At 66.5% G+C, this 57,671-nt stretch carries 51 protein-coding genes, 2 tRNA genes and 1 riboswitch (1 of these 54 cut by a window edge); of the genes, 40 read left to right on the forward strand and 13 right to left on the reverse strand.

Annotation, left to right across the window (positions count from 1 at the left end):
- Positions 1–490 precede the first annotated feature (490 nt).
- The gene (locus tag AC5RT8_RS07130) at positions 491–1,051 is read left to right on the forward strand and encodes a putative endonuclease domain-containing protein (protein ID WP_494095011.1); all 561 of its coding nucleotides are present in this window, start codon (positions 491–493) and stop codon (positions 1,049–1,051) included.
- Between the two features lie 225 nt (positions 1,052–1,276).
- Here AC5RT8_RS07130 and AC5RT8_RS07135 read toward each other — a convergent pair whose 3' ends face one another.
- From AC5RT8_RS07135 to AC5RT8_RS07155, 5 genes are all read right to left on the reverse strand, one after another.
- The gene (locus tag AC5RT8_RS07135) at positions 1,277–1,927 is read right to left on the reverse strand and encodes a Maf family protein (RefSeq protein ID WP_494095012.1); all 651 of its coding nucleotides are present in this window, start codon (positions 1,925–1,927) and stop codon (positions 1,277–1,279) included.
- A 93-nt stretch (positions 1,928–2,020) separates the two neighbouring features.
- Entirely contained in the window at positions 2,021–3,415 is a 1,395-nt protein-coding gene (locus AC5RT8_RS07140) for a dicarboxylate/amino acid:cation symporter (protein ID WP_494095013.1), read from the reverse strand.
- 172 nt (positions 3,416–3,587) lie between these two features.
- The gene (locus AC5RT8_RS07145; protein WP_494095193.1) at positions 3,588–5,261 is read right to left on the reverse strand and encodes a DUF885 domain-containing protein; all 1,674 of its coding nucleotides are present in this window, start codon (positions 5,259–5,261) and stop codon (positions 3,588–3,590) included.
- Between the two features lie 99 nt (positions 5,262–5,360).
- Positions 5,361–5,594, reverse strand: coding sequence for an acyl-CoA carboxylase epsilon subunit (locus AC5RT8_RS07150; protein ID WP_494095014.1), 234 nt, complete (start codon positions 5,592–5,594; stop codon positions 5,361–5,363).
- Positions 5,591–7,186: an acyl-CoA carboxylase subunit beta gene (locus AC5RT8_RS07155; RefSeq protein WP_494095015.1), complete on the reverse strand. Its 1,596-nt coding sequence runs from the start codon at positions 7,184–7,186 to the stop codon at positions 5,591–5,593. The genes AC5RT8_RS07150 and AC5RT8_RS07155 overlap by 4 nt, the downstream gene beginning before the upstream one ends.
- A gap of 248 nt (positions 7,187–7,434) precedes the next feature.
- Here AC5RT8_RS07155 and AC5RT8_RS07160 point away from each other — a divergent pair, with 248 nt between their 5' ends.
- The 6 genes from AC5RT8_RS07160 (at position 7,435) to AC5RT8_RS07185 (ending at position 12,348) form a co-directional block, all read left to right on the forward strand.
- Positions 7,435–8,292, forward strand: a complete 858-nt coding sequence (locus tag AC5RT8_RS07160) for an SDR family oxidoreductase (protein ID WP_494095016.1) — start codon at positions 7,435–7,437, stop codon at positions 8,290–8,292.
- A gap of 59 nt (positions 8,293–8,351) precedes the next feature.
- Positions 8,352–9,236, forward strand: a complete 885-nt coding sequence (locus AC5RT8_RS07165) for a biotin--[acetyl-CoA-carboxylase] ligase (RefSeq protein ID WP_494095017.1) — start codon at positions 8,352–8,354, stop codon at positions 9,234–9,236.
- 34 nt (positions 9,237–9,270) lie between these two features.
- A complete protein-coding gene (locus tag AC5RT8_RS07170; protein WP_494095018.1) occupies positions 9,271–9,840 on the forward strand; it encodes a PH domain-containing protein in 570 nt (189 codons plus the stop codon).
- On the forward strand, positions 9,833–10,981 hold the full coding sequence (locus AC5RT8_RS07175) for an adenylate/guanylate cyclase domain-containing protein (protein ID WP_494095019.1): 1,149 nt from the start codon (positions 9,833–9,835) through the stop codon (positions 10,979–10,981). Before AC5RT8_RS07170 ends, AC5RT8_RS07175 begins: the two co-directional genes overlap by 8 nt.
- A gap of 186 nt (positions 10,982–11,167) precedes the next feature.
- Positions 11,168–11,992, forward strand: a complete 825-nt coding sequence (locus AC5RT8_RS07180) for a PP2C family protein-serine/threonine phosphatase (protein WP_494095020.1) — start codon at positions 11,168–11,170, stop codon at positions 11,990–11,992.
- A 38-nt stretch (positions 11,993–12,030) separates the two neighbouring features.
- A complete protein-coding gene (locus AC5RT8_RS07185) occupies positions 12,031–12,348 on the forward strand; it encodes a DUF6457 domain-containing protein (protein WP_494095021.1) in 318 nt (105 codons plus the stop codon).
- 104 nt (positions 12,349–12,452) lie between these two features.
- Here AC5RT8_RS07185 and AC5RT8_RS07190 read toward each other — a convergent pair whose 3' ends face one another.
- A complete protein-coding gene (locus AC5RT8_RS07190; RefSeq protein ID WP_494095022.1) occupies positions 12,453–14,801 on the reverse strand; it encodes an FdhF/YdeP family oxidoreductase in 2,349 nt (782 codons plus the stop codon).
- Positions 14,802–15,044: 243 nt separating this feature from the next.
- Here AC5RT8_RS07190 and ligA point away from each other — a divergent pair, with 243 nt between their 5' ends.
- From ligA to AC5RT8_RS07210, 4 genes are all read left to right on the forward strand, one after another.
- Positions 15,045–17,297, forward strand: coding sequence for an NAD-dependent DNA ligase LigA (gene ligA, locus AC5RT8_RS07195; RefSeq protein WP_494095023.1), 2,253 nt, complete (start codon positions 15,045–15,047; stop codon positions 17,295–17,297).
- On the forward strand, positions 17,294–18,088 hold the full coding sequence (locus tag AC5RT8_RS07200) for an inositol monophosphatase family protein (RefSeq protein WP_494095024.1): 795 nt from the start codon (positions 17,294–17,296) through the stop codon (positions 18,086–18,088). Before ligA ends, AC5RT8_RS07200 begins: the two co-directional genes overlap by 4 nt.
- 31 nt (positions 18,089–18,119) lie before the next feature.
- On the forward strand, positions 18,120–18,971 hold the full coding sequence (locus AC5RT8_RS07205) for a phosphotransferase family protein (RefSeq protein ID WP_494095025.1): 852 nt from the start codon (positions 18,120–18,122) through the stop codon (positions 18,969–18,971).
- 366 nt (positions 18,972–19,337) lie between these two features.
- Complete coding sequence (locus AC5RT8_RS07210) at positions 19,338–20,672, forward strand: HNH endonuclease signature motif containing protein (RefSeq protein WP_494095026.1); 1,335 nt, start codon at positions 19,338–19,340, stop codon at positions 20,670–20,672.
- An 86-nt stretch (positions 20,673–20,758) separates the two neighbouring features.
- On the opposite strand, the gene AC5RT8_RS07215 is transcribed toward AC5RT8_RS07210, so the two are convergent.
- Positions 20,759–21,508, reverse strand: a complete 750-nt coding sequence (locus AC5RT8_RS07215) for a class I SAM-dependent methyltransferase (protein ID WP_494095027.1) — start codon at positions 21,506–21,508, stop codon at positions 20,759–20,761.
- A gap of 150 nt (positions 21,509–21,658) precedes the next feature.
- On the opposite strand from AC5RT8_RS07215, the gene AC5RT8_RS07220 reads away from it, so the two are divergent.
- The 9 genes from AC5RT8_RS07220 (at position 21,659) to AC5RT8_RS07260 (ending at position 30,313) form a co-directional block, all read left to right on the forward strand.
- On the forward strand, positions 21,659–22,105 hold the full coding sequence (locus tag AC5RT8_RS07220; protein WP_494095028.1) for a TraR/DksA family transcriptional regulator: 447 nt from the start codon (positions 21,659–21,661) through the stop codon (positions 22,103–22,105).
- Positions 22,106–22,243: 138 nt separating this feature from the next.
- A complete protein-coding gene (locus tag AC5RT8_RS07225; RefSeq protein ID WP_494095029.1) occupies positions 22,244–22,738 on the forward strand; it encodes a GNAT family N-acetyltransferase in 495 nt (164 codons plus the stop codon).
- A 241-nt stretch (positions 22,739–22,979) separates the two neighbouring features.
- Positions 22,980–23,276 (forward strand): Asp-tRNA(Asn)/Glu-tRNA(Gln) amidotransferase subunit GatC, encoded by a 297-nt coding sequence (gene gatC, locus AC5RT8_RS07230; RefSeq protein ID WP_146363477.1) that lies wholly within the window; start codon positions 22,980–22,982, stop codon positions 23,274–23,276.
- A gap of 8 nt (positions 23,277–23,284) precedes the next feature.
- Positions 23,285–24,787 (forward strand): Asp-tRNA(Asn)/Glu-tRNA(Gln) amidotransferase subunit GatA, encoded by a 1,503-nt coding sequence (gene gatA, locus AC5RT8_RS07235; protein ID WP_494095030.1) that lies wholly within the window; start codon positions 23,285–23,287, stop codon positions 24,785–24,787.
- Positions 24,788–26,305: an Asp-tRNA(Asn)/Glu-tRNA(Gln) amidotransferase subunit GatB gene (gatB, locus tag AC5RT8_RS07240; protein WP_494095031.1), complete on the forward strand. Its 1,518-nt coding sequence runs from the start codon at positions 24,788–24,790 to the stop codon at positions 26,303–26,305.
- 98 nt (positions 26,306–26,403) lie between these two features.
- Positions 26,404–27,303 carry an aminoglycoside phosphotransferase family protein gene (locus AC5RT8_RS07245; RefSeq protein WP_494095032.1) on the forward strand — a complete coding sequence of 300 codons (900 nt, stop codon included), beginning with the start codon at positions 26,404–26,406 and terminating at the stop codon, positions 27,301–27,303.
- Between the two features lie 4 nt (positions 27,304–27,307).
- On the forward strand, positions 27,308–28,099 hold the full coding sequence (locus tag AC5RT8_RS07250; protein WP_494095033.1) for a hypothetical protein: 792 nt from the start codon (positions 27,308–27,310) through the stop codon (positions 28,097–28,099).
- The gene (locus AC5RT8_RS07255) at positions 28,096–29,226 is read left to right on the forward strand and encodes an NAD(P)/FAD-dependent oxidoreductase (RefSeq protein ID WP_494095034.1); all 1,131 of its coding nucleotides are present in this window, start codon (positions 28,096–28,098) and stop codon (positions 29,224–29,226) included. The genes AC5RT8_RS07250 and AC5RT8_RS07255 overlap by 4 nt, the downstream gene beginning before the upstream one ends.
- Positions 29,227–29,410: 184 nt before the next feature.
- Positions 29,411–30,313, forward strand: coding sequence for a hypothetical protein (locus AC5RT8_RS07260; protein WP_494095035.1), 903 nt, complete (start codon positions 29,411–29,413; stop codon positions 30,311–30,313).
- A gap of 272 nt (positions 30,314–30,585) precedes the next feature.
- Here AC5RT8_RS07260 and AC5RT8_RS07265 read toward each other — a convergent pair whose 3' ends face one another.
- Positions 30,586–30,885: an acylphosphatase gene (locus AC5RT8_RS07265; protein ID WP_494095036.1), complete on the reverse strand. Its 300-nt coding sequence runs from the start codon at positions 30,883–30,885 to the stop codon at positions 30,586–30,588.
- Between the two features lie 140 nt (positions 30,886–31,025).
- On the opposite strand from AC5RT8_RS07265, the gene AC5RT8_RS07270 reads away from it, so the two are divergent.
- Positions 31,026–31,814: a CPBP family intramembrane glutamic endopeptidase gene (locus AC5RT8_RS07270; protein WP_494095037.1), complete on the forward strand. Its 789-nt coding sequence runs from the start codon at positions 31,026–31,028 to the stop codon at positions 31,812–31,814.
- A gap of 29 nt (positions 31,815–31,843) precedes the next feature.
- Complete coding sequence (locus AC5RT8_RS07275; protein WP_494095194.1) at positions 31,844–33,700, forward strand: glycoside hydrolase family 2 protein; 1,857 nt, start codon at positions 31,844–31,846, stop codon at positions 33,698–33,700.
- Here AC5RT8_RS07275 and AC5RT8_RS07280 read toward each other — a convergent pair.
- Positions 33,630–34,055, reverse strand: coding sequence for a DUF3592 domain-containing protein (locus tag AC5RT8_RS07280; protein ID WP_494095038.1), 426 nt, complete (start codon positions 34,053–34,055; stop codon positions 33,630–33,632). The genes AC5RT8_RS07275 and AC5RT8_RS07280 overlap by 71 nt on opposite strands.
- Positions 34,056–34,190: 135 nt before the next feature.
- A complete protein-coding gene (locus AC5RT8_RS07285; RefSeq protein WP_494095039.1) occupies positions 34,191–34,841 on the reverse strand; it encodes a VOC family protein in 651 nt (216 codons plus the stop codon).
- 160 nt (positions 34,842–35,001) lie between these two features.
- Positions 35,002–35,118: riboswitch (SAM riboswitch) on the forward strand.
- Positions 35,119–35,195: 77 nt separating this feature from the next.
- On the opposite strand from AC5RT8_RS07285, the gene AC5RT8_RS07290 reads away from it, so the two are divergent.
- Together AC5RT8_RS07290 and metX are read left to right on the forward strand one after the other, a co-directional pair.
- Entirely contained in the window at positions 35,196–36,512 is a 1,317-nt protein-coding gene (locus AC5RT8_RS07290) for a bifunctional o-acetylhomoserine/o-acetylserine sulfhydrylase (protein WP_494095040.1), read from the forward strand.
- Positions 36,513–36,517: 5 nt separating this feature from the next.
- A complete protein-coding gene (gene metX, locus AC5RT8_RS07295; RefSeq protein ID WP_494095041.1) occupies positions 36,518–37,651 on the forward strand; it encodes a homoserine O-acetyltransferase MetX in 1,134 nt (377 codons plus the stop codon).
- A 5-nt stretch (positions 37,652–37,656) separates the two neighbouring features.
- On the opposite strand, the gene AC5RT8_RS07300 is transcribed toward metX, so the two are convergent.
- Complete coding sequence (locus AC5RT8_RS07300; protein WP_494095042.1) at positions 37,657–38,436, reverse strand: VOC family protein; 780 nt, start codon at positions 38,434–38,436, stop codon at positions 37,657–37,659.
- A 153-nt stretch (positions 38,437–38,589) separates the two neighbouring features.
- Here AC5RT8_RS07300 and AC5RT8_RS07305 point away from each other — a divergent pair, with 153 nt between their 5' ends.
- Positions 38,590–39,030, forward strand: coding sequence for an SRPBCC domain-containing protein (locus tag AC5RT8_RS07305; RefSeq protein ID WP_494095043.1), 441 nt, complete (start codon positions 38,590–38,592; stop codon positions 39,028–39,030).
- 9 nt (positions 39,031–39,039) lie between these two features.
- On the opposite strand, the gene AC5RT8_RS07310 is transcribed toward AC5RT8_RS07305, so the two are convergent.
- A complete protein-coding gene (locus AC5RT8_RS07310) occupies positions 39,040–39,897 on the reverse strand; it encodes an SGNH/GDSL hydrolase family protein (protein WP_494095044.1) in 858 nt (285 codons plus the stop codon).
- A gap of 75 nt (positions 39,898–39,972) precedes the next feature.
- Between AC5RT8_RS07310 and AC5RT8_RS07315 the strand changes: the two genes are divergently transcribed.
- Positions 39,973–40,635: an alpha/beta hydrolase gene (locus tag AC5RT8_RS07315; protein ID WP_494095045.1), complete on the forward strand. Its 663-nt coding sequence runs from the start codon at positions 39,973–39,975 to the stop codon at positions 40,633–40,635.
- Here the strand turns inward: AC5RT8_RS07315 and AC5RT8_RS07320 are convergent.
- Positions 40,632–40,862 (reverse strand): RNA-binding S4 domain-containing protein, encoded by a 231-nt coding sequence (locus AC5RT8_RS07320; RefSeq protein ID WP_494095046.1) that lies wholly within the window; start codon positions 40,860–40,862, stop codon positions 40,632–40,634. The genes AC5RT8_RS07315 and AC5RT8_RS07320 overlap by 4 nt on opposite strands.
- A gap of 77 nt (positions 40,863–40,939) precedes the next feature.
- Between AC5RT8_RS07320 and AC5RT8_RS07325 the strand changes: the two genes are divergently transcribed.
- From AC5RT8_RS07325 to AC5RT8_RS07390, 14 genes are all read left to right on the forward strand, one after another.
- Entirely contained in the window at positions 40,940–41,935 is a 996-nt protein-coding gene (locus AC5RT8_RS07325) for a DMT family transporter (RefSeq protein ID WP_494095047.1), read from the forward strand.
- Positions 41,936–42,161: 226 nt separating this feature from the next.
- Positions 42,162–43,550 (forward strand): glycine--tRNA ligase, encoded by a 1,389-nt coding sequence (locus AC5RT8_RS07330; RefSeq protein WP_494095048.1) that lies wholly within the window; start codon positions 42,162–42,164, stop codon positions 43,548–43,550.
- Positions 43,550–44,455, forward strand: coding sequence for a GNAT family N-acetyltransferase (locus tag AC5RT8_RS07335; RefSeq protein WP_494095049.1), 906 nt, complete (start codon positions 43,550–43,552; stop codon positions 44,453–44,455). The genes AC5RT8_RS07330 and AC5RT8_RS07335 overlap by 1 nt, the downstream gene beginning before the upstream one ends.
- 212 nt (positions 44,456–44,667) lie before the next feature.
- Positions 44,668–45,840 (forward strand): tRNA dihydrouridine synthase DusB, encoded by a 1,173-nt coding sequence (dusB, locus tag AC5RT8_RS07340; RefSeq protein WP_494095050.1) that lies wholly within the window; start codon positions 44,668–44,670, stop codon positions 45,838–45,840.
- A gap of 8 nt (positions 45,841–45,848) precedes the next feature.
- Positions 45,849–47,132 (forward strand): deoxyguanosinetriphosphate triphosphohydrolase, encoded by a 1,284-nt coding sequence (locus tag AC5RT8_RS07345; RefSeq protein WP_494095051.1) that lies wholly within the window; start codon positions 45,849–45,851, stop codon positions 47,130–47,132.
- A gap of 131 nt (positions 47,133–47,263) precedes the next feature.
- The gene (locus tag AC5RT8_RS07350; RefSeq protein WP_494095052.1) at positions 47,264–50,320 is read left to right on the forward strand and encodes a thioester domain-containing protein; all 3,057 of its coding nucleotides are present in this window, start codon (positions 47,264–47,266) and stop codon (positions 50,318–50,320) included.
- A gap of 148 nt (positions 50,321–50,468) precedes the next feature.
- Entirely contained in the window at positions 50,469–52,493 is a 2,025-nt protein-coding gene (dnaG, locus tag AC5RT8_RS07355; protein ID WP_494095053.1) for a DNA primase, read from the forward strand.
- Positions 52,494–52,566: 73 nt separating this feature from the next.
- Positions 52,567–52,639, forward strand: a tRNA-Asn gene (locus tag AC5RT8_RS07360).
- Positions 52,640–53,117: 478 nt separating this feature from the next.
- A tRNA-Asn gene (locus tag AC5RT8_RS07365) sits at positions 53,118–53,190 on the forward strand.
- 350 nt (positions 53,191–53,540) lie between these two features.
- Positions 53,541–54,977: a sugar porter family MFS transporter gene (locus AC5RT8_RS07370; RefSeq protein WP_494095054.1), complete on the forward strand. Its 1,437-nt coding sequence runs from the start codon at positions 53,541–53,543 to the stop codon at positions 54,975–54,977.
- Positions 54,978–55,078: 101 nt separating this feature from the next.
- Entirely contained in the window at positions 55,079–55,858 is a 780-nt protein-coding gene (locus AC5RT8_RS07375; protein ID WP_494095055.1) for a phage holin family protein, read from the forward strand.
- A gap of 36 nt (positions 55,859–55,894) precedes the next feature.
- Positions 55,895–56,536, forward strand: a complete 642-nt coding sequence (locus AC5RT8_RS07380) for a CDP-alcohol phosphatidyltransferase family protein (protein ID WP_494095056.1) — start codon at positions 55,895–55,897, stop codon at positions 56,534–56,536.
- Positions 56,537–56,584: 48 nt separating this feature from the next.
- A complete protein-coding gene (locus tag AC5RT8_RS07385) occupies positions 56,585–57,517 on the forward strand; it encodes a DMT family transporter (protein WP_494095057.1) in 933 nt (310 codons plus the stop codon).
- Positions 57,514–57,671 carry the beginning of a glycosyltransferase gene (locus tag AC5RT8_RS07390; protein WP_494095058.1) on the forward strand. 1,042 nt of this gene lie beyond the right edge of the window, so only the first 158 of its 1,200 coding nucleotides appear in the window; the start codon lies at positions 57,514–57,516; the stop codon falls past the right edge of the window. The genes AC5RT8_RS07385 and AC5RT8_RS07390 overlap by 4 nt, the downstream gene beginning before the upstream one ends.

A 57,671-nucleotide genomic window follows, 5' to 3' on the forward strand; every position in this document is an offset into this window, starting at 1 on the left:
AGAAGTTGTCCACTCCTCCCCGAAGCAGCATCTGCTGTGCAGGAACCGCCCTGCAGTCTCATAGCGCTGTGGAAAACGGATTGTCCCGGCGAGCATCCCTCTTAATAGAGCCATGCCGATGCCTCAGCCTCTGCCGGAGCAATTCACCACCCCCTTTACCTACGGGCATGCCATCGCGGCCGGGTTGAGCGCTGCCCGGCTCCGTGCTCCGGACCTTCGGGCTCCCAGCCGGGCCATACGAGTTCCCAAAACGGCCGGCTTCGACCTCGCCGCCGGGTGCCGGCCGTATTTGGAGCTGCTTCCAGATGCTGTCATCAGCCACGGAACAGCGGCCCGGCTGCACGGTCTGGCTCTGCCATGTAGGGTCGCCGAGGAGCCCCGGATCCACCTCAGTCGGAGTCCCGAGCATGGACCACCGCGACGGCGGCACGTCTGTGGACATCGGCTGGCGCTGGGACCTCATGAGATCACTCAGGTCCAAGGGCTGCGCGTGACGACAATCAGCCGCACCTGGCTGGACCTGGCCAGTGTTCTCTCCGTGGAAGAGCTGGTGATTATGGGTGACCAAGTAGTGAGCGAACATCACCGCAACTTCGGCTCGCCACGCCGGCCCTTGGCCCCATTGGACGAATTGCACAGCCTGGTCAACGAGCGGCAGGGTGTCCCCGGCGTCCGTCGGAGCCGCCAGGCATTGGAGTGTGTCCGCGTGGGTGTGGATTCCCCGTCCGAGACCCGGCTGCGGCTGATGCTGGCTAAGTATGCCGATCTGCCGGAGTTCTTACCGAACGTAGCCCTGCTCGATGAGTACGGTCAGCCGCGGGTGTGGGCGGACCTGGGATGCCGAGAGTTCCGGACTTGCCTCGAATACGACGGCACTCACCACCTGACTCCGGAACAACAGGCGAAGGACCATCATCGGGACCTTTTGACCGCCGAACTGGGCTGGGTGCAGGTGAAGATCAGCCGGGCCGATCTGGCTCAGGGATCCTCGTGGGTAGCCTCAAAGGTGCGCAGAGGTCTTGCACTGGGGGGATGGACGCCGTCGGGGTGAGACGGCCCCGCTCCCAACGCCTTCCGTACAGCTGGTGCGGTTACGTCCTGCCTGGTGTACAGCTGATGTTGTCCGGAGGGCCTACAGACAACATCAGCTGTACGGAAGATGCGCGCAGACTGCATTAGCTGTACGGAAGATGGGCCGGAGAACCTGCAAACGACATCAGCTGTACGGAAGGAGCCGCGCCATGAAGACAGACCAGGAGCCCCCAGGCGCCGGAAGCTACTTCCAGAGGTCGATGATCCGCACGTCGGCGCTGGCCAGCAGCTGGCGCAGCGTCGAGACGGAAAGCCCGACGACGGCGTGCGGGTCGCCGTCGACCCTCTCGATGAAGGCCCCGCCCAAGGAGTCGATCGTGAAGGATCCGGCCACCTGCAACGGTTCACCCGTGGCGATGTAGGCCTCGATTTCCTCGTCGGTAAGCTTCACGAAGTGCACGCTGGCGGAGGACACCGCCCCCACGGTGGCTCCGGAGCCGTCCTCGTCGGTGTCCCGGCAGTCCACCAGCCAGTGCCCGGTGTGCAGCACCCCGGAGGAACCGCTCATGCGGCGGATCCGCTCGCGGGCGATGTCGGCCTCCCACGGCTTGCCGTGTGCTTCGCCGTCGAACTCGAACACGGAATCGCAGCCGATCACCAGGGCGCCCTCGGCTTCGGGCAGCGAGGCGACGGCTTCGGGCAGCGAGGCGACGGCTTCGGCCTTGGCGCGGGCCAGGAGCAGGGCGGTGTCATGCGGATCGGTCAGGCCGTAGCGGGCGGTGACGGCGTCTTCGTCGACGTCGGAAACGAGGACGGTGTGGGCGATGCCGGCATCGGTCAGCAGCTTGGTACGGGCAGGGGACGCGGAGGCCAGAATGAGGCGGAGGTTGGTCACGGGTTCCAGCCTAGTGCCGGGGCGGAGCGGTCCGGAAACCACAAACGCCGGGCCGCCCCGAAAGGGACGGCCCGGCGCAGGTAGCCGAAAGGGTTAGCTCTTGGACTGAACCAGCAGGGGAACCTCAACCTGCTCGGAATCGTCCGCGAACGGATCGCCCTCGCGCTTGGCGTTGTACAGTCCCGCATCCAGCAGGCCGTTGCGCTTAGCCACGAGGGTGGGGACCACGGTCTGGCCGGCCACGTTCACCGCGGTGCGGCCCATGTCCAGGATCGGATCGATGGACAGCAGCAGGCCGACGCCGGCCAGCGGCAGGCCGAGGGTGGACAGGGTCAGGGTCAGCATGACGACGGCGCCGGTGGTGCCGGCAGTCGCGGCGGAGCCCAGGACCGAGACCAGGGCGATCAGCAGGTAATCGGTGAAGACCAGGTCGATGTTGAAGAACTGGGCCACGAAGATCGCGGAGACCGCCGGGTAGATGGAGGCGCAGCCGTCCATCTTGGTGGTGGCGCCCAGCGGCACGGCGAAGGAGGCGTAGGCCCGGGGGACGCCGAGGTTGCGCTCGGTGACCCGCTGGGTCAGCGGCAGGGTTCCGACGGAGGAGCGGGACACGAAGGCCAGCTGGATGGCGGGCCAGGCGCCGGAGAACCACTGGCGGACGGAGAGGCCGTGGGCCTTGATCAGCGCCGGGTAGACGCCGAACAGCACCAGGAACAGGCCGATGTAGACGGTCAGGGCGAACATGCCCAGGGATCCGATGGTGTCCCAGCCGTAGGTTGCGACGGCGGTGCCGATGAGGCCGACCGTGCCGACCGGAGCGAGCCGGATGATCCACCACAGGACCTTCTGGATGACGGCCAGCGCGGAGGCGTTCAGGGCCAGGAATGCTTCGGCGGGCTTGCCGACCTTCAGGGCGGCAATGCCGACGGCAATCGCGATCACGAGGATCTGCAGCACGTTGAAGCTGACGCTGGTGGCCACGTCGCCGGATTCGGCCACCTTGGAGCTGGCGCCCAGGCCCAGGAAGTTGGCCGGCACCAGGCCGGTCAGGAAACCTACCCAGCTGCCCTGGCTTCCGCTGAACTCCTCGCCCTCGCTGACGTCGGCGTTGTCGCCGGGCTGCAGGAAGACGCCGAGCAGAATGCCGATGGTCACGCTGATCATTGCCGTGATCGCGAACCACAGCAGGGTCTGCCAGGCAAGCCGGGCTGCGTTGGACACGGCCCGGAGATTGGCGATGGAGCTAACCACTGCGGTGAAGATCAGGGGGACGACGGCGGCCTTCAGCAGGGAAACATAGCTGCTGCCGATGGTGTCCAGTGTTTCGGTCAGCCAGTTGGGCTGGTCATCGACCGTGCCCATGGACTTGGCCACAAGGCCCAGCACCAGGCCGGCAATCAGGGCGGCGATGATCTGCGGGCCGAAGGAGGTTACCCACTTGGGCAGCCGCCGGGCGGGGGATTCTGGGGAGGAGGTCTGTGAGGTCACGGGAAAGACTCTAGCGGCCTGCTCATATCAGACCGGACTCAAAGTTGCGAAATATTACGGTAGGTAATTGCCGGTTCACCGTTCGGGATGAGATCGATTCCGCGCCAGCAGTGCCCGAAACGGCAGTGGCCCGGGATATTCCCCGGGCCACAGTGACTAAGATCGCACTTTCCTACTCACCCAGCAGGGCACGCCGCAGCGTATCCAGGCCGACGGAGCCCAACTGCAGGGCCCGGGTGTGGAACGCTTTCTGGTCGAAGGCGTCGCCTTCGCGGCTGCGGACCTCGTCGCGGATCTGCTCCCAGAGCCGCTGGCCCAGCTTGTAGGACGGGGCCTGGCCCGGCCAGCCGAGGTAGCGGGTGAACTCGAAGTTCAGCTGTCCCTCACTGATCGACAGGTTCTGCTTCAGGAACTCGTAGCCCTTATCGGCGGTCCAGGTTCCTTCGCCCCACCGTTCGGGGATCTGCAGTTCCAGGTGGACGCCGATATCGAAGACCACCCGTGCGGCACGCATCCGCTGCGCATCGAGCATGCCCATCCGGTCGCCCGGATCGCTGAGGTAGCCCAGCTGCTCCATCAGCCGTTCGGCGTACAGCGCCCAGCCCTCTCCGTGGCCGGACACCCAGCACACGTTGCGCCGCCAGTCGTTGAGGAGACCGCGTGCCGCCGTCGCCGTCGCGATCTGCAGATGATGGCCGGGAACACCCTCGTGGTAGACGGTGGTGGTCTCCTGCCAGGTGGTGAAGGTGTCTTCACCGGCGGGTACGGACCACCACATGCGGCCCGGGCGGGAGAAATCATCGCTCGGACCGGTGTAGTAGATGCCGCCTTCCTGGGTGGGGGCGATCATGCACTCGATCCGGCGCATCGGTTCGCTGATGTCGAAGTGGGACCCGGCGAGGTCCTCCACGGCGCGGTCCGCCAGGTTCTGCATCCAGGCCTGCAGCTCGTCGGTGCCGTGCAGCTGGCGGGCCGGATCCTCGTCCAGGATCCGCATGGCTTCGGCCACGGTCGCACCGGGACGGATCTGTTCCGCGACGGCTTCCTGCTCGGCGATGATGCGGTCCAGCTCCTCCACACCCCACTGGTACGTCTCTTCCAGGTCCACGGCGGACCCGAGGAACCGGCGGGACATGAGCGCGTAGCGTTCGGCGCCCACGGCATCCGCGGCGGGAGCGGCCGGAAGCAGTTCCTGCTCCAGGAAAGAGGCAAGGTTCGCATAGGCGCGGCGGGCGGCTTCGGCGCCGGTCCGCAGGTCGGCGCGGAGTGCTTCGGGCAGCTCGCCGCCGCCGGGCAGGGAGGCGTTGGCGGCCAGGGCGTCAAAGAAGCCGCCGTCCTCTGCATACGCGGAAGCCTGTTCCACGACAATCTTCACCTGCCGGCGGGCAGCCACAAGTCCGCGTTCGATGCCGCTGCGCAGGCTGGTGATGTAGCCGGCGACGGCGTCATCCACGTTGTTCAGGCGGCCCGCAATATGGTGCCACTGCTCTTCGGTGTCCGTGGGCATCAGGTCGAAGATGCTGCGGATGCCCTGGGCAGGGGAGGCGATGTTGTTCAGCTCTGCCAGGTCCCAGCCGGATTCATGGATTTCCAGGTCCAGGCCGAGGCGTTCGCGCATCGCGTCCAGTGTCACGCGGTCGACGTCGTCGGTCGGTTCCAGTCCGTCCAGCCGGCCCAGTGTCTCCCGGGCGGCTTCGGCGAAGGATTCCATGCCGGCAGGCGAATAGTCGCCGTACTCCGACTCCCGCCCCGGGATGCCCAGGGATGTCGCGAAGGACGGGTCCAGCTGCAGGAGCGTAGCGGTGAAGGCATCGGCAACGGCGTCGATGGCGGTGGGCTGGCGCACCGGGGCACTGCCGGCAGCGGCGGGTACGGGTGCTGAGGAAGGAGTCTGTTGGGTCACAAAGGTAGCCTAACCGCTTGGTGGCCCGGGGGCTGTTTATGACTAGCGGTAGCTCCGCCGCCAGGAACCGGGCCCGGGTTTCGGGTCCAGCCGCAGATTCCGCCGGCGCACCCAGGCTCGGTGCACCGGCCGGGCGGGCGGCAACGGTGCGCCCTGCGCTTCCAGTGCGGCGACGACGGCGGTCAACGCCGCCAGCTCCTCCTCCGTCGGATTGCCGGCGACGACGGAAAGCAAAGCGTCGGAAGCCGGTTCACTGTCCTCATGTCCGGTGCTCACAGCGGCATGTTCCCGTGTTTCTTGGCGGGCAGCGAGGCGCGCTTGTCCCGCAGCGCCCGCAGGCCGCGGATCAGCTGCAGCCGGGTCTCCGACGGCGCAATGACGGCGTCCACGTAGCCGAGTTCGGCCGCCTGGTAGGGGTTGAGCAGCTCGTCTTCATACTGCTCGATGTATTGGCGCCGCACGTCCTCGACGTCGCCGCCGCCGTCGGCCGCTGCCTTGAGCGGGGCACGGTAGAGGATGTTCACCGCGCCCTGGGCGCCCATGACGCCGATCTGTGCCGTGGGCCAGGCGAGGTTGATGTCCGCGCCGAGCTTCTTGGAGCCCATCACGATGTACGCGCCCCCGTACGCCTTGCGGGTAATGACCGTCAGCTTGGGGACGGTGGCCTCGGCGTAGGCGTAGAGCAGCTTGGCGCCGCGGCGGATGATGCCCTGGAATTCCTGGTCCTTGCCCGGTAGGAAGCCCGGCACGTCCACGAAGGTCAGGATCGGGATATTGAAGGCGTCGCAGTTCCGGACAAACCGGGCGGCCTTCTCGGAGGCGGCGATGTCCAGGGTTCCGGCGAACTGCATGGGCTGGTTGGCCACGATGCCCACGGTGTGGCCCTCCATCCGGCCGTAGCCGATGATGACGTTCGGCGCATACAGGCCCTGCATTTCCAAGAAATGCCCGTCATCCAGGACGGTCTCGATGACGGTGCGGATGTCGTAAGGCTGGTTCGCCGAGTCCGGGATCAGCTCATCCAGGGCCTCGTCGGCCGCCGTGGGCTCGGGGGCGGAGTCGAATGCCGCCAGCGGTGCTTCGGCCAGGTTGTTCGAGGGCAGGAAGTCGAGCAGTTCGCGGACGAACTCGATGGCGTCTTCTTCATCAGAGGCGAGATAGGCGGAGGTGCCCGTGTTCGTGTTGTGCTGCCGGGCGCCGCCGAGGGTCTCCATGTCCACGTCTTCACCCGTGACCGTCTTGATGACATCGGGTCCGGTGATGAACATGTGCGAGGTCTTGTCCACCATCACCACATAGTCGGTCAGCGCGGGGGAGTAGGCGGCACCGCCGGCGGACGGGCCCATGATGAGTGAGATCTGGGGGACGACGCCGGAGGCATGGACATTGTTGCGGAAGATATCGGCGAACATCGCCAGTGAGGCGACGCCCTCCTGGATGCGGGCCCCGCCGCCGTCGAGGATGCCGATCACCGGGCAGCCGTTGCGCAGTGCGAATTCCTGCACCTTGACGATCTTCTCGCCGTTGACCTGGCTCAGCGAGCCTCCGTACACCGTGAAATCCTGGCTGTAGACGGCCACCGGACGCCCGTCGACGGTGGCGTAGCCGGACACGAGCCCGTCGCCGAGGGGCTTTTTCTTCTCCATGCCGAACGCGGTGGAGCGGTGCACCGCAAGGGCGTCGAACTCGACGAAGGAACCGGCGTCCACGAGCAGTTCGATGCGCTCGCGTGCCGTGTGCTTGCCGCGGGCATGCTGCTTCTCCACCGCGGCAGCGCCGGAGGGCATCTCGGCGGCGGCCCGGCGGCGCCGGAACTCGGCAATCTTGCCGGCCGTCGTATGCAGGGACAGGTCCTGGTCGATGCTCAAAGGGGCCTCCGGGTGCTTCAGTCGAGACGCTGCACCGCCTCCGGAACGGGAAGCAGGGCAGGCGTTAAGTAGGTTCCGCACAAAAATCGTGACGGTTTATCCAGTCTAGTGAGCCGGACCGGAGGGACTGAGTGTAGAAAACCTACAATTTCGTTCCCTGCCGGTTGGTCCGGCTCCCGGCGGCAGGCACCCTGCGGTGCGATGTTACTGCCTAGTAACATCGACGTGAGGTGCATTACCCTGTGGCTATGAGCATCCCGAACAGCACCCCGGAAACAGCGCCACGGTCCCTCGCCGGACGCACCATCCTGATGTCCGGCGGAAGCCGCGGCATCGGCCTGGCCATAGCCCTGCGCGCGGCAGCGGACGGCGCGAACATTGCCATGCTGGCCAAGACGGCGCAGCCGCACCCCAAGCTGGAAGGAACGGTCTACACCGCGGCGGAGCAACTGGAGGCCGCCGGCGGCAAGGCCCTGCCGATCATCGGCGACGTGCGCCGCGACGAAGATGTTGCCCGCGCCGTCGAAACCACCCTGGAGCAGTTCGGCGGGATCGACATTGTCCTGAACAACGCCTCCGCCATCGACCTCTCCGGCACCGACGCCGTCACGATGAAGAGCTACGACCTGATGGCGGACATCAACACGCGCGGCACGTTCATGCTGTCCAAGTTCTCCCTGGATGCCCTGCGCCGCTCCGGCAACGGACACATCCTCACCCTGTCCCCGCCCTTGAACCTCGATCCCAAGTGGGCCGGCGGCTACCTCGCGTACACGATGGCCAAGTACGGCATGTCCCTCACCACGCTCGGCCTCGCCGAGGAACTGAAGAACGACGGCGTGTCCGTCAACTCGCTCTGGCCGGTGACCGGGATCAACACCGCGGCCATCCGCAACATGCCCGGGGGCGACAGGCTTGCCGCCGCCTCCCGCAGCGCGGACATCATGGCGGATGCCGCACACGCAATCCTCACCCGTCCCAGCGGCCGGTCCACCGGCAACTTCTACACGGATGAAGAGGTGCTCCGCGAGGAAGGGATCACGGATTTCAGCCGGTATGCGCCCGGGGTTCCGGCGGACAAGCTCATGCCCGACTTTTTCCTCTGACCGCTGCTGCAGGACCGCGGGCGAAGGGAATGTCAGGGCGCCCGCGTAAGATCGGAAGAATGCAACTGCACTACTCCAGCATGGAAAGACCGGCCCTGGATCCGGCCCGCCTGAGGGCGGCGCTGGTGGCACCCAACGGCCCCTTCGCTGCGCTGGACGTAGTGACGGAGACCGGATCCACCAATACCGACCTGGCGGAGGCCGCACGGCTGCGCCCTTCAGAGGTTCCGGACCTCAGCGTCCTGACCGCCGAGCTGCAGACCGCCGGCCGCGGCCGGATGGAGCGCAGCTGGGTGGCGCCGGAGCGTTCCTCGCTGTTCGTCAGTGTGCTCCTGCGTCCCGAAAACGCGGCCGGGCGGCCCCTGCCCACGAACTCCTACGGGTGGCTGTCGCTGCTGGCGGCCCTGGCCCTGGCCGAAAGCGTTGCCGCACGCACCGGCGTCGAGGCCCGGCTGAAGTGGCCGAACGACGTCATGGTGGACGGCAGGAAACTGGCCGGCGTGCTGGCGCAGCTGGTTCCTTCCTCCGACGGGCCCCCGGCCGTAGTGGTCGGCGCCGGCTTGAATGTCAGCCTGACCGATGAAGACCTGCCCGTGCCTACCGCCACCAGCCTGCTGATGGAGTACGCCTCCACTACCGACCGCAACATTCTGCTGCAGGACTACCTGCTGGCGCTGGCCGCCCGGTACCGGGCATTCTGCTCCGTGGACGGAGACCCCGAGGCAGTGCCGGACGGAAAGAAGGACGCGCTGCGGGACGAGGTCGCCGCGCGCCTCGGCACCCTGGGCCTCCGCGTCAGCGCGCAGCTGCCCGGCGGCGCCGTGATCACCGGGCGTGCCGTGGCGCTGGCGCCCACCGGTGCACTGGTTATCGTCGACGACTCCGGCAACGCGCACACCGTCAGCGCCGCCGATGTCGTGCACCTGCGCCCCGAGCAGCCGTGAGGACCGCACCGGCCGTTCCGCGGGGAGGCGCTCCGTGCGCCTGAGACTTTCTCCCGGCGAGCACATCATTGCCGCCGGCCGCCCGCATGCCCGTTCCCTCTGGAAGCCGCTGACGCTGGCGGGAATCACGGGAGCGTTGGCCGGTTACGCCATCGGCTGGCTGGGACGGGACTCCCTGCCCGGACAACTGGGCGAGTGGAGCCCTTACCTGCAGCCGGCGGTCGTGGGACTGGCACTGCTGGTGCTGGCCCGCTACTGCCTGCCCCCGGTTCTTCGCTGGCTTGCGGGCCGCATCATCCTCACCGACCGGCGGCTTATCCGGCGGCAGGGAGTGCTGGTGCGCCGCGAGCACGAGATAGCGTTGGCTGCCATCTACCAGTTGGAAATCCGGCAGTCCGTGACGGACCGGATGCAGCGCAGCGGAACCCTCATCCTCGACCTGGGTCACGGGCGGATTATGCAGTATCCGGCCGTGCCGGAGGTGCACAGGTTCCGCTCCGTCGTGGTGTCGGCCATCGGGCAGCTGCCGCTGACGGCCATGTTCGATGGTGTAGATATGGAAACAGACAGGGGATACGACTACGAAGGGAGGGACCATGACTGATGCCGGCCACGGCGGGTCCGGACCCGCGAGCCACCCGGAACCGATGACCCAGCCAATCCGGCCGGTGCCGGTGAGGCGTCCCGACTACTCGCGCGCCAGCACAGGCACCGAGATTGACCGCGAAGATGTCCGCAAACTCGAGGCCCAGCTGCTGGGAGGACCGCGGACGCTCCGGCGCCGTGAAGCCGCTGCCGAAGCCGGCGTGTCCCTGCTGTCCGCGCGCAAGCTCTGGCGGGCCATGGGTTTTCCGAACCTCGACGACGATGCCGTGTTCTTCACCGAACAGGATCGCGAGGCATTGAGTACCGTGATCGAACTGGTGCGCGATGAACAGCTCACCGAGGACGCGGCGATTTCCATCATGCGGTCCATCGGGCAGATGACGGACCGGATGGTGGTGTGGCAGGTTGAAGCGCTGGTGGAGGAAATGGTGGTCCGCCGCGGAATCACCGATGCCGAAGCCCGCAAGCGGCTGGTTGAAGCCCTTCCCGGCCTCATCGAACCGCTCGAAAAAACCCTCGTGTACGCCTGGAAGCGCCAGCTGAATGCGGCCGTCCAGCGCCTGGCCCTGCGGGCCGAGGCCGGTTTGGCCAGCCATGACGATGCCGCCACCGACGACGCGCCGCTGCCGCTGGCACGCGCCGTCGGTTTTGCCGACCTGGTTTCCTACACAAGCCTCTCCCGGCAGATGAACGAGAAGACGCTGGCCCAGATGGTGCAGCGCTTCGAGCACAAGTGCGCGGAAATCATCTCGGTGGGCGGCGGCCGGCTGGTCAAGACCATCGGTGACGAAGTCCTGTTCAATGCCGAAACCCCCGAAGCGGGGGCGGAGATTTCCCTCGCCCTGGCCAAGGCATTCACGGAGGATGAGCTGCTGCCCTCGGCACGGGTGTCCCTGGTCTGGGGCCGGGTGCTCTCCCGCCTGGGCGATATCTACGGTCCCACCGTGAACCTTGCCTCCCGGCTGACCTCCCTGTCCGAACCGGGCACTGTCCTGACCGACGCCTCCACCGCCGCCGCACTGAAGGACAACCCGAGATTCGTGCTGATCCCGCACCGGCCACGTAATGTCCGGGGCTTCGGGGAAATCCATCCCGTAACCCTGGCCCGGGGGACCGGATCCGGCCTCGTGCTCGACTAACGCTTTATAGTTACGCCGGGCTCCCGACACCGTTTTCGCCCTCATGGGCAGTCGGCGGCGATTCCGGGGGACAGCGAAGATCGAAGCGCCGCCCGGCGCCTGAGCCGGGCGGGCCGACGTCGGTTAGGGTATGAAAGAGAAATGCGTAAGCCAGATCACTTAGGGATCCTGCCGGATAGGGCGTGAATGAACTCCGACGAAACGACATCTCCGGATGCTGACCTGCATGCCGTGTTTGGGTACGCCTCCGACCGGGGACTGCGACGCGAATTGAATGAAGACTCACTCATCGCTGCCGAGCCGATCTTCGCCGTTGCCGACGGCATGGGCGGGCATGAAGCAGGCGAGGTGGCCAGCAGCATCTGCGTCCGCACCCTGGGGGATTCCCCGATTGTGGGGAAGCATCTGCCGGAGTTTTCGGTCGAGCAGCTGGAGGCATTGATCCAGGAGTCGGACCGCCGCATCCGTGAAGCCACCGGCGGACGTGCCGGCACTACGCTGAGCGGCGCCGTCCTGGTGCGTGAAGGGGGTAAACCCCACTGGCTGGTGTTCAACGTGGGCGATTCCCGTACCTACCGGCTGAGCTCGGGAGCCTTGGCGCAGGTCACCGTGGACCACAGCGAGGTGCGGGAGCTGGTGGACCTCGGCCAGATCACCGCTGACGAGGCGCTGGTGCACCCCCGCCGCCACGTGGTCACCCGCGCACTGGGGACGGGCAACGATGCAGAGGCGGACTTCTGGCTGCTCCCCGTGGAGCCGGGAGATCGGCTCATGGTGTGTTCCGACGGGCTGACCGGGGAGGTCAGCGACAGCCAGATTCTCCAGGTCCTCGCCTCTGTGCCGAATCCGCAGGACGCCTGCGCGGCTCTGGTCCAGGCCGCGCTGCGCTCGGGCGGACGGGACAACATTACAGTTTTGGTAGTCGACGTCGATGGCGCCGCCGACGGCCACGGATCCGACGCGGTCACCCTGACGGGTACATCGGCGGACCTCACCGACTCAGCCGAATAAGCTTGAGGAATACAACCAGCACCACAGAAGGAGCCGCAATGAGTACCAACCCGGATATGGAAGAGCGCCTACTGAGCGATTGGAGCCGCCGCCTGACCCAGGCGCTGCAGATCCTGGATCTGGAAGTGGACCACAAAATGCTCGTGGAACTGGGCGAAAAGTCTGCGCAGACCGTCACCGGCAACGCCGGGGTCATCAGTGCCTTTGTGGTCGGCTACGCGGCCGGACTCACCACCACCAGCGGGCGCAAGGCAGCGGACGAGGCAGTTCAGAAGGCTGCGGACACTGCCTTTCAGCTGGCCGAGACCGGTCTGGAAGGACCGGACAATCCGGGATGGAAGGGTTCTGCCCAGTAACGGCAGGAACAGACGCACTGTCACCGGCCGCCGATAGGCGCAGGTGAACGAAGGGGAGGCCAGGACCGAAGTCCTGGCCTCCCCTTCTGTCTATGCCGCTGCGGTTAGGCGTTCACCGTCGCCCGGCGCATTTTGTCCTCAGGTCCGTTGGTCGGCTGCGCGGCCGGCTCGACCCGGACGACGACGGCCTTGGACACCGGGGTGTTGCTGCCCTCGGCAACGTGGTCCAGCGGTACCAGCACGTTGGCTTCGGGGTAGTACGCCGCCACACAGCCCTTGGGCGTGGGGTAGGAGACTACCCGGAAGTTACGCACTACGCGCTCGACGCCGTCGTGGTGGACGCCGTGGATGTCGATGTACTGGCCGTCCGCCAGGCCCAGCTCCTCGATGTCACCGGAGTTCATGAACAGCACGTGGCGGCCGCCCTTGATCCCGCGGTAGCGGTCATTGTGCCCGTAGATCGTGGTGTTCCACTGGTCATGGGAACGCAGGCTCTGCAGCAGCAGGGTACCTTCGGGGCGCTTGACCGCTTCCAGGTCGTTGACGGTCAGGATGGCCTTGCCCGTGGGGGTGTTGAAGGTCCGGGAATCCCGCGGGCCGTTGGGCAGCACGAAACCGCCTTCGTGGCGGATCCGCTCGTTGTAGTTCTCGCAGCCTTCCACGACCCGGGAAATGTGGTCCCGGATCAGGTCATAGTCCTTCTCGTAACCGGCCCAGTCGGCGTCGATCCGGTCGCCGATAACCAGCGCACCGAGACGGGCAATCACTGCCGGTTCCGAGAGCAGGTTCTTCGATACCGGTTCCACCCCGCCGTGCGAGGCATGGACCACACATACGGTGTCCTCTACGGAGACGAACTGCCGTCCGGTTTCCTGGACGTCGATTTCCGTACGGCCCAGGACCGGAAGGATCAGCGCTTCCTTGCCGGTGACCAGGTGGGACCGGTTGAGCTTGATGGACATCTGCACGGTCATGTCCGTCTTTTCCATGGCGGCCTCGGCGAACTGGGTGTCCGAGATGGCGGAGATCAGGTTGCCGCCGAGTGCCATGAAGAACTTGATCCGGCCGTCCTGCATCCGGTAGAAGGTTTCCACGGCGTCTGCCCCGTGGTCGCGGGGCGGATCGAAGTTGAACTCCTTGCCCAGCGAATCCAGGAACGCCGGCGGCATCTGTTCCCAGATGCCCATGGTGCGGTCACCCTGGACGTTGCTGTGCCCGCGGATCGGTGCGGCGCCGGCGCCCGGCTTGCCGATGTTGCCGCGCAGCAGCAGGAGGTTGATGATCTCCTTGATCGTGGCAACGCCCTTTTTCTGCTGGGTGATGCCCATGGCCCAGGTGATGATGACCTTTTCGGCCCGAAGGTAGCGGTCGGCCAGTTCATCGATTTCCTCGGCACGCAGGCCGGTTGCTTCCAGCACCTCGTCGTCGTCGACCAGCAGCAGGTGTTCCTTCAGATCCGCGAGGCCCTCGCAGTGCTTCTCCAGGAAATCGTGGTCCAGGACCGTTCCCGGGTTCTTGTCTTCGGCTTCGAAGACCCGCTTGGAAATCGCCTGGAGCAGGGCCATGTCCCCGCCGAGCCGGATCTGCAGGAACTGGTCCGCAATCTCGGTGCCCTTGCCCGCGACGCCGCGGGGCTTCTGCGGGTTCTTGTAGCGCTTCAGCCCGGCCTCCGGGAGCGGATTCACGGCGACGATGTTGCCGCCGTTGCGCTTGCACTCTTCCAGCGCGGTCAGCATGCGCGGGTGGTTGGTGCCCGGGTTCTGGCCCATGAGGATGATCAGGTCCGCCTGGGCGAAGTCCTCGTAGGCCACCGTGGCCTTGCCGATACCGATAGTCTGGCCCATGCCCCAGCCCGAGGACTCGTGGCACATGTTGGAGCAGTCCGGCAGGTTGTTCGTACCGAAGGCGCGGATGAACAGCTGGTACAGGAACGCTGCTTCGTTGGAGGTACGCCCACTGGTATAGAACGCAGCTTCGTGCGGGGAGTCCAGTGCCTTAAGCCGGTCAGCCACGATGCCGAGGGCTTCATCCCAGCCCACGGGACGGTAGTGGTCCTCGCCGGCGGGCTTGTACAGCGGCTCAGTGAGCCGGCCCTGCATGCCCATCCAGTACTCGCTGCGTCCACGCAGCTCCGTAAGACTGTGTTCGGCCCAGAACTCCGAGGGAATGACTACCGGCGTGGCTTCCCACGTGACGGCCTTGACGCCTTCCTCGCAGTATTCGAACGGGCTGCGGTCCTTCGGATCCGGCCACGCACAGCTGGGGCAGTCGAACCCGTGCTTTTGGTTCATGCGGAAGGTGGTCCCCAGAGCACGGGAGAGTCCCATGTGCTCAATGGCCGGCTTCATGGAGTGGTAAACGGCGGGGACGCCCGCTGCCCAATCCTTCGGCTTTCCCTTGACCTCTATATCGCTCTCATTGACTTCTTTAACGCGGGGTTCTTTCCTGGCCACGCCGGCACTTCCCTTCATCGCTTAGCTGCAGGTCTGCCGCGGGCGGCGACTGCTTCTCTGGCAGTTTATCTGCATACAGGCCTAACAGTCAGGGCGCACCGCCGCAAGCGCTGCGACAGCCGGCCGCAGTTCCACAGGGGCTCAAGGGCGGGGATACCCCGGGGGCGGGCCCGGCGTCGTCGTCCGGCGCCCGCTCCGATGCACCGCTCCCACAACCGCACGCTATGCGGCAAGATTGGTTAGGTGAGCACAGCCAAGACATCCCCGGAACCCACGGACACCGAAGCTGCCGTCGAGTCGGTCAGCACAGACACCCCGCCCGCCGGGGACCTGCGCGAGGAATACCAGGCGCTCGCCGAACAGGTGCGCCGTTACCGCTTTGCCTATTACAACGAGGACGCTCCGCTGGTTTCCGACGCGGAATTCGACCGGCTGTACCGCCGGCTCGAAGAGATCGAGGCGCTGCACCCGGAGCTGGTCACCAATGACTCGCCCACCCAGGAAGTGGGCGGCGAAGTATCCGCCGCCTTCGCCCCGGTGGAACACCTGCAGCGGATGTATAGCCTCGAGGACGTCTTCTCCCTGGACGAACTGGACGCCTGGGTCCGCAAGACGGAGTCCTCCGCGGCCAACATTGCCCCCGGCGCGCAGATCAAGTGGCTCACCGAGCTGAAGATCGACGGCCTGGCGGTCAACCTGCTCTACCGCAACGGGGAACTGGTCCGGGCCGCCACCCGCGGCGACGGCACCACGGGTGAGGACATCACCCACAATGTGCTCACGATTGCTTCCATCCCGCGGACCCTCAAGGGTGAGGACCTGCCGGCGGAAATGGAAATCCGCGGGGAGGTCTTCATCCCGTCGAAGGAATTCGCGCACCTGAACGAAACCATGGTGGAAGCTGGCAAGGCTCCGTTCGCCAACCCCCGCAACGCTGCCGCCGGTTCGCTGCGGCAAAAGGATCCCGAAGTCACCGCCCGGCGGCCGCTGAGCATGTACGTGCACGGGATCGGTGCCCGCGAAGGACTCAACGTGGCGAGCCAGTCCGAGACCTACGAACTGCTGAAGCAGTGGGGCCTGCCGACGTCGCCCTATTACAAGGTGCTGGACACCTACGAAGAAGTGCTCAAGTACATTGCCGACAACGGTGAGCACCGGCACGACCTCTCGCATGAGATCGACGGCATTGTGGTGAAGGTGGACGACTTCGGCCTGCAGCGCGCCCTGGGCAACACGTCCCGCGTGCCGCGCTGGTCCGTGGCCTACAAATACCCGCCGGAGGAAGTGAACACCAAGCTGCTGGACATCCGCGTGAACGTGGGCCGCACCGGCCGCGTCACGCCGTACGGGATGATGACGCCGGTGCTGGTTTCCGGATCCACGGTGGAAATGGCCACGCTGCACAACCAGGACGTGGTAAAGGCCAAGGGCGTGAAGATCGGCGACACCGTCGTCCTGCGCAAGGCCGGCGACGTGATCCCGGAAATCGTGGGCCCCGTCGTCGCACTCCGTGACGGCAGCGAACGTGACTTCGTGATGCCGACCCACTGTCCCTCCTGCGGTACGGAACTGAAGCCGGCCAAGGAAGGGGACGTCGACATCCGCTGCCCCAACGCCAAGTCCTGCCCCTCGCAGCTGCGCGAACGGGTGTTCCACCTCGCAGGCCGCGGTGCCTTCGATATCGAGGCGCTCGGCTGGGAGGCGGCGATTGCGCTCACCTCGCCCGCCGAGCCGGAAACCCCGCCGCTCAGCAGCGAGGCAGGACTGTTCGACCTGAAGATCGAAGACCTCGCAGACGTGCGGATCGAACGGCCGAAGCGGGTCAAGGGCGTGGTGGACGGCACCGAGCTCGTCCCGTATTTCTACACCAAGGGCACGGCCAAGAAGCCCTCCGTCCCTTCGGCCACCACCCGCAAGCTCTTTGACGAGCTGGAGAAGGCCAAGACCCAGCCGCTGTGGCGGGTGCTGGTGGCGCTGTCCATCCGGCATGTCGGGCCGACGGCGGCACGTGCGCTCGCCGGGGCCTTCGGTTCCATGGAGGCCATCCGGGCTGCGAGCGAGGAGCAGCTGGCGCACGTCGACGGCGTCGGACCGACCATCGCCGCCGCTCTGAAGGAATGGTTCGCCGAGGACTGGCACCGCGAGATCGTGGACGCCTGGGCCGCGGCCGGGGTACGGATGGCCGACGAACGCGACGAATCCACGCCCCGCACCCTGGAGGGCCTGACCGTCGTCGTTACCGGCACGCTGCCGAACTTCAGCCGCGACGAGGCCAAGGAAGCGATCCTGTCCCGCGGCGGCAAGGCCTCCGGCTCGGTCTCGAAGAAGACCGACTATGTGGTGGCCGGAGAGAATGCGGGCACCAAGCTGGAGAAGGCAGAAGCCCTGGGCGTCCGGGTGATCGACGAAGACGGTTTCCGCACGCTGCTGGCCGAGGGGTCCGTGCCCGACGGCGCCGGGTCGGGCGATGACGCGCCGGTGGAGGGAACCGAATGATGCCGTTGCCGGACGCGACCGACCCGCTGGAGCTGCTGGAAGTGGCGCGCGAGGCGGCCGCCGCCGGTGCCGCGGTGCTCGCGCAGCGCTCAACCGGCGGCCTGAACGCGGTGAACAAGAGCGCCGACGGCGACTGGGTCACGGACTTCGACACCGCCGCCGAGGTGGCGGTCCGGGAGGTCCTGGCCCGCCTGCGCCCGCACGACGTCGTGATGGGGGAGGAGCTGGAACCGGCGGTCCCGGTGCATCCGTCCGGGATCCGATGGTCCATTGATCCGCTGGACGGCACCACCAACTTCATCCGCGACATCGTCTACTACGGCACCTCCGTGGCAGCGGTGAACGACGACGGCGAGTGGCTGGCCGGCGTCGTCCACGCCCCTGCACTGGTACGGGTGTATTCGGCGGCCCGCGGGCACGGCGCCTGGCTGGCCGAGCACGGCAGCGTCCGGAAGCTCACCGGTCCGGATCCGGAGCGGGTCGGAAAGCTGCTCGGTACCGGGTTCTCCTACGACGCCGGGGTGCGGTCCGAGCAGTACGCGGCCCTGCCCGAGCTGGCCGGGGAATTCGCCGATGTGCGGCGGCTGGGGTCCGCTGCGCTGGACCTGTGCATGGTGGCGGACGGTTCGCTGGACGCCTATATCGAGCGCGGCCTCAATGAGTACGACTACGCCGCCGGTGCCCTGATAGCGGAGGAAGCCGGGGTGCCGGTGCAGCGTCCGCCGCTGCCTGCCAGCGATGCCGAGCGGCTCGACGCGGTCACCGTCGCGGGAGCGGCGCTGCTGGGTTAGCCGAACCGGGGTCGGGCATTAGGCTGCTGGAATGCAGACGTGGCACCGGGACCGGTTGAGCGCGGGCCAGGCTGAACTCGTTGAGGCCTGGCTTCCAGGAGTTCGCCTGAACAACGATCTCTCCTGGAACCTTCTGGACACTGCGGTCCTTGAAGTAGCCGCCGCGGAGCACACGTACATCGTCAAAGCCGCCGGGCCTTCCAACCAGCACATCGGACGTGAGATCGACGCCCATGAGTCGTGGATCGACGTCTGGTCCTGGCGGAACCGTGCGCCAAGACTCGTCCGCGCGGACCGTTCCCTGAACGTCTTGGTGACGGAGTACCTGAAGGGTTCCCTCGTGGAGGGAACGGCTGCCGAATACGATGCGGAAACGTATCGGCAGGCCGGCTGTCTTCTGCGGGTATTCCATGAGCAAGCCGCGCGGGTCGACGCCGACTATGAGGCTCGGGCCACAGCCAAGGCTCTTTCTTGGCTGGAGACCCCGCACCGGATGGACAGGGCCTGCGTGGAAAAGGTTCGGGCCATCCTTGGGGCTTATCGGCCGAAGCCGGTAGCTCTCGTTCCTACTCATGGGGACTGGCAACCCCGAAACTGGCTCATGGACGGAAGCGAGCTGAGGATCATCGATTTCGGCCGCCACGAGTTCAGGCCCGCCCTGACCGATTTTTGCCGTCTGGCTGTGCAGCAATGGAGGTCTCACCCCCATCTGGAAGCCGCCTTTTTTGAAGGGTACGGAAAGGACATCGAGGACGGTGGGCTCTGGAACATGGCGTTGCTGCGCGAAGCTGTCTCCACTGCTGCATGGGCTTACCAATTCGGTGAGTACGAATTCGAGGAACAAGGTCATCGGATGCTGAGGGATGCGCTGGCCAACTTTTAGGCCTCCGGAACCGGCTGCGACCCGTCTTGCACTTGGTCTGCCAGATGCGCCTCAAAGGCAGCATGGCGCGGGTAGGTAACTGGGCACAAAAGACAGGTATTCGGGTTCTCCCGGCGCTTCGTTTTTGGCCTGATTCTGGGCCTGAAATGTCAGTGCCGGATGAAATCCTGAGGTATGGATCAGCTCGGGAACACCGAACCGACAACTGAAGAGCAGAGTGGCGACCATCAGCCGGAGGGCACAGCCGGTGATGGCGGGCAGCCAGGTTCTCCTGCCACTCTGGCTGTGTACAGGGCGGAACTGGCGGAGACCGGGACCGCTGCAGCCAGTACTACTGGTGCCTTCCCGGACGGTTTTACCGGAACCTTGGCCTTGCAGACCCTGGAATCGTTCGACGGGCAGATGGTCGGCGAGGCTCTCGGCCGGCTGGCGCACCTGCTCGCATGGACGCAGGCACAGCAGGCCCGCCTGGTGAACCGGATGGAACAAATCGTCCGGGAGGACTTTCATGCCGGTTCCGGCAGGGTCGAACCCGGTATGGCGTTCAGCCTTGCGGCGGCGGAATGCGCCGCCATTTTGAACGTTCCGCAGGTGACCGGCCAGCGGCTGCTGAGCGAGGCCGGCCGGCTGTGCCGCACCCATACCGCCACGCTGTCCGGGTTGGAAGAGGGACGGCTCTCGTACCGGCACGCGCAGGTGGTCCTGGACCAATGCCAGAACGTTCCCGCGGAAAAGCTGCCCGGGTTCGAGGCGGACCTGTTGCAGGCTGCGGAAGGCCGGACGCGGGCACAGTTCTGGGCCAAGGCCCGCAGGCTGTGGGAAAAGAGCTTCCCTGAAACCGTCAGCAGCAGACACCTAAGCGCCTTCGAACAGCGGAAAGTCGCTTTGGACCGGGACGAGGATGGCATGTCCTGCCTCTCGGCCTGGCTCCGGGCCGCAGAAGCCCAGCAGATCTACACCGCACTCAGCACTGCCGCCCGCGGCGAACAGGCGGGAGGGGATCCGCGGACCACGGATCAGCTGCGTGCGGATATCCTGGCGCAGCTGTTGATGGGCGGCAGGAACGGCGTTCCCGTTCGCCGGTCCGGTTCGGACGGGGACATCGTTCCTCGGGCAGAAATCATGGTCCTGATCAACGCCGAAACCCTCTTCGGTGCCGACGACCAGCCGGCCGAGCTGCACGGCTACGGCCCTATCAGCGCCGAAGAAGCCCGCAGGCTGGCGCGCAACGCTGTCGGCTGGACCGGATTGGCCCAGGACCCAAAGACAGGGGAGATCCTGGGTGTCGGCCGGCGGCGAAAGGTCCCGGCAGGACTAAGGCGCTGGCTGCGGGCACGGGACGGGACCTGCAGGTTCCCCGGTTGCCGGGTCAGCACCGCAAACTCGGACATCGACCACACCATCGACTGGGCCCGAGGCGGACCGACAGAGCATGGCAACCTCGAACATTTGTGCCGACGCCACCACCGGTTCAAGACGCTCGGTCATTGGAAAGCCTGCCAACCCGCCCCCGGAGTCATAGAGTGGACCTCACCGACCGGCCGGGTTTACCGGACAGAACCGTTCCTGGAACTCGGCCCGCCGGAACCGGGAGTGCATCGGAGTGCGGATCCGCGGCAGGAGAAGTCTCAACCGACTAATTCCAGGTCGGAAAACCCAGCTCAGCGTAGTTTCTGGCAGAAACCGGCACCGCCGTTCTGAGCCGGTTAGGCTCCGTTCCTGCCACCTGCCACCTGCCACCTGCCACCTGCCACCTGCCCTCTCCGAGTCGCCGCAGAATGCCAAGCTCAGCGGTGGGCGGCCACAATGATCTCCCGGCTGGAGTCCTCCACGAACGGGCCGCCGTTCCAGTCCCCGTACCAGTCGGCAGAACGGAAACCGGCCTGACGCAGCAGCTCCTGCAGCACCCCGGCCTGGATAAACTTCAGCGTGCTGCGGCTGATGAAGCGTTTGCCGTCGGACTGGAAAAGGGTCCGGTCCTCGAAGGTGACCAGAACGCCGTCGGGCTGGTCGATCACCGAGATCAGCTCCCATTCCACTTCAAGCGTTCCGGCAGAGGATTCCTGGACCTTGGGCCCGGCATCGCCGCTGTCCCAGCCCAGCCATGCTTTCGCCGTCGGGTTCCGGGTCTCGAAATAGAAGGTGCCTCCGGGGGTGAGCCGGGACCGAACAGCAACGAGCGTCGCGAGGATCTCACCCGGCGTCAGAAGGCACTGAAACGCATGGCCCGTCATTACGACGGCATCGAAAGGTCCATCCGGCAGGTCTGCCGCCGCCCCCTCCAACCACGTCACCAGGTCCGCTTTGGGCCGGGAACGCGCCGCCTCCAGCATGCCGCGGGCGGGATCGATACCCGTCAGTGTGTGGCCGGCCGCCGCCAGACGCACGGCGAAACTGCCGGTACCGCATCCGACGTCGGCAATACGAAGCGGATCTGCGCCGATGAGGTTTGCATAAAAGTCGGTGTCCCAGTGCCCGGAATTGTCCTCGTCATAGAGGGCCACCAGCCGCGGCTCGTTGTAATGCGTGTCAACCATCGTTCCCCCTCATATCGGTCCAGCCGACCCGAATCCTACCGGGATTAAGCCCTGAGGAAAGGGACGCCTGAACCGGCACGTTTACGCATTCGCCCGGCGGATAATTTGATCCGATGTATCCAGTGCAGCACCGACTTCCAGGAGGAACGCATGCCCCGTAAAGGAACCGCCGCCCCGCGGAAGACCGCGCCTGCGGCCCCTGATTTCGCCCCGGCCCTGCCCAAAGCACAGACTCCACCGGAACTGGATTCCGCCTACTTCGCCAAAGTGATCGATGAGCGGATGGAACACACCCGTGAGCAGATCACCGCGCTCACGGCCGTTATCCGGGAAGTCACCCTGGCGGCCAAGGACATTCCGGCCGACGACGAACACGATCCCGAAGGAACCACCGTGTCCGTGGAACGCGCCAATGAGGTGGCCCTTTTGTCAGCGGCGGAGTCATCGCTCCTAGAACTGATGGAGGCGAGGGAACGCCTGGCCACCGACAGCTACGGCATCTGTGAACGCTGCGGGACGGCTATCCCGCCCGCCCGGCTGGAAATCCGTCCGGAGACCCGCTTTTGCGTAGCCTGCGCTGCGGCGCGTCGGAGGTAGCTTCGGCCCGTCGGGGGTGAGCGCGACGACGGCGGCGCGGTTTACCGTGTGCCCCGCCTCACCGCCGTCCGGAAACCCGCCGCAGCAGGGATAGAATCTACGTGCACTTCCACCAAGACGTAAGGACCAGAAACACGCATGAGCATCACCATCCGGCTTGCCACCGAGGCTGACTTTGACGATATCCGCCGGATTACCCGTGAGGCTTACCTGCACGGCAACCACATTGAGGCCGACAATCCTTACGTCAAGGAACTGGAAAACGTCGAGGACCGCGCCAAGCACACCGAGCTTTGGGTAGCCGAGCTCGACGGCAAGGTGGCTGCCTCCGCCGCCATCACCTACGCCGGCCAGCCCTACACGGACATTGCCATTGAGGGCGAACTGGAATTCCGCATGCTTGCCGTGGATCCCGGAGTCCAGCGCGGGGGAGTGGGCCGCGCAATGGTCAGGGCCATCGTGGACTACGCCCGGGAAAAGGACGGCATCGAAGCGGTCAGCCTCACCAGCATGACCACCATGCTCAATGCCCACGCCCTCTACCTGTCGGAGGGTTTTGTCCGGGTTCCGGAGCGGGACTGGACCGTTCCCGGCGAGGACTACATTCTCTGGGTGTTCCGCAAGGCCGTCTAGTTCCCTTCGGGACGCGGCCATGGCCATGCCAGTGCCGTGTCTTGCCTAGCTGAGGCGGGCTACAGCCACTCCCGTACAGCACCTGCTGTACGGGAGGCGCGTCCGGGTCCGACGCCCCGCCCCGGCACCTGCCGTCCGGCAGCGTGGGACGGCAGCCGTTGCCGCGTGTACTAACGCCGTAGACTGGAACGGATACCGGCGTAAAGCCGAAACACGTTCCTATAAGACGCATGGGAGACTCATGTCTGAGATCAATCGTGAGGCTGTGGCGCATCTGGCGCGGCTGGCCCACATTGAGATGACCAACGACGAGCTGGACAAGATGGCCGGCGAACTCGATGTCATCGTGGATTCGATCAAATCCGTAAGCGAAGTTGCCGGCGAGGATATCCCGGCCACCTCCCACCCCATCCCGCTGACCAACGTCTTCCGCGAGGACGTTGTGGGGCAGACGTTGACCAATGAAGAAGCCCTCTCCGGTGCTCCCGATAATGCCGCCGGCCGCTTCAAGGTCCCTGCCATCCTGGATGAGGAGTAAAAGCTTCCATGAGTGAACTGATTACATCAAGCGCCGCGCAGCTGGCCGCCAAGCTGGCCGCCCGCGAGGTCACCGCCGTCGAGGTCACGCAGGCGCACCTGGACCGCATCAGCGAGGTCGACGGCGCCGTCAACGCCTTCCTGCATGTCAACACCGATGAAGCGCTGCAGGTTGCCGCGGACGTCGACAAGGCCCGCGCCAACGGCGAGGAACTGCACGAACTGGCCGGCGTCCCCATCGCCATCAAGGACCTGATCGTCACCAAGGGGCAGCCCACCACGGCAGGCTCCAAGATGCTCGAGGGCTGGATGAGCCCGTACGACGCCACGGTCATCTCTCGGATCCGTGCCGCCCGTATGCCGATGCTCGGCAAGACCAACCTGGACGAGTTCGCCATGGGCTCCTCCACGGAACACTCCGCCTACGGCCCCACCCGCAACCCGTGGGACCTGGACCGCATCCCCGGCGGCTCCGGCGGCGGGTCCGCAGCCGCCGTCGCAGCTTTCGAAGCACCGCTGGCCCTGGGCACCGACACCGGCGGTTCCATCCGCCAGCCGGCCGCCGTCACCGGTTCCGTTGGCGTTAAGCCGACCTACGGCGGCGTGTCCCGCTACGGTGCCATCGCGATGGCTTCCTCGCTGGACCAGATCGGCCCGGTCTCCCGGACCGTGCTCGACGCCGCCCTGCTGCAGGAGGTCATCGGCGGCCACGACCCCCGCGACTCCACTTCCCTGACGGACCCGGTGGGGTCCCTGGCCGATGCCGCCCGCAACGGCAACGTGGCCGGCATGCGCATCGGCGTCATCAAGGAACTGCAGGGTGAAGGCTACGAGGCCGGCATCCAAGCCCGCTTCAACGAGTCCCTGGAGATGCTGCGGGATGCCGGAGCGGAAATCGTCGAGGTTTCCTGCCCCAACTTCAAGTACGCGCTGGGCGCCTACTACCTGATCATGCCGTCCGAGGCTTCCTCGAACCTGGCCAAGTACGACGGCGTCCGGTACGGCATGCGCGAGCTGCCCGCCGAGCCGCCGCTGACCATCGAACGCGTTATGGGCGCCACCCGTGCCGCCGGTTTCGGTGACGAGGTCAAGCGCCGCATCATCCTGGGCACCTACGCCCTGTCCGCGGGCTACTACGACGCCTACTACGGCTCGGCCCAGAAGGTGCGCACCCTGATCCAGCGCGACTTCGACGCCGCATTTGCCCAGGCCGACGTGCTCATCTCGCCGACCTCGCCCAACACGGCCTTCAAGCTCGGCGAAAAGCTCGACGATCCGCTGGCCATGTACCTGAACGACGTTGCCACGATCCCGGCCAACATGGCCGGCGTCCCGGGCATCTCCATCCCCGGCGGCCTGTCCGACGGGCTGCCCGTCGGCATCCAGTTCCTGGCCCCCGCCCGCGAAGACATCCGCCTCTACCGCGCCGGCGCCGCCCTGGAGGGCATGCTGGAGCAGAAGTGGGGCGGCCCGCTGCTGGCCTCGGCACCCGTACTCGGAGGAGTGAAGTAAATGTCCGTCCACATCCAGGATGAAACCCTGTCCTTCGAAGAGGCCATGGAGAAGTACGACCCGGTGCTCGGGTTCGAGGTCCACGTGGAGCTGAACACCAAGACCAAGATGTTCTCCGACGCCCCGAACATCTTCGGCGACGAGCCCAACACCGCCGTCACCCCGGTGGACCTGGGCATGCCCGGCGTGCTGCCGGTGGTGAACAAGACCGCCGTGGAGTACTCGATCCTCATCGGCCTGGCGCTGAACTGCAAGATCGCCGAATCCTGCACCTTCGCCCGGAAGCAGTACTTCTACCCGGACACGCCCAAGAACTTCCAGACCTCCCAGTACGAAGATCCCATCGCGTACGACGGCTACCTGGACATTGAACTCGAAGACGGCACCGTCTTCCGCGTCGAGATCGAACGCGCGCACATGGAGGAAGACGCCGGCAAGCTCACCCACATGGGCGGCGCCGCCGGCCGCATCCAGGGCGCCGACTTCTCCCTGGTGGACTACAACCGCGCCGGCGTGCCGCTGGTGGAGATCGTCACCAAGCCGATCGAAGGCGCCGGTTCCCGTGCCCCCGAGCTGGCCAAGGCGTACGTGGCCGCCATCCGGGAAATCGTGAAGAACCTCGGCGTTTCCGACGCCAAGATGGAACGCGGCAACGTGCGCTGCGACGCCAACGTGTCCCTGCGCCCGCACGGCCAGGAGAAGTTCGGTACCCGTTCGGAAACGAAGAACGTCAACTCGCTGCGCGCCGTCGAACGCGCCGTCCGCTTCGAAATCCAGCGCCACGCCGCCGTCCTGGACTCCGGCAACACCATTGTCCAGGAGACCCGGCACTGGCATGAGGACACCCGCTCCACGACGTCGGGCCGGCCGAAGTCCGACGCTGATGACTACCGGTACTTCCCGGAACCGGATCTGCTGCCTGTGGTCACCACCCCGGAGTGGATCGAAGAGCTGCGCTCCCGCCTGCCCGAGCCGCCGGCCGAGCGCCGCAAGCGGCTCAAGGAGGACTGGGGCTACTCCGACGCCGAGTTCCGCGACGTGGTCAACGCCGGCGTGATGGAAGCGATCGAGGAAACGGTTGCCGCCGGTGCCTCCGCACAGGTGGCCCGCAAATGGTGGATGGGTGAAGTGGCCCGCCGCGCCAAGGAAGCCGAAGTGGATCCGGTCGACGTCGGCGTCACACCCGAGCTGATCGTGGAACTGGACCGCCTGGTCCAGGCCGGCAAGATCAACGACAAGCTGGCCCGCCAGGTCCTGGACGGCGTCCTCGCCGGCGAAGGCGCCCCGGAGGAAGTCATCGAGAAGCGCGGCCTCGCCGTCGTCTCCGATGACGGGCCCCTGCTCGAAGCGATCGACGCCGCACTGGCAGCCCAGCCGGACGTTGCGGACAAGATCCGCGGCGGCAAGGTCCAGGCCGTCGGCGCGATTGTCGGCGGAGTCATGAAGGCGACCCGCGGTCAGGCCGACGCCGGCCGCGTCCGCGAGCTGATCCTGGAACGCCTGGGCGTACAGGGCTAAGGCGCCGAGAGGGTCACGCATGGCCCCGGCAGGCATTGTGCCTGCCGGGGCCATGCTGTTTAGTGACCCGTTGCACAGCAGGAAGGTACGCTGGCGAAATGGCCAACCTTCCCGCAGCTGAAATCTCCGCCGACGCCGACCTCGTGCGCCGGTTGGTGGCGGAACAGTGTCCGGAACTGGGCGGACAGATGCTGCGGCAGGTTGCCAGCGGATGGGACAACTACATTTACCGGCTCGGCACCGAATACGCCGTGCGGCTGCCGCGCCGAAGGACCGCTGCCGGACTGACGCTCAACGAGCAGCGCTGGCTCCCGGAGCTGGCCGCGGACGTGCCGGTACCGACGTCGGCCCCGGTCTTCTCCGGCACGGCGTGCGAGCTGTACCCGTGGCCGTGGAGCATCACCCGTTGGTTCGACGGACAGGACGTCTCCCTGCAGCCGCGGGACCGTAACGTTGCCCTGGCCTCCGGGCTTGCCGGCTTCCTCAATGCGTTCCACCGGCCGGCGCCGGCGGACTACCCCCGCAACCCGTACCGGGGCGGCCCGCTTTCCACCCGGTATGAGTCGGTGCTGCAGCGGCTGGACTCCGGCATGGTCCCGCATGCGGCCAGGGTCCGGGAGCTATGGGACGAGGCACAGCAGATCCCTGCATGGCCGGGCCCGCCGCTGTGGCTGCACGGCGACCTGCATGCCGCGAACCTTGTCTCCAAGGACGAGGCGCTGCAGGCGGTCATCGATTTCGGGGATATGACCGCCGGGGACCCGGCCACCGACCTGGCCACCGCCTGGCTGGTGTTCGACGCCGACGGCCGGACCGCGTTCCGCAACGCACTCGGCCCGCAGTACGCAGGAGATCCTTACATCTGGGACCGCGCCCGGGCCTGGGCGATCTGCCTGGCCACCATCCTGCTGGCGAACTCCGACGACGCCCCCGGGCTGTACCTGGTCGGCTCGGAAACCCTGATGGAGATCCTCACCGGCGACCGGGAAAGGTTCTAGCCCGGTGTCGGCGGAAGCATGGAAGCACTCTGTCCGGATCTCCACTGAAGGCGACGGGCACGTGCAGGAGGACACCTGCGGATACGCGGGGGCGACTGCCTGGGTGATTGACGGTGCCAGCTCGCTCCTGCCCCAGCTTGGGCTGCCCGGGCCCTCGGACCCGGCCTGGTATGCCCGGAACCTGGACCTCTTACTCACCGATGCCGCAGCAGCCGTTGGCATTGCACCGGCCCCGCAGGTGCTGGCCGATGCCCTGACCCGGATGGACGACCTGGCCCGCACCCTCGCCGGAGAGGAACGCATCCGCTTCCCGTCGGCCGCACTGTGCCTTGCCCAGCTGACCGCCGACGGGGTGGAGGTCCTTGCCTTGGCAGACTGCCACGCGGTGGTGGAACTGGAAGACGGCTCGCTGGTGCACGTCACCCATGAACCCGCCGATATCCGCATCGGCACGGAGCATTCGGCGGACCCGGTGCGGGAACGCGAACTGCGGATACTGGACCGGGAACTGCGCAATACCCCCGGACGGCTGTGGGTCGCCCGGCGCGAGGCCGAGGCAGCCTATCAGGCCCGTACGGTCCGGCTGGGCCCCGCGCGGCGGGTGGTCCTTGCCTCCGACGGTGCCTGGCGGGCCGTGGACCTGGGGCTCGTCGCCGGACCGGCCGGCTTCCTGGAAGCGACCCGCACCGCCGTCGCCGCCCAGGAGATGCTGTTGGCCCTGCGCACGCTGCAGACGGGGCTGGGCGAAAGCGCCGACGACGCCACCCTCCTTACCGTGGAAAGGAACTACCCGTGAGCGCTGATATTTCCTGTGACGTCCTGGTGATAGGCGGCGGAATCGCCGGCCTGTCCCTGGCTGCCGAAGTCGCCTCCAAGCTGGCCGCGGTTCCTGCATCCCGGGGGAGTGCCGGAGGGGTTGTCCTGGTGGAAGCGGAGCCGATCCTTGGATACCACACGTCCTCCCGCTCGGCCCGGCAACTGATCCCCAGTTACGGGCCGCCGGTCATCCAGGAACTCACCCTCCGGTCCCTGGCCTTGATTCGGGCAGCGGAGGCGGACCTGCCGGAACCGATCCTTGCTCCTAGGAGCTTCCTGCTCATCGGAGATGAGGAGTCGGTGCGGGACCGGGCCAGCGCCCATATGCACCCGGTGATGCCGGCCGAGGCACTGGGCCTCGCGCCGGAGCTCCGGCCCGAGGCCTTCACGGCCGCAGGGCTGGACACCACGTCAGTGGCCTGCAATACCGATGCCCTCATGGAGTACCACCGGCACCGGGTGACAGCGGCCGGCGGCCGGACCGTGACAGGCCAGCGTATTCACGCGGCACGGCGCACGGGGACGCCCGGGTCGCAGCGCTGGGAGGTCAGCGGAGAGGGACGTCGTTTTGAGGCCTCGGTAGTGGTCAACGCAGCCGGAGCATGGGCGGATACCGTTGCCGGGAGCTTCGGGGCACGCCCGCTGGGACTCACTCCCTACCGCCGCACCGCGGCAGTGGTCGACGTTGAACGGCCGTTGGACGCATCGGCTCCTATGGTGGCGGATGCCGGTGACCGGTTCTACTACCGGCCCGACGGCAGGCAGGTACTCATATCGCCGTCCGAGCGCGAGCCGAGCGCGGCGGAGGACTCCCGGCCCCGCGACGCCGATGTGCGGGCACTGGTGGAACTGGTCAACAGCGTCACCACCATGGGCATCACCGGGGTTGCCCGTGCGTGGACCGGGCTGCGCACCGAGGCGCCGGACGGACTGCCCGTGGTGGGGTGGGACCCGACCGTGCCGGGGTTCTTCTGGCTCGCAGGGCAGGGCGGCTACGGGTTCCAGACATCCTCTGCGATTGCAGAGCTGGCAGGGCGGATCCTGCTTGGCGAGGGCGGCGGAAATGATGCCCGCGAAGCACTCAGCCCCGCCCGGACCGCACTGTGATGAAGATCTCATCAATGAACGCGTAACGAATCAGCCAAGGTGCGCGCGTATGGTCATTAGGTTCCCGAGACATGCCTAGAGTTGTAGTAACAGTCCACTCCGACAAAAGCTTGATTGCATTAAAAATGCAGTGCTCGAAAGGTCAGTCTCAGTGCCAGATTTCTTGCCGCCGAAAGTTGTTGGCGTGCAGCAGCGTCCGCTTTACCTCCGGGTTCGTACGATCCTGGAATTTCTTAGTACGCTGTGGCTGATTTCTGCTGTTATCGGGATCGGATTCTTTTCCGGCGGCACCACCTCACTGGCCTTTTCGCTGATTCTTCTTTATGGCACGGGCGCGGCCCTGCTGGTGGTCATTTCGGCCCTTTACCGCGTCCTTTCCAAGGCAGCGCGACAGCGCGTGGAAGCCGCTCCCGACGATAACGCGGCTGCCGTATTTGTGGACACCACCCGGTCCGCGACTGAGGAGATCATGGCGGCGCTGCGTCCGGCCACGCCTCACGGGCGGCCGGCCGTGTCCGTCCGGATGCCGCAGACGGTGGATGCCGTGGACGTAGCCGCAGCCCTGGCAGTACGGACGGCGGCAATGACATCCGCCGCCGCGGCCGAGAAGTCTGCCGTTGCCGCCGCCGGAATGACGGCTAAGACCGCGACTGCAGGCAAGTCCGCCGTGAATAAGTCGGCCAGCAAGAAGAAGGCTTCCCCGAACCAGCCGGCCCGCCCGAGCAACAAGGCCCAGGCCGGCAAGGCCCGCCCTGCCAACGGCTCCGCTTCCCGCGGCACCGCAAGCCAGGCCGGCACCGCACCGAAAAAGAGCACCGGCGGGAAGAAACCGGGCACTGCGGGCAAGGGTGCGGGCGGGAAGAGTACGGGCGGAGACAAAGGCCCTAAGAACGGATCCGGCGGAGCATCTGCCGGGAACAGCGGATCGGGTGGAGCCGCGGTTTCCTCGGCCGCCCTTTCCATTCCCGGCTTCCGCACTGCCCAGCAGGAGATCCTGCCGCGCCAGGCGGGAGCCCCGTCCTGCGGACTTTCCTCTGCGCCCGCCCGGTCAGACTCCGTGGGTGTACGGCAGCTTGCCGCAGCCTGACGCAGGCAACCTAGCCCGCCTCCCGGCCCCGCCTCTCTTGCACGGAATTTCGGCCCCATACTCAGGTAGTTGTCAGGTTGCCTTCAGCACCTACCCAGACGAGGCGTTTATCGTCATTAGTACCTCATAAGGGTGCGAGTGATGAATGGACCGAGTAGTGACCGGTCCGGACGCCGGCAGACAAGGGTTGTTTCCCCCAACCAACCCCACGTCTGCCGGCGTTTTCCCTTTTAACCTTCCCGCCGGAGCTTCGCCCGCGGGTGAAGGCTAGGTTATTCCGCACTGAAGTCGGAAAATTCCCCGGTGGCCGGGGAAAAGGATTCTTCGACGTGGGCCACGGATCCGGGTGCTTTCGGGCCGCGCAGAAACTCGCGCAGCCCGTCCAGATCCGGCTCCCGGCCTTCGGCAACCACCCGCACCGACCCGTCCGCCGCATTGGAAACGACGCCGGTCAGGCCCAGCTGGAGTGCCTTGCGAAGGGTGCGGTACCGGAAGCCCACGCCTTGAACCTCGCCGGTGACCCGGGCCGTGAGCCGGCGGGGCGTTCCCTCCAGATGCTCTTGCTCATTCATCCGCACAGCGTAGCGCGGCAGGGCCGCGGGGACGCCGGGAAACCGAGGGGAAAACCCCTGCACCCTGTCATGGCGCGATCGCGGCCGCGTTCCGCCGCAGCGGCTCCGCCGTACGCGGCTTGTCCGGCACAATGGTGTCCATGCGTGCTGCCTTGCCCTCGACCTCCGCCGAAACCCTGGACCCGCGGGCACGCCGGATGCTGATCTTCGAAATCCTGATTGTGCTGGGACTGTCGCTGGGCCGGTCGGGGGTGTACGCCGTCGTCGAACTCATCGAGAAGGCGACCCAGGCTCCGCTGGGAGACCAGACCACCACGCTGAACCCGGTCCTCGATGACCGGCCCTACTTCGACCTGGTGTACCAGCTGCTGGGTATTTTCTTTTCGCTCCTGCCGGTGGCGCTGGTCCTGTTCCTGCTGACCGAGCCCGGGAAGTCCGCCTTCCGACGCATCGGATTCACGTTCGCCCGCCCGCTGCGGGACTTCGGACTGGGGGTGGTTCTGGCAGCGGTGATCGGCATAGGAACGCTCGGCGTCTACGCCGCGGGCCGGGCGCTGGGCATCACCACCGCGCTGGTCCCCGCAGCGCTGGACACGTACTGGTGGACCCTGCCGGTGCTGATCCTCTCCGCCATGCGGCACGCCGTGCTCGAGGAAGTCATCGTGGTGGGCTACCTGTTCCTGCGGCTCCGGCAGCTGGGCTGGGGGACACCGGCGATCATCCTCACCAGCGCCCTGATCCGGGCCAGCTACCACCTGTACCAGGGGATCGGCCCGGGCATCGGCAACTTCCTGATGGGCCTGCTTTTCGGCTACGCCTACTACAAGACACGCCGGGTGATGCCGCTGGTGATCGCGCATGCGCTGGTGGACATTGCCGGCTTCGTCGGGTTCGCCCTGTTCGGCCCGGCCATCGGAATCGGCGACTAAGCGGCGCATAGGATGGCCCGGTGACACTGATGACTCCGTGGGGCGCCGCCCTGGACCCCGAATCCGTCCTGCAGGAATACCCCCGCCCCCAGCTGGCCCGGGACAGCTACCTGAATCTCAACGGCTACTGGCAGTACGCAATCACCAGCACCCGGCGGGAGCAGGCACCGGAGGAAGGGGACTGGGACGGACAGATCCTGGTGCCGTTCTCACCCGAGGCACCGCTGTCCGGGGTGAACCGGCACCTGCAGCCGCAGCAGCTGCTCTGGTACCGGAGGTCCGTGACCCTGCCGGAGGGCTTCGCGGGGGAGCGGATGCTGCTGCACTTCGGGGCCGTGGACTCCAGCTGCTCGGTCACCGTCAACGGCATCCCGGTCGGCGGGCACGACGGCGGCTACCTCCCGTTCTCCCTCGACGTCACCGATGCGCTGGCCGCAGGTGGCGACGGCGGCCCGCACGACATCACGGTCCGGGTCCGGGACCTCAGCAACACCGGTTCCGCCAGCCGCGGCAAACAGACCCTGGACCGCGGCGGCATCTGGTACACCGCGCAGTCCGGGATCTGGCAGACCGTCTGGCTGGAAGCGGTGCCGCAGGCCAGTATCGCCCGCCTGGTCCTTGTCCCGGATCTGGACGCGGTCACCGCCACGGTGCTGGTCGACGCCGTCCGGTCCGCCCCGGACAGCACTGACCTGCAGGCGGAAGTCACCGTCTCCGCGGACGGACACCCGGTGGCGGACGCCGTCGTCGTCCCCGGAACCCCGGTGCGGATTCCGATTCCGGATCCGCGCCTCTGGTCCCCGGAAGACCCGTTCCTGTACGACGTCACCGTGCGGCTGCTCGCGGACGGGACGGAAACCGACCGCGTCCGCAGCTACACGGCGCTGCGCACCGTAGGCGTGGGGCCCGACGACGCCGGGCACCTGCGGCTGCTGTTGAACGGGCGGCCGTATTTCCACGCGGGCCTGCTGGACCAGGGCTACTGGCCGGACGGGCTGTACACCGCGCCGTCGGACGAGGCCCTGGCTTCGGACATCCGTGCCGCGAAAGACCTCGGCTTCACCATGCTGCGCAAGCACATCAAAATCGAGCCCCTGCGCTGGTATTACCACGCGGACCGGCTGGGCATCCTCGTCTGGCAGGACCTGGTCAACGGCGGCACGGCCTATAAGCACGCCGTGGTTACGGCCCCAGCGGTGGGCGCGGCGCACCGGTCCGACGACGACTACGCCGCCTTCGGGCGGGCCGACGAACAGGGCAGGAAACAATTCCTGGCGGAACTGCACGGCACGGTGGAGCTGCTGGGCAACAGCCCGTCGATCGCGGTGTGGGTGCCGTTCAATGAAGGATGGGGCCAGTTCGATGCCAATGCCGTCGCTGAGCTGCTCCGCGGCCTGGACCCGACCCGGACCATCGACCATGCCAGCGGCTGGCACGATCAGGGCGGGGGAGACCTCAAAAGCGTGCACGTCTACTTTGTGCCCTTCCGGCTGCGGAAGGACTGGCTGGCCGGAAGCCGTGCCGTGGTGCTGTCCGAATACGGCGGGTACAGCCTGCGGATCCCCGGGCACACCTTCAACGACAAGGAGTTCGGTTACCGCCGGTTCCGGTCCCGCGCTGCCCTGGCCCGGGCCTACGAGCGGCTGCACCGTCGGCAGATCGAACCCGCAGTGGCCCGCGGCCTGGCCGCCACCGTCTACACCCAGCTCACCGACGTCGAGGACGAGGTCAACGGACTGCTTACCTACGACCGCCGGGTGGTGAAGATCGACGCCGGGCTGGTGCGAGGGCTCAACGAACGTCTCGTCCGTGCCGCTACAGGCGGCGCCGGCGCAGCTTCCGGACGCCCTGGACAGGTGCCAGCACCAGCGCGAAAGCGCACATGAAGAACCACACAAGGAAGAGCCCGCCCCTGACCCCGTAGGCGCGCTGCCAGCCGTCCACCACTGCGCGGTCCCGGTCCTCCGGGTCATAGAGCACGGTCACCCGTTCGCCCTTCACTGCTTCGGGGGGTTGGGTTCCAACCAGTTTCCAGGTGCGCACCTGGCAGGTTACGGTCCTCGCCGTTCTACCGGAATCTACGTACCGGCCCTCAGCCATGGTGACGGTCCGGCTATTCCGCTTGCCTCGTCGTTCCGTGTAAACGCGCTCCACCGTTCCCTCGGCGCGGACGCCGATGTGCGTTACGTGCCGGTCGCCTTCGACGGCCGGCACGTACAGGAACAGGAGGGGAGCAACCATGGCCAGACCCAAGAGCGAGTACAGGAATAACACCAGTGGCGACGGCGGCTTCGGAGGCCGGGGAGCATCCGGAAGCCGCCCGTGCCGTCGCCGGACGGTGAATCTCGCCGCCATGCTTCCCCCCGGTGGATGGAACTAGATCTCGACGGGCCCGTTGGCTGTGTCGAAGGTGACGGACATGATGCCCGGGGTGCCGGCCGGAGCAATCCACGTGACATCGACGTTCTCCAGCGGCTTTTCCACGGGATGGCCCAGCCAGTCCGTGACGCGTGCGGCGGATCCGGCAATCGTCAGGGACTTGAGCTTCACCGAACCGGGCATCCCGGGAATGGCGTTGGAGGGGTGCAGCTCCTCGGTGCCGTCGTCCCAGCGGAGCAGGTAGGGCACCTGCGGATCGGCAATCAAGCCGTTGATGCCGATCTGCCGCCAGGTCAGCTCCTGGCCGTCCGGGAACTTGCGGTTGCCCGGCACCGATTCCCGGCCGAGGCGTTCCTCGAAGGGCGAGAGGTCATCAACGGCAACACACCAGCCCATCCAGCCGCCGCCGCATTCGGAGCGTTGGCGCACGGCCTGGCCAAAGGGTGCCTTGTCCGAGGCCGGGTGGTTCAGGACCTCCACCACCTCGACGTACTGGTTGTTGGCCAAGGGCAGGATCATATTGCGGGTACCGAATCGGGGGTGGACGCCACCCTTTACGAAGTCGGCGCCGAGAGCATTGGCAATCCTCTCGGTGGTGGCCAAAAGACCGTCAGATTCACAGGCATAAGAAACATGGTCCAAGCGCATGCGGCCCATTGTGACACGTCGTGATACGGGTCTCGACCAAGGGAAGCCTAAGTGCCGAAATTCTCCCTGCGCAGCACCACATCGCCGCCCAACGGGTCCGTAATTTCACGGTGCGTCACAGAGGTTGCGCGGGCGCGGCAGATCGGTTTCCATAGGTGCAGGTCATGAGTGCCAGCAGATAGCCCCGGCTTGCTGGCCGGCAACCCTCCAACCGCGGTGGGGTGCCCCGGGTGAAGACCTGGCCGTACGCCAAACGGGCGTCCGGCAAGCGCGGGTCCCACGACCCCACCGGACATCCGGCGTACCCGGATGCACCCCGGCGGCGTTGTGCGGCCCCTGGTTTGAGGGAGCATCATGAGTGCAGATTGGTCATTTGAAACCCGGCAGATCCATGTAGGCCAGGAGCCCGACGCCGTTACCGGCGCACGCGCCCTGCCGATTTACCAGACCACGTCCTTCGTCTTCCCGAATGCCGAGGCGGCCGCGAACCGGTTCGCCCTGGCCGAACTGGAACCGATCTACACTCGGATCGGGAATCCGACCCAGGAAGCGGTGGAAAACCGGATCGCCTCCCTGGAAGGCGGCGTCGGCGCCCTGCTGCTCGCCTCCGGGCAGGCCGCGGAAACCTTCGCCCTGCTGAACGTGGCGCAGGCCGGCGACCATGTGGTCGCCAGCCCCAGCCTCTACGGCGGCACCTACAACCTGCTGAAGCACACGCTCAAGCGCTTCGGCATCGATACCACCTTCGTGCAGGACCCGGACAACCTGGACCAGTGGCGGGCGGCGGTCCGGCCCAACACCAAGGCCTTCTTCGGCGAGGTGGTTTCCAACCCGCGCCAGGATGTCCTGGACCTGGAAGGGGTCAGCGCCGTGGCCCACGAGGCCGGGGTGCCGCTGATCGTGGACAACACCCTGTCCACCCCGTACCTGATCCGCCCGATCGAGTGGGGCGCGGACATCGTGGTGCACTCGGCCACGAAGTACCTCGGCGGGCACGGCACGGCCATCGCCGGCGTGATCGTGGACTCGGGCAACTTCGACTTCGCTGCCGACCCGGAAAAGTTCCCCGGCTTCAATACCCCGGACGAAAGCTACAACGGGCTCGTCTATGCCCGGGACCTGGGAGTCAACGGGAGCCTCGGTGCGAACCTGGCGTTCATCCTCAAGGCACGCGTGCAATTGCTGCGGGACCTGGGTTCCTCGGTTTCGCCGTTCAACGCGTTCCTGATTGCCCAGGGCCTGGAAACCCTGAGCCTGCGCGTGGAGCGGCACGTGGCCAACGCCGTCGCCGTGGCCAACTGGCTGGAAGGCCACGACGACGTCGTGTCGGTTGCGTATGCGGGCCTGGAATCCAGCCCGTGGTTTGAGCGGGGCCGCACATACGGACCGCGCGGCACCGGCGCGATTGTTTCCTTCGAGATTGAAGGCGGCGTCGACGCCGGCAAGCGGTTTGTCGATGGCCTGGAGCTGCACTCGCACGTGGCCAACGTCGGCGATGTCCGGTCCCTCGTGATCCATCCGGCCTCGACCACCCACAGCCAGCTGGGCGCGGAGGCACAGTTGGCGGCAGGGGTCAGCCCGGGACTCGTCCGGCTCTCGGTGGGCCTTGAACACATCGATGACATCCTCGCCGACCTCGACGCCGGGTTCCGGGCCGCCAAGGGAGCGTAGCTTCCGTGAACCGGCACACGGCGCCGCAGCGTCGGCCGCTGCAGCACCCCGTAGGACAGGACGGGGTGCTGCAGTATGCCTCCATCGGCGGACTGGAACTGGAAACCGGCGGGTACCTGCCCGACGTTGTCCTGGCCTACGAGACCTGGGGGCAGCTGGATCCCGATGCCGGCAACGCCGTGCTGATCCCGCATGCCCTCACCGGCAGCAGCCACGTAGCCCGGGGGAGCAGTAGCGAACCCGGCTGGTGGGAGGAGCTCGTTGGTCCCGGCCGGACCGTGGATACCCGCCGGTACTTCGTGGTCTCGGTCAACATGCTCGGCGGCTGCTACGGCTCCACCGGCCCCGCTGCACCGGCTCCGGACGGCCTGGCTTGGGGATCGCGGTTCCCGTTCGTAACCGTCCGCGATTCGGTCCGGGCGGAGGCCCGGCTCGCGGACCTGCTCGGCATAGCCCGGTGGCATACCGTCCTGGGCGGCTCGCTGGGGGGAGCACGGGCGCTGGAATGGGCGGTGACCGAACCGGACCGGGTTCTGCACTGCGGGGTGATCGCATCCACCGCAGCCAGCACGGCCGAGCAGATCGCGTTTGCCCAGGCGCAGCTGGCAGCCGTCCGCCTGGATCCGGATTTCAACGGAGGTGACTACTACAACGGGGCGCCGCCGCTGGCCGGCTTGGGACTGGCGCGCCGGATCGCGCACATCACCTACCGCTCCGAACCGGAACTGGACTACCGGTTCGGGCGCACCCCGCAGGCGGCCGAGGACCCGTTCGGTGCCGTGCTGCCGGCCGGGCGGGGCCGTTACTCCGTGGAGAGTTATCTGGACCATCAGGCCGGCAAGCTGGCCGGCCGGTTCGATGCCAACAGCTATCTGGTGCTCACCGAAGCGCTGGTCAGCCACGACGTCGCCCGCGGCCGGGGATCCCTGCGGGCAGCGCTCGCGGAAACGACGGCGGACTTCTTCATTGCCGCGGTGGAGTCGGACCGGCTGTACTTTCCGCAGCAGTCGGCGGACCTGGCGGCGGCCCTTCCCCGGGGGACGCCGGTCCACCTCATCAAGGCTCCCATCGGACACGACGGTTTCCTGACCAGCGTCCGGGAGATAGCCGGAGCCTTGCAGCGTGAGGTGTTCGGGTAGGACGCTCAGGCGTCCGGCGCCTCCATCAGCCAGAACGCCGCCCCGGTGGGGTCCGCCAGCTGGACCATCCGGCCGTACGGCGAATCCTCCGGGGCACTCCGTACCGCACCGCCCAGCTGTTCAGCCTGCCCCGCCGCGGCGTCGATGTCCCCGTGGCCGAAGTAGATTTCCCAGTGGGAGGGGATGCCCTCGGGCAGTTCAGCGGCAGCATCCATCACCCCGCCCACCGGGCGGCCGTTGCTCTGCAGCGTGGAGTACCGGAAATCGGCGGTGTCGGAAAGGACTTCTGTCTGCCAGCCGAAGACGTCCCGGTAGAACTTCAGGGCAGCCGGATAGTTGCTGGTCATCAGCTCGTACCAGACCGGGGCCCGGGTTTCATCGATCCGGGCGAATCCGCTGAGGGTTCCCGGCTGCCAGACGCCGATGGCCCCGCCGGTGGGGTCGCCGAGCACCGCCACCGTGCCCTGGTCCAGGGCCGGTGCCGGGTCCAGCAGCACCTGCCCTCCGGCGGCGGCAGCGGCGTCGGCTGTGGCCCCGGCGTCGTCGGAGGCGAGGTAGACGGTCCAGAAATCCGGAAACGCGGTTTCCGGCGAGTTCTGCATCATGCCGGCCACTGCCTGCCCGTCGCGGCGGAAATGGACGTAGTGCCCGGACTCCTTGCCCAGGTCCACGGCGTCCCAGCCGAGCAGCCCGGCGTAGAACTCCCGGGCCCGGTCGGGATCGGAAGACGTCAGGTCTGCCCAGCAGGGGGAGCCGGCAGGAAAACGCTCGGGTGCAGCGGGCACGGCGGGCACCTCTTTTCGGAAGAACCGGATGTCCCGGGCCGGTGCCGCAAAAGTCCCGGAACCGCCGGGTACCGGCAGTTATACCAATCCCTGACGACGGGCAACAGCGCCCACCCCTTGCCCGCTGCGGAAATTCATGGGAGAACATTCCCCATGGCAGATCGAATCTCCCTCTCCGGCCGGGCGCAGTGCACCCCGGAGGTCCTCTGGCACGTCCTCGTGGACAACCGGGCCGCCTGGTGGCCGGACATGGACTTCGCTCCGCACCCCGGAGCACCCCTGAAAGAGCAGTGGACCGAGGACGGGGTGGAGCACACAGCCACCGGCACCGTCTTGGCCGTAGCACCCGGCAGGCTGCTCTCCTTTCGCTGGACGGCACCCGAGTGGGGTGCACACACGGTGGTCAGCTTCGAGCTGACGGATGAGATCGACGCCACGGGGGTGGCGGTGACTGAGAGCGGCTTTGCGGCGCTCGACGCCGCAGTGGGCGCCGATCTTTCAGCAGCCCACCGGGAAGGGTGGGCCTTTCATCTGGCGAACCTCATTGAGCAGGCCGAAAAAACCGATCAGGCACAGCAGGCCGGCGGCTCCTGAGACGCTGCCCTAGTCCGCGGATCCCTGCGGCATGCTCTGGCCGAACATGGGACCGGCCTGGGGGCGCTTGGCCGAAATCCCGTCACCGGAGGACTGGTGCCGCACCCGCCGGACCACCCACGGCAGCAGGAATTCGCGGGCCCAGACCATGTCCTCTGTGCGGGCCGTCCGCCAGTTCTTCGCCGGCAGCGGCTTGGTCTCCAACGGCTGCAGGGAATGCGGGACCTGCAGGGTATCCAGCACCATGGCAGCAATGGTGTGATGGCCGAGCGGGGAGAAGTGCAGCCGGTCCGGCGCCCACATCCGGGGATCACCCAGTTCGCGGAGCGCCCACATGTCGGCAATGATGGCGCCGTGCCGCTTCGCTACGGTCCGCAGGTTTTCGTTGTAGATTCCCACCCGGCCGCGGACGCTGCCCAGCACCGGAGTGTTGCCGAGGTCCGGCCCGGTGAAGAGGACAACGCCGGCGCCCGTTGCACGCAGCTTGGCGACGGCGCCGTCCATGCGTTCGGCCAGCCGGTCCGGATCTCCGCCGGGGCGGATCACGTCGTTGCCGCCGGCACAGATGGTGACCAGATCCGGATTCAGGGCCAGGGCCGGCTCCAGCTGTTCGTCAATGATCTGATTCAGCAGCCGGCCCCGGATGGCGAGGTTGGCGTAGGCAAAGTCAGGCTGCCCGGACGCGAGTTCCTCGGCCACCCGGTCCGCCCAGCCGCGGTTGCCGCCCGGACTGTCGGGGTTTGGGTCCCCGATGCCTTCGGTGAAGGAATCGCCCATGGCAACAAAGCGGGACCAGACATGCACGGGAGGTTGCTGCTGCTGGAATTCGGGCGAAGGGGCGGCCTCGGGCAGGGAATGTGTACTCACCGGCCAATCCTTGCAAACCGGGCTTCGGCTACGCGACCGTAGGTTGTGAATTCGGGGCCATGCCAGAATAAAAGGATGACAAACCCCGCATGGAATCCCGTTGTTCTCTGGTCAAAACCCGAAGCCGAGCGGGCGGGCACGCCGCTGCTGGTGCTTTTCCACGGGTATCTGGCCAATGAAGAGGATCTGATGGGGCTGGCGGACCACCTGCCGGAAGACTTCACCATCGCCTCGGTCCGGGCACCGCAGGCCTCCGGGCCGGGCTACACCTGGTTCCCCCTGATGAGCGACGCCGATTACTCGGTGGACTCGGTAGTGGATGCGGTCGAGGACGTCGCGGCGTGGCTGGACACGGTCCGGGACGGTCACACCAGTGTGAGCCTGCTGGGCTTTTCGATGGGTATGGCCGTGGCCACCACCCTGCTGCGGCACCGGCCGCAGGACTTTGCCGCCGTCGTCGGCCTCTCCGGCTTCGTGGTCCCGTCGCAGGACAACCCGTTCTTCCACGACGACGAACTGCAGCCCGGCGGCGTGCAGTTCTTCTGGGGGCGGGACCAGGCGGATCCGGTCATTGACGCGCCGCGGATCGAATACACCCATGCCTGGCTCAATGCCCACACGGCCCTGACCAAGATCCTGTACTCGAACATGGGCCACGGCATCAACATGCAGGAGCTGGGCCACGTCAAGGAGTTCCTGGTGCATACCGTGCTGCGGGCAGGCACCCGGGCGAGCTAGCCCTCGCGGGTGATCCGCACCGTTTCGCCGTTGACGGAAACCAGATCGCCTGTATGCAGCTGGCGGCCGCGGCGTTCTTCAATGTCTCCGTTGACCTGAACCAGCCCGTCTTCAATCAGCTGTTTGGCCTGAATGCCGTCCTCGGCCAGGTTGGCGAGTTTGAGCAGCTGGCCCAGGCGGATCATGTCGTCACGGATGGGAAGGTCTTGGGTATCAGAGGAGCTCATGGCTCCATTCTGCCCGATCTTCGCGCACCGCCGTTTCCTGCGCGTCCCGAAATGCGCCGGGGCTGTAGGGTGGTCGGGTGCCAAACGCTGTACGGATGACCCCGCTGATCGGTCTGCCCCTGTCCATGCTGGGCGGCGTCGCCATGCCGGTCCAGTCCAGGGTCAACGGCGCGTTGGGCCAGCGGCTCGACGACGGCCTGGCCGCGGCGCTGGTGAGCTTCAGCGTGGGCCTGGTGGTGATGGTGCTGATCAGCCTTGTCCTGCCGCGCGGGCGGGCCGGTGCCTCCCAGCTGCTGCCAGCCCTGCGGGAACGCCGCTTTCCCCGCTATTACGTGCTGGCCGGCATGATCGGCGGATACTTTGTCCTGTCGCAGACCCTCACCGTGGCAGTACTGGGCGTGGCCGTCTTCACAGTGGCGGCCGTCGCCGGGCAGACGCTGACCGGGCTGGTGGTGGACCGGCTGGGCATCGGACCGGCCGGCAAGAAGGCACTGACCGTGATGCGCGTGGTCGGTGCCGTCCTGACCATCGCGGCGGTCGCGTGGGCAGTAAGCCCGAAGCTGACCGGCGGGCAGGAACCGTCGGAATGGCTGCTCCCGGTCCTGCTGCCGCTGACCGCCGGCATGCTCATGAGCTTCCAGCAGGCCATGAACGGCACCACGGGGATGCACTACGGCACTCCCATTACGGCAACTCTGGTGAACTTCATTTCCGGAACGGCCCTGTTGGCAGTCATGTGGGGCATCAAGGCGGCAGTGTCCGGCTTCGGCAATCCGCTGCCCGGCGAATGGTGGCTCTACCTGGGCGGACCGATGGGATGCGTGTTTATCGGGCTCTCGGCGCTCCTGGTGCGCAGCCTCGGCGTGCTGCTGACCAGCCTGGGCCTGATCGGCGGACAGCTGATCGGCTCGCTGCTGCTGGACATTGTCTTCCCGGCGCCCGGAACCACCGTAGTCGCAGCCACCGTGCTGGGCACCCTACTGACCCTGCTGGCCATCGTGCTGGCCACGCTGCCGTGGAACATGCCCGGCGGCCCGTTCCGCCGTCGTCGTACCGGCCGGACCGGCGCCTGAGCGGACCGGACCTGCGTCCGACCCTGCCCCGCCCGGCAAAGGAAAACTCCGCTGCGGCGGGCCCGGTAGGCCCGCAGCATGCCGCCGCCTTAAGCTGGTAGTTGTAGCTTTGCCCGGCGGCGAAGAACCGTGCACCGTTTCCGCGGTGGTGCGGATGCCAAAGGGACCAGAAGAGGACCGCACCCAGCGGCCCTCTAGACACGAAAAGAACGGCGGTACCATTTCCATGGCTTCGACCAAATCCAAGCTGGATCCGATCATCTCCCTCGCCAAGCGCCGAGGCTTCGTCTTCCAGTCGGGAGAGATTTACGGCGGGTCCCGGTCCGCCTGGGATTACGGCCCCTTGGGCGTCGAACTCAAGGAAAACATCAAGAAGCAGTGGTGGCAGCACATGGTCCGCGGCCGCGACGACGTCGTCGGACTGGACTCCGCCGTTATCCTGCCCCGCCAGGTCTGGGAGGCCTCCGGCCACGTCGAGGTCTTCTCCGACCCGCTCGTGGAGTGCCTGAGCTGCCACAAGCGCTACCGCGCCGACCACCTCGAAGAGGCCTACGAGGAAAAGAAGGGCCACGCCCCCGAAAACGGACTGGCCGACATTGCGTGCGCCAACTGCGGCACCAAGGGCCAGTGGACCGAACCGCAGGAATTCTCCGGCCTGCTCAAGACCTTCCTCGGCCCCGTGGCCAACGAAGAGGGCATGCACTACCTGCGCCCGGAAACCGCGCAGGGCATCTTCGTGAACTTCAACAATGTCCTGACCACCTCGCGGAAGAAGCCGCCGTTCGGCATTGGCCAGATCGGCAAGAGCTTCCGCAACGAAATCACGCCGGGCAACTTCATCTTCCGCACCCGCGAGTTCGAGCAGATGGAAATGGAATTCTTCGTCGAGCCGGGCACGGACGAGGAATGGCACAAGTACTGGATCGAGAACCGGTTCAACTGGTACGTGAACCTGGGCATCGACCCGGAGAACCTGCGCCTGTTCGAACACCCGCTGGAGAAGCTGAGCCACTACTCCAAGGGCACCACCGACGTCGAATACCGTTTCGGTTTCTCCGGATCCGAGTGGGGCGAGCTGGAAGGCATCGCCAACCGCACCGACTTCGACCTCGGCACGCACTCCAAGCACTCCGGCACGGACCTGAGTTACTTCAACCAGGCCACCAACGAGCGCTTCACTCCGTACGTGATTGAGCCCGCCGCCGGCCTGACCCGTTCCTTCATGGCGTTCCTCGTGGACTCCTACACCGAGGACGAGGCACCCAACGCCAAGGGCGGCGTCGACAAGCGCACCGTCCTGAAGCTGGACCCGCGCCTGGCACCGGTCAAGGCAGCCGTGCTGCCGCTGAGCCGCAACGAGGACCTCTCGCCCAAGGCCAAGGACCTCGCCGCGCAGCTGCGCCGCAACTGGAACATCGACTTCGACGACGCCGGCGCCATCGGCCGCCGGTACCGCCGCCAGGACGAGATCGGCACCCCGTTCTGCATCACCGTGGACTTCGACACCCTCGAAGACCATGCAGTGACCGTGCGTGAACGCGACACCATGGCGCAGGAGCGCGTGAGCCTGGACAAGGTCGAGGGCTACCTGGCCGAACGCCTGATCGGCGCGTAATGGCAATTTCATTCCGCGAATGGCGTGAAGACGACGATCTCAAGCTCAACCAGCTCTGGGGCGACCCGGAGAGCCCGCAGGCCGGACAGTTCCGTGCCGTGCTGCGTCCCTCCTCGAACGAACCGTGGAGCCGCTGCATCGTGGCCGAAGACGACGGCATTCCGGTAGCCGCCGGCGTCGTCTACGAGACCAGCCTGCATCCGGACCGGCTGTGGGCCTACGTGGAGGTCGCCCGGGAAAACCGGCGCACCGGACTCGGAGGCACACTGCTGGCCATGCTGCGCAAGGAAGCCGAATCCGCGCCGTCGGGCGTCACCAAGCTGCGGGCGAAGGTGGAGCCGGGCACGCCCGCCGCCGCCTTCGCCGAAGCCGCCGGGCTCACCCCGATCCAGCGGTCCGCCGTGGTGCGGGTGGAACCGGGCCGGCTGAAGCTGCCCGTGTTCAACGACGACGGCCCCCAGCTGGACGAAGCCGCTACGGGTTCCGTGGAACTCACGCAGGCTGTGACGCAGTTCTACAACGCGGTGCACGAATGGGACCGCGCCGACATGACCCTGGGCCGCGCCCAGCAGATGCTGCTCAATGACGCCACCGGTGCCTCCGGTGCCGTGGTGCTGCGGGATAAGCCGAAGAAGGATGGCGGAAAGATCGCTGCCTTCGCGGTGAGCTACACGCAGGAACGCACCGAGGAGCCCGCTGATGTCCTGGTGGGCTACGACACCACCCTCGACGCGGACGAGGCGCGGGCTGCAGTGGAGTCGCTGCTGGCCATGCTGGCGTACCAGTATCCGGTGCAGCTGGAAGTGGATGAGTCCATGACCGCAGTAGTCCGGGCCCTGGCCCCGCTGTTCAAGGCCGGCGCCGCCCGGCAGGTAGGGAACGAAACGCTGATTCTCAGCGACTAGCCCTCCCCGCTTGCGGCAAAAGGCGGTCCGGGCACAACGCCGGGGCCGCCTTTTGTGTGCACGGCTCCGGGGCTGCCTGCGCCGCCGGCGGGCGCCTCACCGCACGTGCGACCTGCGGCCTGGATAGGCAGCATCAGCTGTACGGAAGGCGATATGCGGGCCGCTTCGCGGGAACGCGCACAGGATTTGCATCGGCTTGCGAGAATAGACAGGTGACTGTTTTATCTCCGGAACTCAAGCTCGAGCTTCCCCCGCTGCAACTCGGCCCGATCACCGTGGACACCCCGGTGATCCTGGCTCCCATGGCCGGCATCACCAACAAGGCGTTCCGCCGGCTCTGCCGTGAATACGGCGGAGGCCTCTACGTGACCGAAATGGTCACCTCCCGCGCGCTGGTGGAACGTTCGCCGGAGTCGATGCGGATCATTAAGCACGACGACGACGAAAAGGTCCGCTCCGTCCAGCTTTACGGTGTGGACCCCAAGACCGTTGGTGCTGCCGTGCGCCTCCTGGTGGAGGAGGACCGGGCAGACCACATCGACCTGAACTTCGGCTGCCCCGTACCGAAGGTCACCCGCAAGGGCGGCGGCTCGGCCCTGCCCTGGAAGCTGGACCTGTTCACCGCCATCGTGCAGACCGCGGTGAAGGAAGCCTCCCGCGGCAACGTGCCGCTGACCATCAAGATGCGCAAGGGCATCGACGAGGACCACCTGACCTTCCTCGACGCGGGGAAGATCGCCCGCGATTCCGGCGTCGCCGCCGTGACCCTGCACGGCCGCACGGCATCGCAGTTCTACTCCGGCAAGGCCGACTGGTCCGCCATCGCCGAACTGCGCGAGGCCCTCCCGGACATGAACGTCCTGGGCAACGGCGACATCTGGTCCGCCGAGGACGCCATCCGCATGGTGCGCGAAACCGGCGTGGACGGCGTCGTCATCGGCCGCGGCTGCCAGGGCCGCCCGTGGCTCTTCGGCGACCTCGAAGCCGCGTTCGAAGGCAGCACGGCACGGCACCGGCCGGGGCTGAAGCAGGTCTCGGACAGCGTGTACCGGCATGCCGAGCTGCTGGTGGAAACCTTCGGCGACGAAGTGATCGCCCTGCGGGACATCCGCAAGCACATGGCATGGTACTTCAAGGGCTACGTAGTGGGGGGAGACCTCCGCGCTAAACTGGCGACGGTACCGTCCCTGGCGGTGCTCCGTGAACTGCTGGACCAGCTGGATCCCGAGGCTCCGTACCCCGGCACCGATGCCGAAGGGCCGCGGGGCCGGGCCGGTACACCCAAAAAGACAGCCCTGCCGGAAGGTTGGCTGGACGGGCGGGAACTCAACGCTGCCCAGAAGGCCATCATCTCGGCAGCCGAACTCGACGTATCAGGCGGCTAAAACACCCCATGACCTTCCCGCAGGCAGTTTCCACCGCAGGTTATACCGACGTCGATCTGGCCCGCTGGGTTACAGAACCGGCGAAAAACACCAACCGCACCCAGTTCGGCCGTGACCGTGCCCGCGTGCTGCATTCCTCGGCGCTGCGCCGGCTTGGGGCCAAGACACAGGTGGTGGCCCCGGATACGGACGACTTCGTGCGGACCCGGCTGACGCACAGCCTCGAAGTGGCGCAGGTGGGCCGGGAGCTGGGCAACGCGCTCGGCTGCGACCCCGACGTCGTCGACGCCGCCTGCCTCTCCCATGACCTGGGCCACCCGCCCTTCGGCCACAACGGGGAGACAGCGCTCAACGATATTGCCCATGCGATCGGCGGCTTTGAAGGCAACGCCCAGACGCTGCGGCTGCTCACCCGGCTGGAACCGAAGATCATCGCCCCGGACGGCACGCCGGCCGGGCTGAACCTCACGCGCGCCAGCCTCGATGCCGCTACGAAGTACCCGTGGTCCATCGCCGATGCTCCGCTGGTGAACGGGCACCGCACCACCAAGTTCGGCGTCTATGAGGACGACCTGCCCGTCTTCACCTGGCTGCGCAACGGCGCCCCGGACGGCCGTTCCTGCCTCGAGGCGCAGGTGATGGACCTGGCAGACGACATCTCCTACTCGGTGCACGACGTCGAAGACGCCATTGTTGCCGGACACGTCCAGCTCAAATGGCTGGACAACCCGGACCAGCGCGCCCGGGTGGTGGGCTACACCCAGCAGTGGTACCTGCCCGGCGTCGACGCCGCCGCCATTGAGGCCGCCCTTGCGCGGCTGGAAGCCACCCCTGTCTGGGTGCGGGAATCGGACGGCAGCCGCCGGGCCATGGCCGCGCTGAAGGACATGACCAGCCAGCTGATCGGCCGGTTCTGCAACAGCGCGCTGGAAGCCACGCGCGGCATCTACGGCACCGATCCGCTGACCCGATACCACGCCGAAATGGTGGTTCCCGAGGCCACCCAGCTGGAAATCGCCGTCATGAAGGGCCTGGCCACCACGTTCGTGATGACCACGGACCAGCGCCAGCCGCTGTACGAACGCCAGCGCGAAATCCTTACGGCCCTGGTTGCCCAGCTCTCGGCCACCGGGGATCGGCACCTGGATCCGATGTTCGCCGCCGATTGGCGGGACGCGGCCGACGACGGCGCGCGGCTGCGCGTCGTCGTCGACCAGGTCGCCTCGCTGACGGACGGTTCGGCACTTGCCCTCCACGAGCGGCTGGTAGGCCCGGTTCCTGCACTCTGGTAGTCCGCTGATTCCCGCGGGTGCTCTGGCGGTGGGGGGTTTGGACCGTTAGCCTCTGGCGCGGGGTGGTTCAGCGTCTCCCGAGTCACTCTCGGGAGGCGGTCGGCCGACACGCGCACCCGAGGACATCATCCATGAGCAGCCATCAGCACACTGTTCCTTTCCGCCGCCGCCATGCCAGGGAATGGGCGGGCAAGTCCCGCTTCCGTGTTGCGGCGGTGTTCCTGACCGGGCTGCTGCTGGCAGTTCCGTTGGCGGTACCGGCGCAGGCAGTCATCGATCCCGGGCCCGTGCGGGGGAACGACTCTGTTCGAAACTCGAACACGGACATCGTCATCACCTCCCTCGGTAACGGGCGCGCCGTGTCCGGTGCGCTGCCGCCCCTTGGAACCAGCTGGTCGGTGGCGAGCTATCCGTCATCCATCCCCGGGAATTATGAGCGCGAAGACGTCTCATTTGCCGGCATCATCAACACCCAGGATGCCTACGGCACCACCACGGCCGAGATGTACTGCATCGATCTCCGTACCAGTACACGGGTCAATGTCGGCTACGGCGGCGGCACCTGGGATGAGTCCAACGTGCCGAACATCGGCTACGTCAACCGGATCCTGAACACGTATTACCCAAGCTCGAACCTTCCCGCCGGCTTGGATGACAACACCCGTGCGGCTGCCGTGCAGGCAGCCATCTGGTTCTTTACGGACGGGTACATCGTTGATCCGCGCAGCTCGCTTTACCGGACTGTGGCAGGCATCGTGAACGCCACCATTGCTGCAGGTCCGCTGGAGGAGCCGGATCCTCCGGCGATCGCGATCACGCCGCCCACCACGGGAGCCCCGGTAACCGGAGTTGCCGGGCCGCACACCGTGACGTCGGAAGCGGACGAAATCGAGGTCACGGTGGACGAAGGGTTCAGCCTTTACGCGGACGCTGCGGGGACGGTTCCGCTGAACAGTCCCGTGCCCAGCGGAACGCAGGTCTGGGTGCGAAGCGATACCGGCGCTACGGGGCCGGCGAATATCTCGGCCCGGGCCGCGGTCACCGTTCCGACGGGCAACGTGTATCTGTACGACGGCGGGACCGCGGGGCTGGACACCGCACAGAAGCTGATCCTCGCGGTCACACGCGAGCTGAGTTCCAATGCGACGGCGTCCGCTGCCTTTACCGAAGTGGGCTCGCTGGAGGTCACCAAGTCCATCGAGGGCCCCGCCGCCGGCAGCCAGGACGCTGTGGTGATCAGTATCGACTGCGGACCCGGGTACCAGTTCACCTTCAATGTCCCTGCCGAAACCACCGGGACGGTGTCGGAGACCTTCAACGACATTCCGGCAGGCACGGTCTGCAGCATTACCGAGCCCACTGACGGCGGCAACGACAGCGTCCAGGTCAGCACAATCCTGCCCGGCGACGTCACGATCGTATCCGGAACCACGGCCACGGCGACGGTCACTGACACGTACACCTTCGCCCCCGGCACGCTGGTGGTCGCCAAGACCAACACGGGGGAGGCCGCCGGGGCCCAGGGCGAGGTAACCATCTCCGTGGTCTGCACCCTGGACGGCACCACGGTCCTGGACACCACGGTGACCATTCCGGAAGGGACACTCACCCCGGACACTGCGGAGTTCCCCGACCTGGCGGCGGGCACAGCCTGCACCGTCACTGAAACAGGGACCGGGGAAACCACCGCCGTGAACGTCACGGTTACCGGGGAAGGGACGGTGACCGTGCCTGCCGGAAGCAGCGTCACCGCGGCACTGACCAACGACTACACCTTTGCTCCCGGGACCCTCGCTGTCCGGAAGGACATCGCCGGGCCCGGCGCCGGCCGGCAGGGTGTCGTCACCCTGCAGGTGACCTGCACCGCCGGAGGTGCGACGGTCCTGAACGAAACCGTCACGATTGCGGCCGCCACCTCAGAGCCGACCACGGAGGAGTTCGAGGGCCTGGCAGCCGGAGCCACGTGCACGGTCACTGAGACGGCCAATGGTGCCACCACCGAGGTCAGCGTCACCACTGTGGTTGATCCTGCGGGCGGAACGGTGACGATTCCTGCCGGCGGAGGCGCGGAAGTGTCGGTCACCGACACCTATACGGTCAATCCCGGGGCACTGGTAGTCGACAAGGTGATCCTCGGCCCGGCGGCCCGTGAACAGGGTCCCGTCACAGTCTCGGTCATCTGCACCTTGGATCGGGAAGAAGTAATCCGGCAGGACCTCACCATTGAGGCAGGTGCCGGGGGCACCGTTCCCGGCACCGTCAGCGGCATTCCAGAGGGAGCGGTCTGCGCGGTCACGGAGCCGGTCACGGGCGAAACGTCCACCGTTGAGGTCATGGTGGACCTGCCCGAAGAAGTGACCATAGCCGCCGGGGAAACGGCGGAAGCCACCGTCACCAACATTTACGCGGTGAAGCCGGGCTCCTTGTCCGTCACCAAGGCCATTGCGGGTGCGGGGGCAGGGAACCAGGATGCGCTCGAGATCGATGTCCTGTGCACCCTGGACGGGGAGACGGTGTTCGAGGAGGTTTCCAACGTTCCGGCCGGGACCACCGAAGAGGTCGGAGCACTGTTCGAGAACATCCCCGCCGGCGCCATCTGCACCATCACGGAGCCGGTCACCGGGGAGAGCGCCGTCGTCACCGTGGTCACGGACCTGCCCGGCGACATCGAAATCCTCGCCGGCGAGACCATCAACACCACGGTGACAGACACCTACAGTTTCGTCCCGGGGACGCTCGTCGTCACCAAGGTGTTTGCCGGCGAAGCTGCCGGGCAGCAAGGCGAGGTAGTGCTCCAGGTGTCCTGCGGCCCGGACGGTTCGGTGCTGGACGAAACGGTACGGGTACCGGCAGGGGCCACCGGCGAAGTGACTGCCGAATTCGACGGCCTGACGGCGGGCACCGAATGCACGGTAACGGAATCCGGTACCGGCGCGACCTCTGCGGTGCAGGTGCAGGCGGAGCTCCCCGGACCGGTGACGGTGCCCGCCAATGGAACGGCCACTGCGATTGTCACCAACACCTACGCGTTCGCAGAGTCACCGGCGCCGGCACCTGATCAGGAAGACCGCCCGGGGCTTCCCTCGACCGGGGTGGAGATCCGGACCGGAGCTTACCTGGCACTGGCTGCAGGTCTGAGCCTGCTCGGGGGACTTGGCATTTTCCTCAGCCGGCGCCGGGAAGGGTAGCGAAGCCCGGTCCTTTGACTTGGTGAGCCCGGCGCCCTGAGCGGGAGTGGATCAGGAGGACGGTGCGCACAGGGATTCGGCAGGACATCGGACGTTCCTGCAAGACGGTAGGAAGTTTAGGAAGGAAACCGGAAGTAAAGTTGAAGTCATGGCCGGACTGATCAAGCGTGAAGATATCGATGAAGTGCGGCTGCGCACTGACATCAAGGCCGTGATTGACGGATACGTGACCCTGAAATCCGCGGGCATCGGCTCCTTCAAGGGACTGTGCCCGTTCCACGACGAGCGCTCGCCGTCCTTCCATGTCCGCCCGCAGGTGGGCACCTACCACTGCTTCGGCTGCGGGGAGAGCGGCGACGTGATCTCCTTCGTCCAAAAGATGGACCACGGAACCTTCTCCGAAACGGTGGAGAAGCTCGCCGCCCGGCTCGGCTACGAACTGCACTACGAAGACGGCGGTACCGGTCCGCGCCGGGAGGACGTCGGTAAGCGCCAGCGGCTGCTGGATGCGCACAAGGTGGCCGCGGAGTTTTACCGCAGCCAGCTCGGCAGCCAGGGGGCGGCGGCAGCCCGGACATTCCTTCAGGAGCGGGGCTTTGACCCGGCGGCGGCGGAGCACTTCGGTGTGGGCTATGCGCCTCAGGGCTGGGATTCGCTGCTCAAGCACCTGACGTCCAAGGGCTTCACCCGCGAGGAACTGGCCGAGACCGGGATGTTTTCCACCGGCTCGGACGCTTCCCGGTTCTATGACCGGTTCCGCGGCCGGCTGATCTGGCCCATCCGCGATCTCACCGGTGCCGTGATCGGCTTCGGGGCCCGCAAGCTCTACGAAGACGACCAGGGCCCCAAGTACCTCAACACCCCCGAGACCCCGTTGTATAAGAAGTCCCAGGTGCTGTACGGCATTGACCTCGCCAAGCGGGACATCGCCAAGACCCGGCAGATTGTGGTTGTGGAAGGCTACACCGACGTGATGGCATGCCACCTCGCCGGCATCACCACCGCCGTCGCGACCTGCGGTACCGCCTTCGGCACCGACCACATCAAGATTGCCCGCCGGCTGCTGTCCGACGACGGCACCGGGGGAGAGGTCATCTTCACTTTCGACGGCGACGCCGCCGGCCAGAAGGCGGCCCTCCGTGCCTTCGAAGAGGACCAGAGGTTCACCGCGCAGACCTACGTGGCCGTGGACCCCAACGGCATGGACCCCTGCGATATCCGCCAAACCCACGGCGACTCCGCCGTTGCCGAACTGATTTCCTCCCGCCGTCCGCTGTTCGAGTTCGCGATCCGCTCCACGCTGCGCAAGTTCGATTTGAATACCGTGGAGGGCCGCGTCTCGGCACTGCGTGCAGCGGCACCGGTGGTGGCGGACATCCGCGACCCGGCTATGCGGCCGGCCTATGCAAGGGAACTCGCCGGATGGCTGGGAACCGACGTCGACGACGTCAGCCGGGCGGTCAACGCCGCCGCAAAACGCGGCAAGGCATCCCCCACCGGAGACGGGGCGGGCCCGCAGTCCCCGACCGGACGGCGTCAGGAAGGTCAGCCGTCCCGGCAACAAGCCGGCCAGCGCGGCGGCCCGCAGCAGTATGGCCAGCAGTCCCGGTTCAGTGAGCCTTCCCCGCAGCAGTGGCAGGGCCGGAACCCGGCGCCCACCTATGCCCGGCAGCCTGAACCGGAGGCCGCGCCTGCGGTCAGCTCTCCCGGCCTGAACGATCCAGCCGCCCGAATGGAACGCCAGGCCTTGGAGGTCGCGCTCCAGCAGCCGGGAATGCTCGACGCCGGGCAGTGGGAACGGTTCAAGGCCGTCCGGTTCACCGTCCCCGCCTATATAGCTGTCCACGACGCGATCCGCGCCGCAGGAGACGCCGGAACCGCCCCCGCCGCCTGGGTGGAACGGGTGCGCGGGGAACTGCCGGAGCCGTTGCGCGGACTGGTCAGCGAGATGGCGGTGACGCCCCTGCCCGCCCGTGACGCCGATGCGCTGGCCATGTACTGCCGAGACATCCTCAACCGCCTTTTTGAACTGCAGGTAACGCATCTGAAGGCGGAGAAGCTGGGCCAGCTGCAGCGGCTGGACCCCAACGCGGACCAGGAGTTGTTCCACCGACTCAACCGCGAGCTCATGGAGCTGGAAATGCAGCGGCGGGCCCTGCGGGGGGACCAGTAGGGGCCCTGCACCGTCCGGTTGGGTGCCGATTTCGTTTCGGCGCGGAATCTCTGTAAAGTAAAACCTGCCGCTTTCCCCCGTAGCTCAATTGGCAGAGCATTCGACTGTTAATCGAAGGGTTACTGGTTCGAGTCCAGTCGGGGGAGCAAACATAAATCCCTGACCTGCAGCTGTGCAGGTCAGGGATTTTTTTGTGCTTCCCGAACGGGTGGTTCACCGGCCACCAAGGCGCCAAGCATGGCACCCAGTCCGCACGCCAGGACATGCGCCTGCGCAAGCGGCATCCACCAGCAGGTCCAGGAAACAGGGCTGCCGCCTCCCTGCGGATCGGGCTCTCCTGCCTCCCAGCGGGCGGAGAGGCTGCCGGCCGGCGGGATCCTCACCCGGTCGGATGGTTCCGGCGGGAACCTGTACGCCGGTGATTTCCATCGGGATTGCCTTATGGGTGAAGACAAGCAGGTGCTCCTGCTGCACGGCGTAACAGACGACCTTGCGGACCGGTTTGGTCATGCGCAACAGTCTCACAGGATGCCGGCGCCGCGGGGGAGGGCCTTCGGCCGGGGGTATCGCGGCGGGCCGGTTCGGCAGCACTCCGAACTTCCTGTATAGTTGAGGACGCCGCTTTCCCCCGTAGCTCAATTGGCAGAGCATTCGACTGTTAATCGAAGGGTTACTGGTTCGAGTCCAGTCGGGGGAGCAAGCAAAGGGTCTGCGCCCGGGTTTCCCGGGTCGCAGGCCCTTTTTTCATGCCCTGCTCGACCTGCCCTGCTCCATGCGAGGCCGGAAACCTGTGAGGTGAATGACACCGGCCCGGGCCCTGACGGACCTTGGTGCTATCCGCCGAATCGGAGAACTGCCCGCGGTTCGGCCCGAATTCCGGGACAAAGACCTCCGGCCGGCCCGGATCGTTGCCCGCCGATCTGTTGCTGAAGCCGCACTCCGGCCTACCGTGCAGCAGCAAGCGTGCTTACTGTTATGCGTAGGCTTAAGTGTTTTGACACCAGTCACATGTACGCAGCTAGCTCAACAGAAAACGAGGAACGGTCGATGGGCGCGACTCAGCCAGGACCCTACAACGGCGGATCCGAACGGGTGGCCCACCCCGGCAGGGTGATCGGTGTCACCGTTGCCGCAGCGGTGGGCGGCCTGCTCTTCGGTTTTGATACCGCCGTCATCAACGGCGCCGTGGATGCCATCGGCGAGGAATTCACCCTCAGCCCGGGTGTCCTGGGCTTCACGGTGGCCATCACGCTGCTGGGCTGTGCTGCCGGCGCCTGGTTCGCCGGCCAGCTGGCAGACAAGCTGGGGCGGAAATTGGTGATGGTGGGTGCCGCGGTACTGTTCGCAGCCAACTCCGTGGGATCCGCGCTGGCCTTCTCCGAATGGGACCTCATGCTCTGGCGGCTGATCGGCGGCCTGGCCATTGGAACCGCGTCGGTCATCGCACCGGGCTATATCGCCGAAGTGGCGCCCGCCAAATGGCGCGGTGCGCTCGGTTCCGTCCAGCAGCTCGCGATCACGCTCGGTATTTTTGCCGCCCTGCTCTCGGACGCCTTCCTGGCCAACAGCGCCGGCAGCGCGCTCGGCGAACTCTGGTGGGGGCTGCCGGCCTGGCGCTGGATGCTTCTGGTCGGTGTCGTGCCAGCGATCGTCTACGGCATCCTGGCGCTCACCATCCCAGAATCCCCGCAGTATCTGGTCCGCAAGAACCGGGATGCGGAAGCAGCAAAGGTCCTCACCACCATTTCCGGCGTGACGGATTCGGACCGCAAGATCGCCGATATCCGCGACAGCTTCAAGAGCCCGCAGCCGACCTTCCGCGACCTGCGCGGCCCCCGCTTTGGACTCCAGCCCATTCTCTGGGTGGGTATGGCCATCGCCGCATTCCAGCAGCTGGTCGGCATCAACGCGATCTTCTACTACTCCACCACCCTGTGGAAATCCGTGGGCTTCAGCGAGAGCGATTCCTTCACGACGTCGGTCATCACCTCGGTGGTCAACGTGGTCATGACCCTGGTGGCCATTGCTTTCGTGGACCGCATCGGCCGCCGCAGGCTGCTCATGATCGGCTCCGCGGGCATGTTCGTAGGCCTGCTGGCGGCAACGGTGTCCTTCTTCCAGGCCGTGGACGTAAACGGTGAGGTATCCCTGCCCGGCATCTGGGGTCCGGTGGCCCTGGTGGGCGCAAACCTCTTCGTCGTCTTCTTCGCCGCCACCTGGGGTCCGGTCATGTGGGTCACGCTGGGCGAGGTCTTCCCGAACAACATCCGGTCCCTGGCCCTGGGGCTGGGCGCCATGGTCAACTGGATCTTCAATTTCATCGTTACCCTTGCCTTCCCGTGGGTCAGCGATAACTTCGGGGTCTGGATCATGTACGCCATCTTCACCGCCTTTGCGGTCCTGTCCTTCTGGTTCGTCAAGACCAAGCTTCCCGAGTTGTCCGGCCGCGAGCTGGAGGACCGTGAGGGCCTCGAAACAACCTAAGGGCCGGCTGGGGCGCAAGGGCAAAGTGATAATACTGAGGGGAATGGTAATTTGGGGTTATGGCAACGGTGAATACTGAACAGGGGACGGAGGCTGGGCGCATGAACCGCTCCGCTAGCACTCGGACACAGCGAACGGCGGGGAGCTCGTCGCTGGTGGGGCTGGCGAAGGTCATGGCCCGCCTGACGCCGCGCCAGCTGAATGACGAGTTCGCCCTCGCCACCGCCGAAATGAAGCAAAAGGGCATCAAAGCCGGCATCGCCGCGGCCTTCATGGTGGTGGCGCTGCTGATGGTTGCCGCTTTGGCAATCTCGCTGCTCGTCGCCGCCATCATGGCCCTTTCGCTGATCATGCCGGCCTGGCTGGCTGCTCTGCTGGTGGCTGCCTTGTTCCTGGTGATCGCAGCTATCGCCGGATTCGTTGGCTACAGCCGCTTCAAGAAGGCCCTGCCGCTGCTGCCGGAAGAAGCCATCCGCGGGGTGCGCTACGACCTCGGTGTGCTGAAGGAAGGCCGCCGCTTCGACCCGGCCACCCTGGACAAGCCCAAAGAGCCGAAGGAAAAGAAGGCGGACAAGGCCGACAAGCCCGAAGGTCCGAAGCAGCCCACACCCGAGGAACTGCGTACCCGCGCCCGCCAGCGCCGTGAGCACCTCGCCGCCGTCCGCGACGGACTGGGTGAGAAGGTTGACGTCAAGGCCCGCATCCAGGAACTGAAATCCCGCCGCGCAGCAGCCGGCCGCGGCACGCAGGACGCCTCCGGCGGTCCCTCGACCGCCGATGACGTGCTGGCCCTGATCAAGGAACGGTGGCAGCCGCTGTCGGTCCTGGCTGCCTCGCTGCTGGCGCTGCTCATCATGTTCCGCCGGCTCGCGCGAAAGTAAGCTGTACTCGTACATCTTTGACGAGGGGAACGGACCGTGATCAGATTTACCGGTGCCGGAGCACGTCCCGATACGGAACTTACCGTATTGGACCGCTTCTGGACCCTGCCGAATCTGGTCACGGTCCTTCGTTTTCTCGGCATCCCCCTCTTCGTGCTGTTCATCAGCCAGGACCGTTACGGAAGTGCCTTCCTCACGCTGGTCGCGGTGGGGTGCACCGACTGGATTGACGGCTATCTGGCCCGCCGGTTGAACCAGGTTTCCGTCACCGGCCAGTGGCTGGACCCGGTCGCGGACCGGCTCGCCCTGATCATCGTGGCGACAACCTTCGTGCTGGACGGCATCGCCCCGGCATGGCTGATCCTCAGTATTGCCATCCCGGATGCCGTCCTGATCGTCAATTCGCTGCTGCTTTTCCACGGCAACCCGGACCTGCCGGTGAGCTTGCTGGGGAAAATCCGGACCGCGCTGCTCCTGCTGGGTGCACCCCTGCTGCTGCTGGGCCGGGTAGACAGCGTCGACTTCCAGTGGCTCTCCTCCGCCGGTTCCGTCATCCTGGCACTGGGCTGCATCGGCCACGTTGCCGCCGCCGTCGGATACCTGGTGGCCGCATGGCGAAAATACCTGCACCAGCGCGGACACGTCCCGGCCGGAACCGGAACCGGCCATGCACCCTAGGACGGCATCCGGCCGCCGGTGCCAGACATCCCGGCCCGGGCACCGCCAATGGTAGGCATTGCGGTTGCCTGCGCCCTGGCCAGCGCCTTCTTCCTAGCCTTTGGTGCCCAACGCCAGGGAAGCGCCGTCAAGGCGGACACGGGCGGGCTGGGACTGAACTCCTCCCAAATCAGCCGCCTGCTGCGCAATCCGCGATGGCTCCTTGGCCTCCTGCTGCTAGGCACCGGTATGGCGCTGAACGTGGCAGCACTGTCCATGGCGCCCCTGACGGTAGTGCAGCCGATCGGTTCCATTGCGCTGGTGATTACCACTGTGGTGAACTCACGGGACCAGGGCCTGCACATGAACCGGATCACCGTAGCGGCTATCACTGCCTGCGTCGCCGGCAGCATGCTGTTCGTTTCCCTGGCCATCCTGGTCACGAGGTCCGGGCAGGTGGTGGAGCCGCGGCAGGAGGTGACAATTGTCCTCATCCTCGCCGTCGTCGTGGTCTTCTTCGGCGGGTTGAACCTGGTTTTTGGCAAGCGCTTAGGTGCTATTGCCCACATCCTGGGAGCCGGCATCCTGTTCGGGTTTGTTGCGGTCCTCACCAAGGTGATCGCCGGTGACCTGCTCAATCCCAACGGCCGGTTCCTGCTGAATGTGCCCTGGTACACCGTCGTGGCGATTGCCGCCGCCGGCGCGCTGGGTTCCTGGTTCGTGCAGAACGCCTATTCCAGCGGCCCGCCGGACCTGGTGATTGCCGGATTGACCGTTATCGACCCCATGGTCGGCATTGCCATTGGCATTGGAGTGCTGCACGAGCTCCGGCCGGACGTGCCGGCAGTGGCGGCCGTGGCCATGTCAGTGGCAGCCCTGATTGCTATTGTTGGGGTCATCGCCCTGTCCAGATACCACCCCGACGTTATCCAGCGTCGCAATGAGGCGCGGCGGCGGCAGAAGCCGGCCTCAAAGACTCCGAAAGCAGGACCAACCACGTGACCGACGCACCGGTAGACAAACCGCTGACAATCCTCATTGCCTGTGACACCTACCCTCCCCACCTGAACGGGGCCGCTCAGTTCGGTTACCGATTGGCCCGGGGAATGCACGGACGCGGGCACGACGTCCATGTCCTGGCCCCGAATGACATCAA

This window comes from Arthrobacter sp. Ms25, from assembly GCF_059090365.1.

What these genes read in the sequence shown, in the direction of transcription:
- AC5RT8_RS07160 (WP_494095016.1), top strand. Translation starts at nt 7,435, where the DNA reads ATGAGCATCCCGAACAGCACCCCGGAAACAGCGCCACGGTCCCTCGCC.
- AC5RT8_RS07165 (WP_494095017.1), top strand. Translation starts at nt 8,352, where the DNA reads ATGCAACTGCACTACTCCAGCATGGAAAGACCGGCCCTGGATCCGGCC.
- AC5RT8_RS07175 (WP_494095019.1), top strand. Translation starts at nt 9,833, where the DNA reads ATGACTGATGCCGGCCACGGCGGGTCCGGACCCGCGAGCCACCCGGAA.
- AC5RT8_RS07180 (WP_494095020.1), top strand. Translation starts at nt 11,168, where the DNA reads ATGAACTCCGACGAAACGACATCTCCGGATGCTGACCTGCATGCCGTG.
- AC5RT8_RS07185 (WP_494095021.1), top strand. Translation starts at nt 12,031, where the DNA reads ATGAGTACCAACCCGGATATGGAAGAGCGCCTACTGAGCGATTGGAGC.
- AC5RT8_RS07200 (WP_494095024.1), top strand. Translation starts at nt 17,294, where the DNA reads ATGATGCCGTTGCCGGACGCGACCGACCCGCTGGAGCTGCTGGAAGTG.
- AC5RT8_RS07205 (WP_494095025.1), top strand. Translation starts at nt 18,120, where the DNA reads ATGCAGACGTGGCACCGGGACCGGTTGAGCGCGGGCCAGGCTGAACTC.
- AC5RT8_RS07215 (WP_494095027.1), bottom strand. Translation starts at nt 21,508, where the DNA reads ATGGTTGACACGCATTACAACGAGCCGCGGCTGGTGGCCCTCTATGAC.
- AC5RT8_RS07220 (WP_494095028.1), top strand. Translation starts at nt 21,659, where the DNA reads ATGCCCCGTAAAGGAACCGCCGCCCCGCGGAAGACCGCGCCTGCGGCC.
- AC5RT8_RS07225 (WP_494095029.1), top strand. Translation starts at nt 22,244, where the DNA reads ATGAGCATCACCATCCGGCTTGCCACCGAGGCTGACTTTGACGATATC.
- gatC (WP_146363477.1), top strand. Translation starts at nt 22,980, where the DNA reads ATGTCTGAGATCAATCGTGAGGCTGTGGCGCATCTGGCGCGGCTGGCC.
- gatA (WP_494095030.1), top strand. Translation starts at nt 23,285, where the DNA reads ATGAGTGAACTGATTACATCAAGCGCCGCGCAGCTGGCCGCCAAGCTG.
- gatB (WP_494095031.1), top strand. Translation starts at nt 24,788, where the DNA reads ATGTCCGTCCACATCCAGGATGAAACCCTGTCCTTCGAAGAGGCCATG.
- AC5RT8_RS07245 (WP_494095032.1), top strand. Translation starts at nt 26,404, where the DNA reads ATGGCCAACCTTCCCGCAGCTGAAATCTCCGCCGACGCCGACCTCGTG.
- AC5RT8_RS07265 (WP_494095036.1), bottom strand. Translation starts at nt 30,885, where the DNA reads ATGAATGAGCAAGAGCATCTGGAGGGAACGCCCCGCCGGCTCACGGCC.
- AC5RT8_RS07270 (WP_494095037.1), top strand. Translation starts at nt 31,026, where the DNA reads ATGCGTGCTGCCTTGCCCTCGACCTCCGCCGAAACCCTGGACCCGCGG.
- AC5RT8_RS07275 (WP_494095194.1), top strand. Translation starts at nt 31,844, where the DNA reads ATGACTCCGTGGGGCGCCGCCCTGGACCCCGAATCCGTCCTGCAGGAA.
- AC5RT8_RS07280 (WP_494095038.1), bottom strand. Translation starts at nt 34,055, where the DNA reads ATGGTTGCTCCCCTCCTGTTCCTGTACGTGCCGGCCGTCGAAGGCGAC.
- AC5RT8_RS07285 (WP_494095039.1), bottom strand. Translation starts at nt 34,841, where the DNA reads ATGCGCTTGGACCATGTTTCTTATGCCTGTGAATCTGACGGTCTTTTG.
- AC5RT8_RS07290 (WP_494095040.1), top strand. Translation starts at nt 35,196, where the DNA reads ATGAGTGCAGATTGGTCATTTGAAACCCGGCAGATCCATGTAGGCCAG.
- AC5RT8_RS07305 (WP_494095043.1), top strand. Translation starts at nt 38,590, where the DNA reads ATGGCAGATCGAATCTCCCTCTCCGGCCGGGCGCAGTGCACCCCGGAG.
- AC5RT8_RS07315 (WP_494095045.1), top strand. Translation starts at nt 39,973, where the DNA reads ATGACAAACCCCGCATGGAATCCCGTTGTTCTCTGGTCAAAACCCGAA.
- AC5RT8_RS07320 (WP_494095046.1), bottom strand. Translation starts at nt 40,862, where the DNA reads ATGAGCTCCTCTGATACCCAAGACCTTCCCATCCGTGACGACATGATC.
- AC5RT8_RS07330 (WP_494095048.1), top strand. Translation starts at nt 42,162, where the DNA reads ATGGCTTCGACCAAATCCAAGCTGGATCCGATCATCTCCCTCGCCAAG.
- AC5RT8_RS07335 (WP_494095049.1), top strand. Translation starts at nt 43,550, where the DNA reads ATGGCAATTTCATTCCGCGAATGGCGTGAAGACGACGATCTCAAGCTC.
- AC5RT8_RS07345 (WP_494095051.1), top strand. Translation starts at nt 45,849, where the DNA reads ATGACCTTCCCGCAGGCAGTTTCCACCGCAGGTTATACCGACGTCGAT.
- AC5RT8_RS07350 (WP_494095052.1), top strand. Translation starts at nt 47,264, where the DNA reads ATGAGCAGCCATCAGCACACTGTTCCTTTCCGCCGCCGCCATGCCAGG.
- dnaG (WP_494095053.1), top strand. Translation starts at nt 50,469, where the DNA reads ATGGCCGGACTGATCAAGCGTGAAGATATCGATGAAGTGCGGCTGCGC.
- AC5RT8_RS07370 (WP_494095054.1), top strand. Translation starts at nt 53,541, where the DNA reads ATGGGCGCGACTCAGCCAGGACCCTACAACGGCGGATCCGAACGGGTG.
- AC5RT8_RS07375 (WP_494095055.1), top strand. Translation starts at nt 55,079, where the DNA reads ATGAACCGCTCCGCTAGCACTCGGACACAGCGAACGGCGGGGAGCTCG.
- AC5RT8_RS07385 (WP_494095057.1), top strand. Translation starts at nt 56,585, where the DNA reads ATGGTAGGCATTGCGGTTGCCTGCGCCCTGGCCAGCGCCTTCTTCCTA.